Origin of the sequence: Streptomyces ardesiacus, assembly GCF_003112575.1 — a bacterium.
GTDB lineage: Bacteria > Actinomycetota > Actinomycetes > Streptomycetales > Streptomycetaceae > Streptomyces > Streptomyces ardesiacus.
In genome coordinates this window covers 458,113-515,615 of record NZ_BEWC01000001.1, presented here as the reverse complement: position 1 = coordinate 515,615, position 57,503 = coordinate 458,113, and the positions used below count along the sequence as shown (strand labels likewise).

Here is a 57,503-nt window from a genome sequence, read left to right as displayed (position 1 = left end):
GCCGCCCACGAGTCGGCGCGGCTGCCGGGCGCCCCCAGCCGCTGGTCCGGCAAGAAGGACCTGTCCTGGGTGCCGCTGCGCCCCGAGCGCGTCGTCGAGGTCGCGTACGACCACATGGAGAACGGGGCGCGCTTCCGGCACACGGCCCGCTTCCGCCGCTGGCGCCCGGACCGGAGCCCCGAGAGCTGCACCTACGCGCAACTGGAGGAGCCGGTCCGCTACAACCTGACGGAGATCCTGGGCGGGCCCTGACGCACTCCGGGTCCCGCGCCTACGGCTTCATCAGGACCTTGACCGCGCCGTCCCGCTTCTTCTGGAACATCTCGTACGCCTGCGGCGCGTTCGCCAGCGGCACCCGGTGCGTGGCGAAGCCGTCGACGCCGAGGGGGTCCTCGTCGGTCAGGTGCGGGACGATCTCGTCGCTCCAGCGGCGCACGTTGGCCTGGCCCATGCGGAGCTGGATCTGCTTGTCGAACATGGTGAGCATCGGCATCGGGTCGGCCATGCCGCCGTACACGCCGGACAGCGAGATGGTGCCGCCGCGGCGCACCAGGTCGATCGCCGTGTACAGGGCGGCGAGCCGGTCCACGCTGAACCGCTCCGCCAGCGGGCTGCCGATGGCCCGGGGCATCACCGCGGCGGCCTGCTGCACCAGCTTGGCCACGGCACCGCCGTGCGCCTCGGTGCCGACCGCGTCGATCACCGCGTCGGGGCCGCGGCCGCCCGTCCGGTCCTGGACCGCGGCGACCAGCTCCTTCTCGTTGTCGAAGGACCGCAGGTCGAACGTCTCCACGCCCCGCGCCCGGGCCCGCTCCAGCCGCTCCGGCACGAGGTCGACGCCGAAGACGGTCTCGACGCCCTTGAGCCGGGCGATCCGGCAGGCCATGTCGCCGATCGGGCCGAGGCCGAGCACGGCGAGGCTGCCGCCCTGCGGTACGGCGGCGTACTCGACCGCCTGCCAGGCGGTGGGCAGCACGTCGGAGAGGTAGACGAAGCGGTCGTCGGCCGGGCCCTCGGGGACCTTGATCGGGCCGAACTGGGCCTGCGGCACGCGCAGGTACTCCGCCTGGCCGCCGGGGACGGCGCCGTACAGGCGGGTGTAGCCGAACAGCGGGGCGCCCATCCCCTCGCCGGTGACCTGGGTGGTCTCGCACTGGGTCGGCAGTCCGGTGCCGCACATGTAGCAGTGTCCGCACGCGATCTGGAACGGGACCACGACCCGGTCGCCGGGCCTCAGGCCGGTCACCTCCGCACCGACCTCCTCGACGATGCCCATCGGCTCGTGCCCGAGGATGTCGCCCGGTGTCATGAACGGCGTGAGCACCTCGTAGAGGTGCAGGTCGGAGCCGCACAGTCCGGACGAGGTGACGCGGATGACCGCGTCGGTCGGCTCCTCGATCCTGGGGTCCGGCACGTCCTCGACCCGCACGTCCCGCTTGCCCTGCCATGTCACTGCCTTCATCGCCCCGCGCTCCCTCCGTCGCCGTGCGCGTCGGTCTCTGCGTGGCGGCCGGGTACCCCGGGGCGTCCGTCACCGAACCCGGCGATCGTTTCGGCCGAACAGCGGATTATCTGCCTCGTTCCGTGTGCCGTATCGGATTCGTTCAGGTATGGCACTAAATCCTTCAAGAAGCGCACAATCGATGAAACGGGATGGGTGGACGGATGGCCGGTGTGCGAAGCGGAAGAGGAAGCGGAAGCTCACGCAGGAGGCGCCGCGTCGCCCTGCTGACGGCGGCGGTGGCGGTCTCGCTGGCCGCGGCGGGCTGCACGGCGGGGCCGGGCACGACGGGTCCCGGCACGGAGGGCGACGGGCGGCCCCCGGAACCGGCGGAGCGCACGCCCAGCGCGGTCCCCGCCTCCGGACCGGTGCTCGCCGTGAAGGTCGACAACGTGCGCGACGCCCGCCCCCAGGCGGGCCTGGAGGACGCGGACGTCGTCTACGCCGAGCCGGTGGAGGCCGGGCTGAGCCGCCTGATGGGGATCTACGCCACCAAGCTGCCCGGCTCGGTGGGGCCGGTGCGCAGCGCCCGCGAGTCCGACCTGGAGCTGCTCCGCCAGTTCGACCGGCCGGTCCTGGCCTTCTCCGGCGCGCAGAGCAAGCTGCTGCCGCTCATCGACAAGGCGCCGCTGCGCGCGGAGCCGGCCGACGAGGACTCCGGGGCCTGGGTCCGCGAGCCGGACCGGCGGGCTCCCCACAACCTCTACCTGCGCCCCGGCGAACTGCTCCGGAAGCCGTCGGGCGCCGCGGCCCTCACCACCGGGTTCACCTACGGCAAGGCACCCGCGGGCGGCCGGGAGGAGTCCTCGCACACGGTGCGCTACCCCTCGGCGCGCTTCACCTTCACCTGGTCCGGCAGCCGGGACCGGTGGCTGGTCTCCATGGACGGCAGCCCGGCGCGCACGGCCGACGGCGACCGGCTGGCCCCGGCCACGGTCGTGGTGCAGCACGTGAAGGTGCGCGAGTCGGACTTCCGGGACTTCCGCGGCAGCAACTCGCCCTACGTCGAGTCGGTGGGCTCCGGGCGGGCGGAGGTGCTGCGCGACGGACGCGCCTACGACGCGACCTGGAAGCGCGGGGCCGCCGAGGACGGCACGGCCTTCACCTCCGCCGACGGCGAGCCGCTGAACTTCGCCCGGGGGCAGGTCTGGGTGGTGTTCACGGGCGGGTCCTGATCCGCGAGCCCCCGCTCAGCCGGTCGCCGTCGCCGGCTCGGCCGGGTTGCGGAGCCCTTCCGCGGCGTCCGCGACCCGGCGCATCAGGCCGATGAAGACCGCCTGCTCGTCGGCGGCGAGCGGGGCGAGGAAGACCTGGTTCATCCGGGCCACGCGCACACCCAGCCTGCGGTGGACCCGCAGGCCCTCGTCCGTGAGCCGGAGCAGGGAGCGGCGGCCGTCCTGCGGGTCGCGCACCTTGTCGAGCAGCCCGCGGCGGCCGAGCCGGCTGACCACCTCCGCGATGGTGGACCGGTCCAGGCCCACCCGCTCCCCCACGGTGCGCTGGTCGAGCCCCGGCTCGGCGACCAGGGCGTTGAGGACGGCGTACTGCGGCGAGGTGGTCTCCTCGGAGACGATCGTGTTCCACAGCAGGTAGTGGGCCTGCTGCAGCCGCCTGGCCAGATGGCCGGGGTGGGTGGTCAGATCGACCGCTGCCATGCGCACACTCCCGTGGTCACTTTTATCGGCGCACTGACGATACAGGGACCGGGCGACGGTCATCCGTCGACGCCTCACCCGATCTACCTCGCGTTTTTATGGGTCTTGACGCCCCAGCCGTCCGATGGCAGCGTGTGGGAAACCTCGCTGAAATGCTCAGTGCCCTGACTATCTGTTCCCGGGGCGCGCGGAAGAGATGGGGCTTCTCGGATGGACAAGGTGGTGGCCACGGCCGGTGAGGCGGTGGCCGACGTGCCCGACGGCGCGTCGCTCGCGGTGGGCGGTTTCGGGCTGAGCGGTGTGCCGAACGTGCTGATCCAGGCGCTGTACGAGCGCGGGACCGGCGGGCTGTCGGTGGTCTCCAACAACTGCGGGGCGATGGACTCCGGGCTGGCCGTCCTGCTGGCCGCCGGGCGCATCGCCCGCGTGACCGGGTCCTACATCGGCGCCAACAAGGAGTTCGCGCGCCAGTACCTCGGCGGGGAGCTGGAGGTGGAGATGATCCCCCAGGGCACCCTGGCCGAGCGGCTGCGGGCCGGCGGCGCGGGCATCCCCGCCTTCTACACCCCCGCCGGGGTCGGCACCCAGGTCGCCGACGGCGGACTGCCGTGGCGCTACGACGGGTCGGGCGGGGTCGCGCTGGCCTCGCCGCCGAAGGAGGTCCGCGAGTTCGACGGGACGGAGTACGTGCTGGAGCGCGGCATCCGCACGGACTTCGCGCTGGTCCGCGCGGCCAAGGGCGACCGGCACGGCAACCTGGTCTTCGCGAAGTCGTCCCGCAACTTCAACCCGCTGGCCGCGATGGCCGGACGGGTGACGATCGCCGAGGTGGAGGAGCTGGTCGAGCCCGGCGGGATCGACCCGGACGCCGTGCATCTGCCGGGCATCTTCGTCCAGCGGGTCGTGGCCCTCACCCCGGAGCAGGCCGGCGACAAGAAGATAGAGAAGCGGACGGTGACTTCCTGATGGCCTGGACGCGTGAAGAGATGGCCGCCCGGGCCGCGCTGGAGCTGGCGGACGGCCAGTACGTCAATCTCGGCATCGGCCTGCCCACCCTGATCCCGAACCACCTCCCCGAGGGCGTCGAGGTCACCCTGGAGTCGGAGAACGGCATCCTGGGCACCGGCCGGTACCCCACCGAGGCCGAGGTGGACCCCGACCTGATCAACGCGGGCAAGGAGACGGTCACGGTCCGGCCGGGCGCCGCCTTCTTCGACTCGGCCCTGTCCTTCGGCATGATCCGCGGCGGGCACATCGACGTGGCGGTGCTCGGCGCGATGCAGGTCTCCGCCGCGGGCGACCTGGCCAACTGGGCCGTCCCCGGCAAGATGGTCACCGGGATCGGCGGCGCGATGGACCTGGTCCACGGCGCCCGCACCGTCATCGTGGTCATGACGCACACCGCCAAGGACGGCTCCCCCAAGATCCTCCAGGAGTGCGCGCTGCCGCTCACCGGCAAGGCGTGTGTGAACCGTGTCATCACCGACCTCGGCGTCCTCGACGTCACCTCCGACGGCCTGGTCCTGGTGGAGACCGCACCGGGCGTGAGCGTCGACGACGTCGTCGCCAGGACCGACGCCGAGCTCGTCGTCGCGGAGGGACTGAAGTGAAGGACGTCTACATCGTCGACGCGGTGCGCACCCCGTTCGGCAAGTACGGCGGAGGCCTGGCCGGCGTACGCCCGGACGACCTGGCCGCGCACGCGATCCGTGAACTCCTCGGCCGCACACCCGGCCTGGACCCCGCCCGGATCGACGACGTGTACTTCGGCAACGCCAACGGCGCCGGTGAGGAGAACCGCAACGTCGCCCGCATGGCCGCCCTCCTGGCCGGCCTGCCCACCACCGTCCCCGGCGTCACCGTGAACCGGCTGTGCGCCTCCGGCCTCGAAGCGGTGATCCAGGCGGCCCGTGCGATCGCGGTCGGCGACGCCTCGGTCGCGCTCGCGGGCGGCGTGGAGTCGATGACCCGGGCGCCGTACGTGCTGCCCAAGCCGGACCGGCCCTTCCCCGCCGGCCACACCGAGATGTACTCGACCACCCTGGGCTGGCGCATGGTCAACCCGGCGATGGACCCGCAGTGGACGATCCCGCTCGGCGAGTCGGCGGAGCTGATCGCGGACAAGCACCGGATCTCCCGCGAGCAGCAGGACGAGTACGCCCTCGCCTCCCACCGCAAGGCCGCCCGCGCCCGGGCCGACGGCCTCTTCGACGCCGAACTGGCACCCGTGCCGGTGCCGCGCCGCAAGGGCGACCCGGTGGACCTCGCCGCCGACGAGTGCGTACGCCCGGACGCGTCGCTGGAGGCGATGGCGAAGCTGAGGCCGTCCTTCCGGAAGACCGACGGCACGGTGACCGCCGGGAACGCCTCTCCCCTCAACGACGGTGCCGCCGCGCTGCTCCTGGTCGACGAGGAGGGCCTGCGGGCCACGGGACGCGAGCCGCTCGCCCGGGTCTCGGCCACCGGGGTCTCGGCCACCGACCCGCAGTACTTCGGGCTCGCCCCGGTCGAGGCCGTGAACCGCGCGCTCGCCAGGGCCGGCCGGACCTTCGCCGACCTGGACGTGCTCGAACTCAACGAGGCCTTCGCCGCCCAGGTGCTCGGCTGCGTCGCCGAGTGGCCCGAGTTCGACCCGGCGGTCCTCAATCCGCAGGGCGGCGCCATCGCCCTCGGCCACCCCCTGGGCGCCTCCGGCGCGCGCCTCGCCGGCACCGTCGCCCACCAGTTGGCCCGCAAGGGGAGCGGCACCGGTGTCGCCACCCTCTGCATCGGCGTCGGCCAGGGTCTCGCCCTGGTCCTCGACCGCTAGTCACCCAGGGAATCCCATGACTCTCACCCAGCACGACATCGACGCGGAGATCGCGGCCGAGCACGCCGCCTACCAGAAGCGGGTCGCCGACGGCGGCCCCGTCGAGCACCACCCGCGCCGCGACTACGCCCCGTACCGCTCCTCGGTGCTGCGCCACCCGAAGCAGCCGCCGATCGCCATCGACGTCACCCAGGACCCGGAGCTGGTGGAGCTGTCCTCCCCCGCCTTCGGGGAGCGGGACATCACCGGGATCGACAACGACCTGACCCGGCAGCACACCGGGGAGCCGGTCGGCGAGCGCATCACCGTCTCCGGGCGCCTCCTCGACCGGAACGGCCGGCCCGTGCGCGGGCAGCTCGTGGAGATCTGGCAGGCCAACTCGGCCGGGCGGTACGCGCACCAGCGCGAGCAGCACGACGCGCCGCTGGACCCCAACTTCACCGGCGTGGGCCGCACCCTCGCCGACGACGACGGCTTCTACCGCTTCACCACCGTGCAGCCCGGCCCCTACCCGTGGCGCAACCACGTCAACGCCTGGCGTCCGGCGCACATCCACTTCTCCGTGTTCGGCTCGGCGTTCACGCAGCGCCTGGTCACCCAGATGTACTTCCCGAACGACCCGCTGTTCCCGTACGACCCGATCCTGCAGTCGGTGACGGACGACGCGGCGCGCCGGCGGCTGATCGCGACGTACGACCACAGCCTGTCCGTGCCGGAGTTCTCGCTCGGCTACCACTGGGACATCGTGCTCGACGGCCCGAACGCCACCTGGATCGAAGAAGGACGCTGACCCGCCATGACGAAGATCGACACCAGCGGCCCGGAGCAGGTGCTGCCCACCCCGTCGCACACCGTCGGCCCCTTCTACGGGTACGCGCTGCCCTTCCGCGGCGGCGAGGACATCGCGCCCGCCGGGCACCCGGACACGGTCACCGTGCACGGGTACGTCCACGACGGCGAGGGCAACCCGCTGCCGGACGCCCTGGTGGAACTGTGGGGCCCGGACACCGAGGGCCGGGTGCCGACCGCCGACGGCTCGATGCGGCGCGACCCGGCCTCCGGGGACTTCCTGGGCCGCAACGGCGTGGAGTTCACCGGCTTCGGGCGCATCCAGACCGATGCGAACGGCCACTGGTACGCGCGGACACTGCGGCCGGGGGCGCGCGGGCGAAGCGCCCCGTACCTGAGCGTGTGCGTGTTCGCGCGCGGGCTGCTCGTGCACCTGTTCACCCGGATCTATCTGCCGGGCGACGAGGCGGCGCTCGCCGCCGACCCGCTGCTGGCCCGGGTGCCGGCCGGGCGCCGCGACACGCTGATCGCGGCGGACGAGGGCCACGGGACGTACCGTTTCGACATCCGCCTTCAGGGCGAGGGCGAGACGGTCTTCCTGGAGTTCCAGTGACATCACCTGCCGACCCCGCCGACACCGGCGCGAGCCTGCTCGCCCCCGGGTGGGCTGGCTCGCCGGCCGCGTCCGCGACCGGCGAGCGCGCGTACCTGCGGGCCCTGCTCGACGCCGAGGCGGCGCTGACCCGTGCCCAGGCCGCGCTGGGGCTCGCCCCCGCCGAGGCGGCGGACGCGGTGAGCGCGGCCGCCGCCGACCCGGCCGCCTTCGACGCGCAGTCCCTGGCCGAGCGGGCCCGGGGCGGCGGGAACCCGGTCATCCCCCTGGTGGCCGACCTGACCGAGGCGGTCGGCGAGCCCTACGGGCCGTACGTGCACCGGGGCGCGACCAGCCAGGACATCCTGGACACGGCCGCGATGCTGGTCGCCGCCCGCACCCTGGACCTGCTGCTGCCCGACCTCGCCCGTACGGAACGGGCCCTGGCCCGGCTGGCCGCCGAGCACCGGGACACGCCGATGCCGGGCCGGACCCTCACCCAGCACGCCGTGCCGACGGCCTTCGGGCTGAAGGCGGCGGGCTGGCGTTCGCTGGTGCTGGACGCGCGGGACCGGATCACGGCGGTGCGTGCCACGCTTCCCGTCCAACTTGGCGGTGCGGCGGGCACCCTGGCGGCCTTCGGCGCGTACGGCGCCGCCGACCCGGTCGGACTCCCGGCGGCGTACGCCCGTGAACTGGGCCTGGTGGCACCGCTGTTGCCCTGGCACACGCTGCGCACTCCGGTCGCCGACCTGGCCGGCGCCCTCGCCCTCGCCGCGGGGGCGCTCGGGAAGATCGCCGTGGACGTGCTCACCCTGTCCCGCACCGAGATCGGCGAGGTCGCCGAGGGCAGCGGCGGCGGCTCGTCGGCGATGCCGCACAAGGCCAACCCGGTGCGGTCCACGCTGATCGCGGCGGCCGCCCGGCGCGCCCCGCAGCTCGCGGCCACGCTGTACGGCTCGCTGGCCGCGGAGGACGAGCGGCCGGCCGGGGCCTGGCACGCCGAGTGGGAGCCGCTGCGGGACCTGCTGCGCCTGGCCGGCGGTGCCGCCCGCGACGCCGCGGAGCTGGCCGAGGGGCTGCGGGTGCGCCCGGACGTGATGCGCGCGCACCTCGGTCTCACCCACGGGCTGATCGTGTCGGAGCGGCTCTCGGCCCGACTGGCGCCGGTGCTCGGGCGGGCCCGCGCCAAGGAACTGCTCACCGAACTGGCCGCGCGCACCTACGCCGAGGACCGCGACCTGGGCGAACTGCTCGCCGAAGTACCGGAGTTGCGGGACCTCGACCTGGCCGCCCTCACCGACCCCGCCCGCTACACGGGTGCCGCTGCCACCCTCACCGACCGTGCTCTGGAGCGACGTTGACGACCCTGCTCAACCACCTGTCCGAAGGCCCCGCCTCCGCTCCCCCGCTGCTCCTCGGGCCCTCGCTGGGCACCTCGTACGCGCTGTGGGACGCGGTGGCGCCCGAGCTGTCCGCCGGACACCGGGTGATCCGCTGGGACCTGCCGGGACACGGGGGTTCGCGGGCGGACCTGATCGGCCCCGGCGCCACCGTCGGGGACCTGGCCGATCTGGTGCTGGCGCTCGCCGACTCGCTCGGCGTGGAGCGGTTCGCCCACGCCGGGGTGTCCCTGGGCGGCGCGGTGGGCCTGCACCTGGCCGTGCACCACCCCGAGCGCGTGTCGTCGCTGGCGGTCGTCTGCTCCTCGGCGCACTTCGACGGCGCGAAGGCGTGGCGGGAGCGGGCGGCGCAGGTGCGCGAGGAGGGGCTGGCGCGGCTCGCCAGGAGCGCGGACGCGCGGTGGTTCACCCCCGGGTTCACCGTGCCGCGGCTGGTCCGGGACCACCGGGAGGCCGTCCCGGCCGCGTACGCCGCCTGCTGCGACGCGCTGGCCGCCTTCGACCTGCGGGACCGGGTCGGGGAGATCTCCGTGCCGACGCTGCTGATCGCCGGGCGCGAGGACCCGGCCACGCCGCCCGCGCACCTGCGGGAGCTGGCCGACGCGGTGCCGGGCGCGACGCTGACCGAGATCCCGGGGGCGTCGCACCTGGCGCCGGCCGAGCGGCCGCAGGCGGTGCTGACGGCGCTGCGGGCCCACTTCGACGGCGACGCCGGGCGGGGCATGGCGGTGCGGCGCGAGGTGCTGGGCGACGCGCACGTGGACCGGGCGCAGGAGCGGCAGACGCCGTTCACCGCCCGCTTCCAGGACTTCATCTCGCGCTACGCGTGGGGCGAGATCTGGACCGACGAGACGCTGTCGCGGCGCGAGCGCAGCATGGTCACGCTGACGGCGCTGGTCGCGCACGGGCACTACGAGGAACTGGCCATGCATGTGCGGGCGGCCCGGCGCAACGGGCTGTCGGCGGACGAGATCGGCGCCGTGCTGCTCCAGACGGCGGTGTACTGCGGGGTGCCGGCCGCGAACTCGGCGTTCGCGACGGCCCAGCGGGTGCTGGCCGAGGAGACGGACGGCGCCGCCGGGTGACGTGCCACGGCGGGTCCTGACGGCGCCTCAGCCCGCCCGCACGACCGCCAGGGCCTCGCGGGCGCGGGCCACGAGCCCGTCGGCGCCGCACGAGTCGGCCAGGGCCATGCCCCGGTTCAGCTCGGCCGCCGAGCGGGCCGCGATGCCGTACTCCACGCGGGCGGCGGCGTGCTCGTACTGGCAGGGCGAGGCCTCCAGGTAGGTGACGGCCTGGGCGGCGAGCCGGACCGCGCGCTGTCCGGTCCCCAGCGCGGCGGCGCAGCGCAGGGCCTCTCCTATGGCGGTGTCCGTGCCGAAGCGCTCGGCCTGACGGCGGGCGTCGGTGGCCAGCCGGGCGGCGCGGGCGGGGTCCTCGGCGGCCAGCGCCCGGGCCAGTTCGGTCGCCCAGGGGACCACCACCGGGTTGTGCCGGCCGCGTGCCGCCGCCGCCTTCTCGGCGGCCTCCAGTTCGTTGACGCCCTCCTTGGTGCGGCCGGTGGCGAGCAGCAGGCGCCCGCGCACGGTGCGGGGGTCGGGCAGCACGATCGTCGACGGGTACGGCGGCGCGAAGCCGTACTGGTCGGCGACGGTGCGGGCCTCCTCGACGTGGCCGCGGGCGAGCAGGGTGTCGACCAGGTTGCAGGTGGCCGACCAGTACAACGGCAGGCCGCGGCCCACGCGTTCGGCGATGCGCAGGGAGGCGCGCAGGGACTGCTCGGCGTCCCTGAGGCGGCCCCTCCTGCGGTGGCCGAGGCCGACGTAGGCATGGGCGAGGGCGAGGTGCCCGCCGCTCCAGCCGGCGCTCTCGTAGGAGCGCAGGGCCTCGGTGAACAGGGCCTCGGCGCGGTCGAGGCGGTCGGCGTAGGCGTAGGAACTGGCCAGCATCATGGGCAGTTCCAGGCCCCATTCGGTGTCGGTCCAGCCGAGTCCGGGGGCGAGGCGGCCGTTGACGAGGGCGCGGTCGCACAGTTCGACGACCTCTTCGGCGCTCTCGCCGTGGGTCATGGCGTCGAAGCCGCGCAGGATGAGCAGGGCCCGCTCGGCGTTGTCCCGGCCGGTGCAGGTGGCGGCGAGTTCGGCCAGGCGGGCGGAGCGGCGGGGCGAGGAGGTCTCGCCCGCATGGATGCCCTCCCACATGTACTGGGCGGCCTGGAGCCGCAGTCGCGCGGAGGGGTCGGGAGTGCGGGCGGCCTCCGCCCCGACGGTGCGGACGGCCTCCTCCAACTGGTCGTTGTGGAGCAGGGCCTGTGACAGCCGGAAGACGGCGTCCACGCGCTGCTCGCCGTCCAGCCCGGGCATGGCGAGCGCGGTGCGCAGGTGGCCGATGGTGGTGGAGGGCGCGGTGAGGAGAGTGGCGCAGCCCAGCTCGAACAGCACGAGGGCGTGGGATTCGGGCAACGGCGGTTCCTGCAGCGCCCGTTCGAGGCAGCGGCGGGCGGCGTCGGGGGCTCCGACGGCGAGGTGTTCGCGGGCGGCCTCGCGCAACTGGGCGACGACCTCCTGATCGTCGTCGGGGTACACCTTGAGCAGGTGGCGGGAGGCCGCCGCGGCGCCGAGTCCGGAGTCGGTGACCAGTTGGGCCGCTATGCCGTGCATCGCGGTGCGCAGGGCGCCGGGGATGGAGTTGTAGACGGCGGTGGCGATCAGCGGGTGGACGAACTCCAGCTCGTCCGCGCCCGGTTGCCCGGCGGTGTCGGGCACGGACAGGATCCGGGCGCCCCGGAGCAGTTCGGCGCAGCGGGCGGCGTCGGCGCGGTCGAGGGTGGCGACCATGTCGACGGTGATGCCGCCGCCGAGGATGGCCGCCGCCCAGGCGAACCGGGTGGCGTCGACGCCGAGTTGCTCCAGGCGGGCGACGAGGCCGCTGCCGCGGGCGGAGCGGTTCAGGGACCGCAGTTCGGCGGCCTCCGCCTCGACGGGCTGGAGTTCGCTGTCCTGGACCTTGGCGAGGAGTTCGACGGTCTCGTAGGGGTTGCCGCCGGTGACGGCCCACACCTCGCGGCAGAACGCGGCGTCGGCGTGCGGGCCGAGCGTGGCGCGGGTGAGTCCGGCCGTCGCGTCCGGGGTGAGGGCGTTCAGCGGGGCGAGGGGACGGCCCATGGCGCTGGCCGCCTCCAGGTGGCGGGCGCTGTCGCCGCTGACGTCGCCGGGGCGGCGGGCGATGACGACCAGGACGGAGGTCTCGTCGAGCCGTTCGGCGAGCGCGGCGAGCCAGCGCAGGGTCTCCTGGTCGGCCCAGTGGGCGTCGTCGATCATCAGCACCAGCGGCCACTCCCGGCGGGCGAGCCGGCGGACGGCGGCGACCAGGCCGTCGCACACGTTCTGCGGGTCGGCCTGCCGCTCGCCGGGGTCCGCGATGCCGAGGGCGGGACCGGCGATGTCGTACCAGTCGCCGAGGTAGTCGCGGGCCTCCTCGGGGAGCATGGACACCAGGGCGGGCTGGAGGAGTTGGCGCACCACGTTGAAGGGGACGGACCTGAGGGTCTCGCCGCCGCGGGCCGACCAGACGGTGCAGCCCCGGGCCTCGGCGATGCGTCGGGTCTCGGCGAGCAGTGCCGTCTTGCCCACCCCGGCCTCGCCGCGGGCCTCCAGCAGGGTGCCGGGGGACGAGCGGTCCGCGCACAGGATGTCGACCGCGCGCGTGATGGTGGCGACCTCCTCGTCGCGCTCCCAGAGGGAGGCCGGGACGGCGCCCGTCCGCCGTACCTCCGTCATCCCGCTACCTCCCCGAGTCGCCCGAATGACGTACAGAGCCTGAGCCTAGCCCTCCGATCGCGCAAGTGGTGCGCGCTCCGCCGACCAGTTGCCGTGACGGGTGACATGCGGTAAAGCGTGCACGAGGCGCGGGGCCCGTCATCGGAGTCGGCGGGGCCGAGGGCCCGTCAACCTCCGGCGGCGCGGCTCCGCGACGGCGGTGACGGGCCCTCCGGGCGGGCCTCTCATCCGGCTTTCACCGACGCCTCATACGGTGGGCACATGACGCAGGCGACTCCTCCCGGGTGGTACCCGGACCCCGGACAGAAGAATGACGGTCCCGCCACCGAACGCTGGTGGGACGGCACGGCGTGGACCGACCAGGTGCGCCCGGCGGGAGCGGCCGCCCCGGAGGCCCCGCCCGCGCAGCCGCCGGCCCAGCCACCGGTCCAGCCGCCGGCCCAGCCACTGCTTCCGGACGCCGCGCCCGGGCCGTATCCCGTGCACCCGGGGTACGCGGGCTTTCCGGTCCCGGCGCCGTCGGCGCGCCGGCGGCGGGTGCGCACCGGCATAGCCGTGGCGGCGGCCGTGGCGGTGCTGGCCGGCATCGGGGTCGGCGTGTACGCGCTGACCGACGACGGCTCGGGCGGCGACCGGGCGGCCGGATCGCAGCAGGACCGTCCGGGCTCGGGCGACCGGAACGATCCCTTCGGCGAGGACGGCGGCGGCAGCGGGGGCAAGGACGGCGGCGAGGACGGCCGGGGGCCCTCTCCGAAGTCCCCGGACGCCTCGGAACCGCCCACGATCGACAGCGGCCCGGTGACGGACGCGCTCAGCGGGATCAGCCTGCCCCTCCCGGAGGGCTGGTCGGGGCAGGAGTTGCAGGTCGGCGCGCAGATCACGTCGAACGACGTCTACAAGTGCCCCGGCGACACCGCCAAGTCCTGCACGAAGGGCGGCGCCTACTCGGCCCCGGCGATGCTGCTGAAGACCGAGGGCGACACCGCGGAACAGGTCGCGAAGGCCGACATCGCGGCGAACGCCGAGGAGTCCTACGGCGAGGAGTCCTACGGCGGCATCACCTCGCACGACGAGCTGGCCTCCAAGGCGGTCACGGTCGCCGGGCAGAAGGGCTACCTGGTCCGCTGGAAGGTGGTCACCGCCAAGGGCTCCGACGGTTTCGTCGAGTCGCTGGCGTTCCCCTCCCCCGCCCAGCCCTCGCAGATCGTCGTCGTCCGCTTCGGCGTCGACGTCGACCAGAAGCAGACGGTCATCGACGAGATCACCCAGGGCATCAAGGTGGACACCTCCGGCGGCGGTGGCAGCGGCCAGGACGTCTGACCGGCCCCGGCCGACGCGGCCGTGAAGCGTTCGGCCGGGTGGGGCGCCCTTCCGCTCAAAGGGTGCCCCACCCGGCCGGGGGTGCGCGCCGCCCCCGTCCCCACGGTGCGGCGCGGGCAGGTCACCGTCCAGTCATCCCGTGGACGGCGGCCTGGGTCTTTCAGGGGAGGCCGAGCGCCGGCAGCACGACGGCCTCCACGAACCGGACGAGATAGGCCGCGTCGGCCTGCTTGCCCTCCAGGACCGGACGCATCCGCAGCATGCCGAAGAGCTGCGCGGGCACGTACTCCAGCGCCGGGTGGCCGGCCGGGACCTCTCCCCGGTCCACACCGCGCGCCAGGATCGCCCGGAGCGCGGCGATCTCCGGCTCGACGAGCGCCTCGCGCAGCGCGCACTTGAGTTCCGGGTCCTGCATGACGGCGTGGCCGAGCGCCTGGAGCAGCCCGGTGTCCTTGCCCGCCCCTTCGCCCGCGGCGGCGGCCGCCCGGCGCAGGTCCTCGGCGAGCGACCCCGTGTCGATGTCGGCGAACCGCACCCGGCTGTTGGAACGCAGGGCGGCGGCCACGAACTGGGGCTTGGTCTTCCACTGCCGGTAGAGCGTGGACTTGCTGCACCGGGTGCTGGCGGCGATGCCCTCCATGGTCACGGCGTCGTAGCCGCAGGAGCGGAGCTGTTCGAGCACGGCGTCGAAGAACTCCTGCTCACGCTCCGGCGTGATCTTGGAGCGGCGCGAGGTGCCGGCCGTTTCCGGTCGGACCGCGTCCTGCGACGTCATCGGCCCCGCTCCTTCTCTCTCGCCCGGGGGGCTTCTCCGGCCCCGCACCCAGTGTGTCGTATGTCTATCGATACGCCAGTGTACCGGTACACCACCGTATCGGTACACTGGCGTATCGGAACGCGGTCGTATCGATGAGAACCGTCACACGCCCCCGTACCGACGAGCCACACGCACCACCGTCAGCGAGGGGGCCGGGGGATGAACTCCCGCAGCGAGCCTGCACCAACGGGGCCGGACGCGCCCGCGCGCCCACCGCTCGTCCGCGAGCTCCTGCTCGTGGCCGGGCTCTTCCTCGTCTACAAGTTCGGCCGGCAACTGGCGACGGGACACACGACCGAGGCCTTCCGCAACGCCCGCCACGTGTGGGACTGGGAGCGCGTGCTCCGGCTGCCCGACGAGGGCACGGTGCAGTCCCTGCTCCTGCACGGCGACGCGCTGGTCCACGGCGCCAACACGTACTACGCGGCCGTCCACTTCCCGGCCACCCTGGCCTTCCTGGTCTGGCTCTACCTGCGCCGGCCCGCGCACTACGTCTGGGCCCGCCGGGTGCTGGCCGCCGTGACCGGTGCCGCGCTGCTGCTGCACCTGCTGTTCCCGCTCGCCCCGCCGCGGATGCTCGGCGGCACCGGTCTGATCGACACGGCCAGGGTCTTCGGCCCCTCGGTGTACGGCCCGCCGCGCACGGACTCCTTGTCCAACCAGTTCGCGGCGATGCCCTCCCTGCACTTCGGCTGGGCCCTGATGCTGGCGATCGGTCTGATCGTCGCGACCCGGTCGCGGTGGCGGTGGCTGTGGCTGCTGCATCCGCTGGCGACCCTGCTGGTGATCGTGGGCACCGCGAACCACTACTGGCTCGACGTGATGGTGGCCACGGCCCTGCTCGGGCTCGCGCTCGCGCTGCTCCGGCCGCCGCACCGGCACGCCCCCGGTCCGCGGTCCGCCCCGCCCCGCCGGCGGCCCGAGATCCGGCGCCGGTCCACGGCCGCACGGCCCGAACCGGTCGGTGCGGGCCGGTGAACGCCGCGCTCGTCGCCGTCCTGCTGTCCCTCGTCTCGGCCTGCGCGTACGCCGCCGCGGCCGTCGCCCAGGAACGGCTGGCCGCGCGCGCCTCCGGCGCCGGCCCTCTGCGGATGCTCGCCTCCGGCGCCTGGTGGTGGGCGGTCGCGCTCAACGCCTCGGCCGCGCTGCTGCACGTCGTGGCCCTCAAGTACGGCCCCCTCACCGTGGTGCAGCCGCTGGGCGCCCTCACGCTGGTCGCGGCGGTGCCCCTGGGGGCGCGGCTGGCGGGGCGGCGGGTGAGCGCGATCGAGTGGCGGGGCACCGGGCTGACGCTGCTGGGCCTCGGCGCCCTGCTGCTCACCGCGTCGGGACCCGCGCCGGACGACGTGCTGAGCGTGCCGGAGGCGCTGACGGTGTCGGGCGCGACGGCCGCGCTGATCGGCGTGCTGTCCCGGCCCGGCGCCCGGCCGGGGCTGCGGCACGCCACGGCGTCCGGCATCGCGTCCGGCGTCGCCTCGGCACTCACCCAGACCGTGACGGTCGCGGTCACCGACCGCTCGGGTCCGCTGCTGAGCGTCCAGGTCGTCGGTGTGGCCCTGCTGGTGGCCGCCTTCGCCGCGGGCGGACTGCTGCTGTCCCAGACGGCCTACCGGGGCGGTCTCGGTGCCCCGCTCGCGGTGGTGACGCTGGCCAATCCGGTGGCCGCCGCGGTGATCGGGCTCTCGCTGCTGGGGGAACGGCTCAGGGGCGGGGCGGGCGGTGTGCTCCTCGCGCTGGCCGGTGCGGCGCTGGCCGCCTGGGGCGTCCTCCAGCTCAGCCGCGCGACCCCGGAGCGGACCGGTACGGCGGCCGCACCGGCGTTCGCCGCCCCGGTGCCCGCCGCCCCGGAACCGGAGGAGCCCGGTACGGCGGCCACCGTACCGGCGCCCCGTCGCCCGGGGCCGGGGCACCTCACACGGCTCTAGCCGGGGGACCAGCCGTCGGCGGAGCGTGCCGGCGACGGTGTCGGGCCGGGTGCGGTCCGGGTACGCGGCGGGCTGGGCGAAGACGCTGCGCATCGTCGGGGCGGCCTTCTCCGCGGCCCTCTGGGGCGACGGCGACGACCGACCGCGCGGTCGTGTACGCGGGGCGATCTGCCCAGCGGTCCGCACGGCGTAACCTGCCGTCACTACCCGTGGGAAGCCGCCCGGCCTCGGCCGGCGGACGGCTTCCGGCACCATTCGGAGGCACACCGTGATCCGCCAGGAAACCGCCTGGGTCCTTTTCGCTGCCGGCCTGATCTTCCTCGCGGCACTGGTCCTCGGGGTGTGGAAATGGCAGCAGTCGATAGCGTCTCCGGACGGAACGGCACACCGCTACGTCAACGTCGCGCACAGCTCCGGACTGCTGTACTCCTTCGCGACGTCGGCCGTCGTGGCGCCGCTGGTCCAGTTCTCCGGCTGGCCGTCCGCGGTGAACATCACCGCCGCAGCAGTGATCGTCGGCATGTTCGTCGTGACCATCTCGACCTATGTGCGGCTCGGACTCGAGGGCCGGACCGACAACCAGATGCGCGACCGGAAGTCCGGCCTGCGCGGCGTACGCGAGGCCCTGATCGTCGGTGAGATCGGCGGCACCCTGGTGCTGCTGAGCGGTTTCGCCTCGGCCCAGCTGTAGACGGTCGGAGCACGCACCGGCCCCGGCCGGGACGGCCCGCGAGGCGCCGGCCGCGAGCCGCGGCCGGCGCCTCGCCCCGTACGCTCACCGGACCGTCAGGCCGTGCCCGTCTCCCGCTCCAGTCGGGCCGCGAGGGAGAGGTAGCGGGCGCGCCGGGCCACCGGGACCATGCCGCGGATCCGGATGCACCACATCTCGGCCAGGCGGCGGGGCTGACGTCCGGCCGGTTCGAGGGCGGCGCCGACGACGCAGGTGCCGACGACGGAGGAGACGAGGGCGTGGGCGACGGAGTCGACGTCGATGTCGGGCTGCACGTCGGACTGCCGCACCGCGTTGAGCAGTTGGGACGTCGCCGTCTGCCGCCACTCGGTGAAGGGGTGCGGCAGGGGCGGCCGTACCGGTACTCCGGCGGTGGCGAGCCGCAGCCCGGCCCGCAGCACCGGCCCCTCCTCGTAGACCCGGGTCATGCCGAAGGTGAGACGCAGCAGCGCCTCCAGGGAGGAGTAGCCCCGCCCGTCCAGGTCCCTCACGAGCCGGCGGAAGGTGCGGCACTGTATCTCCATGATGGCCTGGGCGAGGTCCTCCTTCGCCGCGAAGTGGAAGTACAGGGCGCCCTTGGTGACCCCGGCGTGGGCGACGATCTCGCTCAGGCTGGTCGACTCGTAGCCGTGGCGGTCGAACAGGTCGGCCGCGGCACCGACGATCGTCGCGCGGGTCTGCTCGGCGCGTAGCTGCCTCGCCATCGGCTGTACTCTCCCCCGGCTGGAACTCGACGGACCGCGTGCCCGGTCACACCTCCCCACGATATCCCACGGGCTGACTGCCCATCAGTTCGGTCCGCGCAGCCGCCTCCGACCGTCGTACGGCGGGGTGACCGGGCTTCTCCGGCCCCCGCCTCAGTCGGTGACGAGCGCCGGGTCGCTCACCCCCGGCCTGCCGTTCTCCACGTGGCCGGCGAAGCGCCGCAGGAAAGCGGGGTCGGTCTCGGAGGTCACCGTCACGTCGTACCAGCGGCGGCTGCGCGCGAGGTCGACGGTGTGCCGCACGGTGGCGCCGGGGCGGACGGTGAGGGTCCGGGCGCGGCCGTCGTAGGCGTTGGCGATCCGCAGCCGGACCGTGCCGGGACCGGCGTTGGTGAGGGTGAGCCGGAGGTCGTCCCCGCCGTGCCGTGCGGTGACCTCGGGTCCGGCGGGTCCGGCGGGCTCGTTTCGGCCGCGGAAGACGCGCAGGAAACCGGCCGGGCCGTGCACCGTCAGGTCGTAGGATCCGCCGGAGTACGCCGAGTTCCAGGTGTCCGCGATGCTCTTGCCCGCTTCGGTGGTGTAGGTCCAGGGGCCGTCCGCTCGGTTGCCCGAGGTGACGAGGAAGGCGGCGCCGGCCCGGGCCCCGGAGGCGAAGGACAGCGTGAACTTCCCGGCCGCCGGGTCCGCGGCGCCGTCCACGGACGGGTCGTAGCGCAGCGGGCGGGAGGGACGCGACCCGCGTTCCTGACGGGGCATGCCGGGGTCGGCGGGCGGTGTCGGGCGGTAGTCGGGGTGACGTGTGCGGTCCGGCGGCTCGTAGGCGTCGGTGTCCGGCAGGCGGGCCGGGCGGCTGTCCTTGCGGGAGAAGTCGAAGGCGGAGGTCAGGTCGCCGCAGACGGCCCGGCGCCACGGTGAGATGTTCGGTTCGCGGACGCCGAAGCGGCGCTCCATGAACCGGATCACCGAGGTGTGGTCGAAGGTCTCGGAGCAGACGAAGCCGCCCTTGCTCCAGGGCGAGACGACCAGCATCGGCACGCGCGGGCCCAGCCCGTAGAAGCCCTCGCGGTGGGTGGCGCTGCCCTCGAAGACGTCCAGGGAGACGTCGACGGTGGAGCGGCCCTGCGCCGCGGACTTCGGCGGCAGCGGCGGCACCACGTGGTCGAAGAAGCCGTCGTTCTCGTCGTAGGTGAGGAACAGGGCCGTCCTCGCCCACACGGCCGGGTTGGAGGTGAGCGCGTCCAGGACCTGGGAGATGTACCAGGCGCCGTAGTTCGAGGGCCAGTTGGAGTGTTCGGAGAACGCCTCCGGGGCGGCTATCCAGGAGATCTTCGGCAGTGTGCCCGCCTTGACGTCCGCGCGCAGCCGGTCGAAGTAGCCCTCTCCGCTCCGGGCGTCGGTGCCCGTGCGGGCCTTGTCGTACAGGGGGTCGCCGGGCTTCGCGTCGCGGTACGCGTTGAAGTACAGCAGGGAGTTGTCGCCGTAGTTGCCCCGGTAGGGGTCGTCGATCCAGCCCCAGCCGCCGGCCGCGTCGAGGCCGTCGCCGACGTCCTGGTAGATCTTCCAGGAGATCCCGGCCGCCTCCAGGCGCTCCGGGTAGGTCGTCCAGTCGTAGCCGCGTTCGTCGTTGCCGAGGACCGGGCCGCCGCCGCGACCGTCGTTGCCGGTGTGGCCCGACCACAGGTAGTAGCGGTTGGGGTCGGTGGAGCCGATGAAGGAGCAGTGGTAGGCGTCGCAGACCGTGAAGGTGTCGGCGAGCGCGTAGTGGAAGGGGATGTCCTCGCGGGTCAGGTAGGCCATGGTCGTGGTGCCCTTGGCGGGCAGCCACCGGTCGTACTTGCCGTTGTGGTAGGCGTCCTGTCCGTCGGGCCAGCCGTGCGGGAGCCCTTCGAGGAACTGCATGCCGAGGTCGTCGGCCCCGGGGCGGAACGGCAGCACCTCCGTGCCGTCGCTCTTGCGCTGGTGCCACACCGGTCTGCCGCCGTCCAGCGTCACCGGGTGCGGGTCGCCGAAGCCGCGGACCCCTCGGAGCCTGCCGAAGTAGTGGTCGAACGAACGGTTCTCCTGCATCAGGACGACGATGTGCTCGACGTCCTCGATCGATCCGGAGCGGTGGTTCGCCGGGAGGGCGGCGGCCCGGTCGATGCTCGCGGACAGGGCGCTGAACGCCGTGGTGGCGCCCGCGAGTTGGAGGAATCTGCGCCGGTTCGCTTCGGCCATGGGGGTGGGGGCCCTTTCGCCTTGGGGAGGGGTCGACCGTCCGGACGGTGCCGGGCGATGACGGAATGCGCGCGAAAGGAGTGTTCCAGGAGCAGCAAACGTCAGGGAAGGGTCCGGTGGCGCTCGTGTGAAAGTCACCGGTACGCGAGGTGGGCCGGGCCCGCCGGCACGCGGAGCCTCACGCGGGGTGGCCGAGCGGCGGGTGGTCGAGGACGCGGGGCCTGTACTCGACCAGTTGGATGCGGCCGTCGAAGGTGCGGTGGTCGGTCATCTCCAGGGCGACGTCCGGATAGCCGTCGTAGATGCGCTCCTCGCCCGTCGCTCCGGTGATCACGGGGAACATCACGACCCGGAAGCGGTCGACGAGTCCGGCACGCAGCAGGGACCGGCACAGGGTGAGGCTGCCGATCGTGCTGAGGAGCCCCGTGCCACTCGCCTTCAAGGCGCGGACCGCCCCGACGGCGTCGTCGCGGACGAGGGTGGAGTTGGCCCAGGTCAGCGGCGCCTCGAGCGAGGAGGAGAACACCACCTTGGACGCTCGGCCGAGCTCGTCGACGGACGCCTCCTCCTCGGGCCGGAACTCGTCCTGGCCGCTCGGCACCCGGCCCGCCGCGAAGCCCGACATCAGGCGGTAGGTGTTCGCCCCCATCAGGTAGGTGGCCCCGGGCTGCTCGCCGAGCCAGGCGAGGTACTCCGGCCCCTCCAGGCCCCAGAACCCGGGCCAGCCCTCTCCCGACGCACAGCCGTCGAGGGAGGTGATGAAGTCGACGAGAAGCTCCGACATGGCGGTGTCCTTTCCTCGGGTGTCACAAGATGGGACCGGCCGGGGGCCACGAACTCATCGGCCGCGCCGTCGGGAATCGCGGGTTCCTTCCTGTCGGCCGCGGAACGGGGCGCGGGCGGGCGGCCGGCCGTCATGGCTTCACGATGCCGCCCGGCCTCGTGCGGCACGGAGAGGGACGGGACCTGTGGACACTCGGGTGAGGACACGTGTTTCGGTCTACGCGATCGCCGTGGAGCGTGATCGCGTGCTGTTGACGCGTCTGTCGGATGCGTCGCCCGTCTTCATGCCGGGGCTCTGGCACCTGCCGGGCGGCGGCATCGATCCGGGTGAGCAGCCCGTCGAGGCACTGGCCCGCGAACTCGTGGAAGAGACGGGCCTTGAACTGGCCGGGGCCCGGCTCCTCGACGCGAAGACCTACTCGGCCCGGCGGAACGGCGTGAGCTGGAGCCTGACCGCGTTGTTCTACGCCGTGTCCCTCGCGGAGGGAGTGCTCGCGGTGACCGAGACCGGCGGCTCCACCTCGGCAGCGCGATGGGTGCCCCTGTCCGACGTGCAGGACAGCACCGTGCTGTCGCCGGCCGCCGCCGACGCGGTGCGGATGCTGGGAGCGGCTCCGGCCGCGGCACGTCACCGCAGCACTCGCCCGTGATCGCCACCGGTCCGTCACGGCCCACGCCGTACCCGGGCAGCCGTACTCCCTCGTCCACCGGACCGGAGGCGCTGGAGCGCTGACGGCCGGGCACGGCCGTCAGCCGCGCGGCTCAGCCCTGCCACAGGGCGCGGCCCAGGGCGGCTTCCGTGCCGGCGAGGTAGACGGCCGTGGCCAGCCACTGGGCCGCGTAGTGGTCCTGGTCGTCCCCGGCCAGGCGTCCGAAGGCGTCACGGGAACGCCGGGCGGCCACCGCGCCGAGCGCGGCGAACAGGTCCGCGCCGGTGGCGAACCCGCCGCGGCGCAACGCGGCCGCGCGGCCGTCCCGGTCGCCGGTGCGCGCGGGCTCCGCGGCGGCGCGGCGTCCTCCCGTGACCGCCAGTTCGACCAGGTCGCGCAGGTGCCGCAGCGGCGGGTCGGCCGGGCGGGCCGCGGTGCCGGGGAGGAGGGACGGGGGCGGGCAGGGAGCCGCCCCGGACGGGAAGTGGTCGTCGCGCAGCCGGTCGTAGCCGAGGTCGGCGCGGCCCCGCCATTCCTCGGGCAGGGCGAGGGTCGGCGCCCCGCTGCCGGACACGGGTCCGACGGCCAGGGGGCGCAGGGTGGTGGCCCGCTCGGGGTCGACGCGGCCGAGGACGCGGACCCGCAGCCCCGGACACGCGCCCAGGCGCCGGAGGTTGGCGGTGTGGGCGAGGGCGGGGTGCCGGTGGGCCGGGGCGAGCCGGAGGACCGGCCCGGGAGTGTCGCCGGTGAGGGCCCGCACGAGGACGCCCTCGCCGTCGGCGGCGAGGATCTCCACGGTGCACACGGTCGGCGACGGGGCCTGCCCGGGGCCGGCGGGGGCGGTCGCGGGCACGACGTCGGTCCAGGGGCGTCCGGCGGCGAAGGTGGCCCGGACGCCGGGCTCGGCGAGCAGGCTGCCGTCGGGGGCGACGACCGCGCCGGTGACGACGAGACCGGCGCGGGACAGCCGCTCGTGGTCGCTCAGGAAGGAGCGGAGGGCGACGTGGGCGGTACCGGCACGGCGGGCGCGCCCGGCGCCGCCCGGCCGGACGTCGCGCAGCGCGTACCAGCGGCCGTCGTCACCGACGAGACGGGTGACGACACCGCCCCGGCCACCGGGTTCCACCACCGGTTCGCGGCAGACGCCGTAGAGGCGCAGGGGCCGGTCGGGGCGGTGGGGGTGGCGGACGCCGCCGATCAGCTCCGGGTCGGGGTCGGCCGCCCTCAGACGGTGGGTGACGAGGAGGAGTTCCCGCAGGGCGGCCACCACCTCGCCCGTACGGCGCGGGCTGTCCGGGTCGTGCGCCGCGCGCACCCGGCGTACGACGTCGAGGGCGGCCTCCTCCGCCCGGTGCAGGCCCGCCAGGCGCGCCGTGTGTGCCGCCCGCAGCACCTCGGCCCGCTGTACCGCGCCGACGGCGGTGACGCCCGCGGCCAGGACCGCCGCGCCCGCCGTCCAGAGGTCCGCGGCGGCACGCACCTGACCGGCGGACGGGGCCGGGCCGGTGGAGGACGTGCGGGCGGTGGAGGGAGCCGGGCCGGTGGAGGACGTGAGGGCGGTGGAGGGAGCCGGGCCGGTCGCAGTCGCCCGGTCGGCGGACCGGGCCGGGGCGGCGGCCGGCTCTCCTGCGGCGGGCGGGCCCGCCTCCGCGACCGGGGCCGCGGCCAGGACCGCGGTGCGGTGGAGGCAGCGCGGGGACAGGAGGCAGGTGCAGCGTGCCTGGTCGGGGGTGGTGATCGTGCCGGACGGACCCGGGGTCAGGGTTACCCGGGCGTCCACGCCGCACTGGATGCCGTACGTGCCGTCGTCCGCCGTGCCGACGGGGGTGGCGGCCAGCGCCGCGACGGCCGCGTCGAGTCTGCCGCGCAGCCGGGTGGTCAGGCTCTCCACCGCGGCGGCGACGACCTCCGGTGCCACGGGTGGGAGCGCCGGTGCGGTGTCCGGGCGGGGGCGGGTCACCGGGCGGCTCCGCGGACCTGTTCGCCGACCCAGCGGGCGAGCGCGAGCGGGCTGAGGGCGGCCACCGGCATTCCGGCGGCGACGAGTTGCCGGGCGACCGGCACCGAGTAGCGCGGCGTTCCCTCGCCGTCCAGAGCGGCGCAGCCCAGCAGCCGGACCCCGGAGGAGACCAGGGCCCTGGTCCGGTCCAGGAGGCGGTCGACCGCGGCGCCCTCCTCGAAGTCGCTGACGACCACCATCAGGGTCCGGTCGGGCACCGTCACCAGGGTCCGGGCGTGGGCGAGGCCCGCGGCGATGTGCGTACCTCCGCCGACCCTCACCTCCAGCAGCAGGGAGAGGGGGTCGCCGACCAGGCCGGTGAGGTCGACGACCTCGGTACTGAAGGTGAGGAAGTGGGTGGAGAGCATCGGTGCGCCGGCGAGGACGGCGGCGGTGAGCGCCGACCACACCACCGAGGACTCCATGGAGGCGGAGACGTCCACGACGAGGACGAGCCGCCAGGTGTTCTGCCGCGCGCTGCGGGTCCTGAACACCGGCCGCTCGGGGACCACTTCGACCCGCCCGTCCTCCCGTCGGCGGGTGTGCGCGAGGTTGGCCCGCAGGGTGCGGGGCAGGTCGAGGGGGCCGCCGGGGCGCCGGGTGGGGCGGGGGACGGCCAGGCCGGTCAGGGTGGGGCGCAGGTGGGTGGCGAGTTCCTTGGTGAGTTCCTCGACCAGCCGCTTCACGAGCGGCCTCAGGCGCGCCACCCGCTGCTCGGGCATCCCCCGGGCCAGCGTCAGCACGGTGGACAGCAGTTCGACGGAGGGGCGTACGGAGCCGGCGCCGAGGAGTTCCACGGCGTCCGTACGGCCGCCGGCCACGGCGCGGCCCAGGATCTCCTCCCGGATCTCCGCGCCGAAGAGCACCCGGAGGTCCTCGGCCCAGTGCCGGACGTCGGGGCGGCTGCGGGCGCGGCCCCCGGTCCGGTCCCGGTCGTGGGCGTTGCCCGCGTCGGGGCTGCTCGTGCCGGGTTCCGGCTCGTCGTCCGCCGCGTCCTCCCCTCCCTCTTCGCGACTCTCCCCCGCCTCGGCCGCGTCCTGGCCGAAGAGTTCGTCGAGGGCGTGGGCGTACGGCCGCAGCCCGGGCGGGAGGTGCGCGGTGTCGCGGCCGAGCACCAGGCGCCAGCGGTCGGCGGGGCCGAGCCGCGGGGTTCCGTGCCCGTCCCCGCGTGCGCCAGAACACCGCTCCGGCGGCATGGCGGCACCCTGCCCGGGCGTGGGAGCACCCTGCTGCCCGGACGTGGGAGCACCCTGCCCGGGCGTGGCGGCATCCTGTCCGGGCGCGGGGGCGCGCACCAGCTCCGCCAGGCCCAGCTCCCGCAGCAGGGCGTGCCCCTCGCCGTCGGCCGCGGCCCACCGCCCGACCAGTTCGGCCGGGGCGGGGAGCCGGAGGTCGGGCAGCCGGTCGCCCAGGCGGTCGCGGACGGCCGCGAGCACCCGGGTCCGCCCCTCCGGCGTGAGGGCGCCGAAGCCGCCGCGCAGCGCGTACAACCGGTCGAGGAAGGCACGGTCGCCCAGGGTTTCCACGCGCTCGAACAGCGGGCGCAGGGCGGTGGACGCCGACTCGACCAGCGGTCCGGCCGCGACGAGCACCCCGGTGAGCCGGCGTTCCAGCCGGTGCCGGCCGTCCGGTCCCGTCGCCGTGTCCACCCAGCCGGCGAGCCTCGCGCCCAGCAGTTCGGAGCCGTCGAGGTCCAGCAGGACCCGGGCGGCCTGTGCCGCGCCCTGGAGGAGCGGGGAGCCGGTGCGCGAGAGCGCGTACAACTCGCCGTCCAGCCGCAGCCCGAGCCGGTCCTCGGCGCTGCGGACGGCGAGGGTCACGACCGCGACGGCGTCCTCGGGGTCGTCGCTGCCGGCCAGTCCGGGCAGGAGCCGGACGGCTGCCTCGAGCAGCAGCCCGGCGAGGCGGGCCGCCCGGACGCGGACGGGCTCGGTGGTGCCCGGCAGATGGCGTCGGCGCAGGGCCTCCAACAGGTCCAGTGCGGTCAGCAGTTCGGGCAGACGGGCGGCACCCGGCAGCACGCGCTCGGCCTCCGTGAGGCCGTCCTGGAGCAGGGCGGGCAGGGCGCACCGGGCCGCCGCCCCCAGGAGGGCGACGACCCGGTCCGGGGTGACCCGTCCGGCCTCGGCCGCCCTGCGGTGGCGCTCGCGGAGGATGCCGTCGGCCGCCTGGGCGGCGGTGACTCCGCGGACGCCCACGAGGTCGAGGCGGGCGACGACCGCCGGGGTCCACGCGGCCCGCCAGCGCGTGGTGAGCGCGTCGCCCTCCCCCGGCGTGCTCACCCGGACCGGCTCCGCGTAGCCCACCCCGCACTCCCCGAGGCGCTGGAGCAGGATCTCGCGGCGGGCGTCGAGGCCCGAGCGGAGCGGGGTGAGCCGCAGGTCCCGGCCGCCCGGGGCATGCGGTCCCGGGAGCCGCAGCGCGGCCAGTTCGGCCTCCACCCAGGGTCCGAGTCCGGAGCGGGGCGTTCCGGGCGCGAGCCGGCCGCGGCCCGTGCCGACCAGGACGGCGTCCAGTTCCCGGCCGAGCGGGCGGCCCCGGCCGAGTACGGAGGTCACCGCCTCGTGGAGTTCCCTGCGGCCGGGGGCGGGCAGACCGCGCAGGGTGCCCAGGTCGCAGGCGAACCGCAGGGTCTCGACGGCCTCGCCGGTGCCCGCCGTGTCCCCGGACGCGCGGATCTCCCGGCACAGTTCGGTGATGAGCCGGGCGGCGGCGTCCCGGACGCGCCCCGGGTCGCCGCCCGCGTCGAGGACCGCCTGCCGCCAGCGCGGGTCGCGGATGCCGGCCGCGTGGCCGGAGCGGGGGTCCAGCAGGGCGAAGGCGTACGGCACGAGGGACGTGACGACCGGGGAGCCGGGGGCCGGGGTCGGGGTCCCGACGGCCCCGGCCGTGGTCCCGGCCGCCACCGCCGTCACCCCTGTCACCGCCGCCGCCCCTGCCGCCGCCTCCGTCTTCGCCGCTGCCTCTACCGCTGCCGCTGCTTCCGTCTTAGCCGCTGCCTCTGCCGCTGCCACCGACTCCGTCTTAGCCTCCGCCCCTGCCTCCGTCTCCGTCTCCCCCGCCGCGTCCGCCTCCGACTCCGCTTCCGCTTCCCCCGCCACCGACGCCTCCCGCTCGTCCGTGCCGGTCAACGCAGGGGCGTGGAAGGCGCCGACCACCGCGGCGACCCGGCGCTGTGCGAACCGGCCGAGGACCCGGCGCATGTGTGCCTCGCGGGCCAGGTCACCGGCAGCGATTCCGCCGTGGGCCGCGGTGTCGCGGCGCAGCGTCCGTCCGAAGCCGAGGGCGGCTCGGCGCACGGCCTCGGGAGCGCTGCCCGGCGCCAGTGCCTCGACGGTGCGGTCCCACAACTCGTCGACGGCCACGGTGACGGCGCCCCCGTCCGGCGGCCCGCAGGACCACCGCGGGTCCGCCAGCGGCAGGTCGCAGCAGACCACCTCCGCGCCCCGCTCCCGCGCCCAGCGGATCGCCGCCAGTTCCGGCGAGAAGTCGGCGAGCGGATGGAACCGCAGCCGTCCGTCCTCGTGGGCGCCGCTCAGCGCCACCGGCGCCACGGTCCGCGGGTCGGCGAGGTACGGCAGCCACGGCTGGAAGTCGGCCGGCAGTTCCACGCAGACGACCTCGGTGTCCGCCGCGTCCAGCAGCCGGGGGACGGCGACGGCCAGGGCGGGGCTGTGATGGCGTACGCCGATCACGTGGGGCTGTGCGCGGGCTGCCGGCCGGTCGGCGGTGTCTTGGCGTGCGGTCATGGGTCCAGGGGCGTGGGCGTGGGAGGGGGGAGGAGAAGGAGGGGCGGGGACGGCGGCGTGCGGCGGCCGTCCCCGCCGGGGGCGGACCTCAGCGGCGGCGTGTGCGAGGTCGCGGCACCTCCATGTCCTCCAGGCGCGGTCCGTCCCCCTCCTGGACGCGCTGCCAGGCCTCGCGGTACAGCACGGCCACGGGCCGGGTGGGCACGACGACTCCCAGGACGGGCGCCTCGCCCTCCAGCAGGTCGTACATCGGCAGCTTCCACCGCTCCAGCGGCAGGTGCGGGGTGGGCAACCGCGTCCAGCCGCCGGGCAGGAACAGCGAGCGTCCGGCCTTGGCGCGGCTGCCCTCGACCACGAGGCCGGTGGCGGCGAGTTCGGCGCGGGCGGCCCGCAGCCGGGCCGTTCCGCCCCGCTGCCCGCCCCAGCCGGTCCAGCGGGCGGTGTTGCGGTCGGTGGGGTCCGGCAGGGCGAGCAGCATCAGGTACAGCACGGCGGCGTCCTCGCCGACGCCGTACCGTCCGGCCACCTCGCCGACCAGGTCGGGCACGGAGCGGGCCGGGTCCTGGGGCCACCACAGCCCGTCGGCGTCGCGCTCGCCGGCCAGGGGGTTGCCGGGGTCGGCGAGCAGTTCGGCGAAGGGCCGGTCGTGGACCAGGCGCAGTGCCGTCTCCTGGGCGTTCGGCCGCTCGCCGGTGCACAGGGCGGACAGATGCGCCTCGTGACCGGTCGGGTCCAGCAGCGCCGGCCGGACGGCGGCGAGGGTCCGGGGGCTCACGGTGCTCACCTCCACCGCGCCGTAGCGCTCGAAGCCGTCGCCGGTCTCCGTGGGTTCCCCGGCGGCCCGCCGGAACGCCTCCCAGTCGATCTCCCGCCGGTCCAGGGCGAGCAGCAGGCCGGGGTGGGCCAGGCGTTCGCGCAGCGCGGTCAGGACGCCGGGCAGGGTGGCCCGGAGGGGGTCGCCGGAGGGGAGCCGGTGGGCGAGCCACGCGGCCAGGGCCACCGATCCCTTGAGGACCGAGCCGTCGAAGGCGGGCGTCTTCTCGGCGGTTACGACGGAGTAGGCGCCGAAGCTCCAGGTCTTATCCGTCGTCAACCGCGGTTCGGTGGCCAGGTCCGCGAAACCCCGCAGGGCGTCGGCGGGGGCCCAGCCCACGGGCTCGACGGTGCGGACGGCGTCGTGCAGCACGTCCTCGGGCAGTGGGGTGCGCCGGCCGAGACGTTCGTTCCAGACCTCGGCCGCGCGGGCGGTGTCGGGGCCGTGGGTCCACAGCCGGGACGGTTCGGCGGGCAGCAGGGCGGCCACGACGGCCCGCAGGGCGGCGCTGTCGAGGGATCTGAGGTCGTCCTTGGACACGCGGGCGTCGGCCGCCTTCACTCCGATGGTCTTGAGCGTCGCGGAGGGCACGTTCGTGCGCTTGTCGTCGATCTGCGGCATCCCGGCGAGGACCATCCTGGCCGTGGTCGGGGTGACCCCGGTGAGCCGGGCGAACTCCTCGGCGGCCTCGGGGCGCCAGGGCGCGGGGCCGCGCTCGGCCAGTTCGGCGCGGAAGGCGGCGACCCAGCCGGGCGGCCGGGCCGGTTCCGGGACGAAGGGCTTTTCGGACACCAGGGTGAAGGGTGCGGGTGTCTCGAAGCGGCCGGAGGGGTCGTGGTGGACCGCGCCGTAGTGCCTGCCCCTGATCTCGTAGTCGCCGTACTCGCGGACGAACCGGTACCAGGAGTCGGGGAAGACGAGGAACTCGCCGCCGCCCAGACCGAGCACGGTCCCCTGCGTGTGCGTGGCGCCGGGGCTGTCGAAGGCGTGGGGTTCGAGGGCCAGGTGGACGCGGCGCCAGTGGCCGGGGTCCAGCTCGGTCAGTCCCTGGGCGTCCAGTTCGCCGAGGAAGACGTCCAGGGCCTGCCGGTGCTCCTCCACGGTGGCCTCGCAGGCCGCCCTGAGCGCCAGTACGGCGGGCAGCTCGGGCAGGGCCACCGCGTTCAGGTGCTTCAGCGGCCCGTGCCCGGTGGGCGCCTGCCGCGGGGTGCCGGCGGTGGCGGGCTCGGGCAGGTCCTTCATCGACTGGGCCAGGAGGTGCGGCAGGCCGAAGAGGTAGTGCTGGAAGTCGTAGTACCAGCGCGCGTCGCGTTCGGTGAGGCCGACGCTGTTCAGCGCGGAGGCGAGCAGGGCGTCGCCGAGCGCGGCCCGGGGTTCCTCCGGGGCGGTGCCCCGGACCGCCGCGTCCAGCCGGGCCAGGGCGGCGTCCAGGGTGCGCTGTTGCTCGGCGGCGTACCGGACCAGACCGGTGATGCCCCGGCGCAGGGCCTCGTGGCCGACCTCCGGCAGCAGGGTGCGCACGGGGGCGAGCACCGGGTCCCGGTCCTCCGCGGTGCCTGCGGGTGCCTCCGCCAGGGCCGCGGCCAGCAGGGCCGCCGCGGTGTCGTCGCCGACCCGGCGCAGTGCGGCGGAGCCCTGCGGGTCGCGGGGGCGGAGCAGGGGCCAGTAGCGCAGGGGCGGCAGCAGCGGGGTGCCGGCGGAGAAGGGCCCGGCCGTCTGGTGGCCGTCGACGTGGGCGAGCACCGCGCCTTCGGCGTCCCGCAGTTGGAGGTCGGTCGACCATCGCATGACGGTCACGACCCGGTCGGTGCCGGGGAAGACCAGCGCGTGCTCCGGGTTTCCGCCCACGCGCGGGGGGACGACGACGGAACGGCCGGCCAGGTCCTCGCCCCGTCGTGTGCCGTCGGGCAGCGTGAGAACCCGCCAGCCGAGGACACCGTCCACCGGGGCGGACACCGGTCCCGGGGCGACGGAGGGGGCGGGCAGCAGCCAGGCGGTGCCGAGGGTGCTGCCCTCCGGCGCGGCGCGCAGCCCCTGCCTGAACCAGTCCGGCTCGTCGCGCTCCCCCACCGTGCCGGCGGCCGGGTCGTAGGCGAACCAGGCACTGTTTGCCTCGTCGGACCAGTCCCTGACCCAGACCCAGTACGACGTGCCGTCGCCGATCACGGGCCGTCCGTGCGGCACGTGGGTGTCTCCCCGCCGCAGCACGCGGCCTCCGGTGGCCCGGCCGCCCCCGGGGAGCGGGAGGGAGGTGCCGCGCATGCCGTTGGTTCCGCCCTTCTCGTTCGCGTGGCAGGCATACGGGGAGCGGACGTCGCCGTCGACCTCCGTGGGCGGGGAGGCGCCGGTGTCGGGGGCGTACCAGTAGCCGTAGGAGCCGGAGAAGCCGGAGGAGGAGAGTCCCTGCCAGAAGACGAGGAGCCCGCCGTCCACGTAGCGGGCCTCGGTGCCCGAGCGCTCCGAGGGCGCCGGGAGGCGCATCTCGTGGCTGAGGACCGTGCCCTCGGCTCCGATCACCCGGGCGCAGCCGTCGCGGAAGACGATCAGGTGCGGCCATGCCTCGCTCACGAGGGTGCTCCGCGCGTCCTCGGGCGTCGCGGGCGTGCCGACCGCCTCCTCCCAGGCGGGCCAGCCCAGTTCGTCGAGGATCCCGGACCGCAGGGCGCGGGCGAGGCCCGGCGCCATGCCGGTGCCCAGGGCATCCCGCACCTCCTGCTCGGCGGTGGCGAGGACCTCGCCCGGCAGCCACGCCAGCGTTTGGAACGGGCCGTCGTAGGCGGCGAACTCGCCGAGGTTGCTGGTGAGATACCTGCGGCCGACACCGGCGACCCATTCGGCGAGCATCGGGCGTCCGCCCGGCGACTCGGCCAGCCGGGTCACGGTGCGCCTGTCGATGCCCTTGCGTTCGTAGCTGGGGCAGCCGCGCCGGAAGGCCGCGCGGAAGCGGCTGTCGGCGGCGAGGGCCAGCAGGTCGCGCCGCTCGTCGCGGGCCGCCCATTCCTGCAGGCCCAGGCCGGGGCGCTCCTCGGGGTCGCCGACCGGGATGCGCAGGGCGAGGAGCTGGTCGAGGAGGTCGACGTCGCTGACGGGGGGCGGCAGGGTGCCGCCCTCGGCGTGCAGTTCGGCGCGCAGGGTGTCGGCGAGACGGTCGACGAGCGGGTACAGCTCGGGCGGTGCGAGGCGCCAGTCGTCGGTGCGGCACAGGTGGAGGAACCTGCGCATCCAGCCGGCCGTGCCGTCCGGGGACCGCGTCTCGGCGGGCAGCCCGGCGTCGCACAGTCCCTCGGTCGCGCCGGTCTTCTCCAGCAGGCCGAGCCACTGGCCCAGGTCGTCCTGCTCCCAGCCCTCGGGCAGCAGCCCCAGCAGGGTGCCGCGGACGCCGGGTTCGCGCCGGGTCAGTTCCCGCAGGGCGGCCAGGTGGGCCTTCCACCAGCCGGGCGGTGCCTTGAGGGTGCCCGGCAGCGGCAGCACCTCGCGCAGGTAGGCCATCTCCTCGGCGAGCGCGTTCTTGCCCGCGGCGGCCTTCGCCAGCCTGCGCAGGTCGCTCGCGCCGGGGCTCGACGGTGCCACGCCGTGCGCGGCGAGCCGGACGAACAGCCCGCGCAGGTGCCGGAAGGCGGTGGCGGCCGGCACCCGGGACGCCAGCCCCTTGGCGTAGGCGGAGAGCACCTTGGTCGGCACGGCGTCGGCGAGGGCGAACTCCAGGAACACGGCATCCATGCGGGCCTCGTCGAACGGCAGGGCGTGGGCCGTCTCGGCCTTGCGCGCGTTGACGAACATCTGGGAGGCGTACGCCTGCTGGCCCGCGGCCAGGAACACCCGGCCGGCCTCCTCGTAGAAGGTGGGCAGGAAGTGCGGCACCGAGCCCGCGAGGCGCTCACCGGCCGACTCGTAGGCGGCGCGGGCCCTCTTCGGACGGGAGCGCACCGTCCGGGCGATCTTGTCCATCTCCTCGACCAGGGACATCGCGAGATGGCCGTCGGCGGGGTGGCGGACCAGCACCCATTCGGGGAAGCCCATCGCCCGGTGCTGTCCGACCCCGACCTCGACCGGTTCGCCCGCCGGCCGCAGGCCGAGGAATCCGCCGCCGCCCCCGGCGGGCTCCTCGGCGGACGGGTCCTCGGGCGTCAGGCGTACGACGATCCGGTCGTCCAGGCCCGGGTGCCGGTAGGCGCGGGTGAACACGGGCACGGCGCGGTCGCCTGCCCGGGTGGTGCCCGGCGGCAGTACGGCTCCCGCGCGCAGCAGTTCCTCCACCTCTGCGACCGCCCCGTCCGGGGTCGTGCCGTCGCTCATGATCGCTTGCCTTTCTCGGGTGTGCGTGCGTGGGGTGCGTTCACCGGGCGTCGTCCGTGGGCACGGTGCGGCCGGCGTGCAGGGCGGCGGCCATGCGCATGCCCTCGGACCAGGCGACGGGGCCGACCTCGCTCAGCGGGAGCCTGCCGCGATCGTCCCCGCGGTGCCAGGACAGGCGGCCGGTCCACGCCTTCTCCTCGGTGTAGGGGTCGCTCATGCCGACACGTGCGGTGACGGTGCGGCCGTCGTCCCGGACGCGGTCGACCACGGCGCTGCCGGAGATCCGGTAGCCGAGGGAGGTGGCGCGGGCGGAGAGGTGGAACCACGAGCGGTACTCGGCGCCCGCGAACTCGGAGACCGAGTCGGCACCGCCGTCCGTGCCGGCGGGCTTGAGCCAGGTGGCGCGGTGGATCTGCTCCACGCCCTGGACCACGCCCGCCTCGGCGGCGAAGGTCCGCAGTTCCTCCAGGTCGGGCAGGAGGACCGGGTGGGGCATGGTGACCGTGGGCGAGGTCAGCCGGGCGGTCTCGCCGTCCAGGTTCACCACCCGCAGTCCGCCCGTCCCGTCGGCGTCGCGCAGGAAACCGGTCTCGTCGGGTCCCTCGCCGACGACGACGATGTCCCGCAGCGCCGCCCGCCAGGCCTCGTCGGGCCACACCTGCGCCAGCAGCCCGGCCGGCACCGGCAGCGAGGACACCATCCAGGCGGTGACCTGGGCCGCGCACTCGGCGGCGTGCCGGTCCAGCCACTCGGCGAAGCGCTGGAGTTCGACCACCTCGGGCCGGTCCCGTATCTCCGCGGGCAGGGTGCGCTCGTGCCCGTCCCGCGTCGCGGACGTGGCCCGCGCCACCACCCGGCCCTCCACCAGGGCGACTTCGTACCTGTCGCCCGCTGCCAGCCAACCCATCAGCTCTTCGCCTCTCGCCACCACGGGGAACACACGGCACAGCACGCGAGCCGGGCTGTGAACCAGCACGCTCTGCTGAGGTGTTGGCCAAAGACTAGGGGCGCCCACCGACAGTCCCCGACCTCGTGCGGCGCGGTGCCTTTCGCGCCAGATTGGGCAGCGGCGGTTTTCGGCCGATCCGGCAGCGGCCGAAACCGCGTCCGCCCGGACCCGGAGGGCGGGTGCGGGCGGCTCCGGTGGCCGGAACCCCCTCGTGGCCTGGACGACAGGGCGCGGGTGGCGGGGCCGGCCGCCGCCCGCCGGATCCCCCGGGCCCCCGCGCCGTCCGCGGACCGGTGTGTTATCCGCCCTTCTTCACCGGGCCACCCGTCCCGCCCGTCCCTCCGCACGGCTTCGGCGACGGCGCATTGCCTCCGAAGCCGTTCGCACGTGCGTACGCGTGGTGTTCCACCGTCCCGGTTGGGGGCACATGGCCCGTGGCGCGCGGGGGCGCGCGGAGCCGGCGGTCCGTACGGGACCGCCGCCGGACAATGAGGTGGGGGAGATGGTTCGTATTGTCGTGGTGCACGACGAGACGCTGCTGCGGTCGGCGCTGGCGCACCTGCTCAGATCCGACGACCGGCTGGACGTGTCCTCGCAGTGTCCCGACGCCGACGGCGAGGCGCGTGTGACGCCGCCGACGGACGTCTGCGTCGTCGACGGGGAGTGCCTGACGGGCCCGGACGACGGACGCGCGGTGCGCCTGCGGACCCGGTACGGGGACCGGCTCGTCGTGCTGACGACCGCCAAGCGGCCGGGGGTGCTGCGCCGGGCGTTCGACGGGGGCGCCCTCGGGCTGGTCGACAAGAACGCCCCGGCCCACCGGCTGATCACCGCGGTGCACACCGTCGCCAAGGGCGAACGCTTCCTGGACGAGACGCTCACCGTGGCGCTGCTGGAGGGCGCGGAGATGCCGCTGACCACGAGGGAGCTGAGCGTCCTGGCCCTGGCCTCGCAGGGGGCGCCGATCGCCGAGATAGCGGCGCGCCTGCACCTGTCCCGGGGGACGGTCCGCAACTACATGGCCACGGCCATCCGGAAGGTGGGCGCCCGCAACCGGGTCGACGCGATCCGCATCGTCCAGAGCGCCGGCTGGACGTGAACGGCGGGTGGCGCCGCACGGGGGCGGTCCGCGCTCAGGGCCGCCGGGACGGCCGGGCGCACCAGTGGCCTGTCAGGTCCCGGTAGAGCGGCGAACGGCCCAGCAGTTCGTCGTGCGTGCCGCACACCGCCCGTACGCCGTCCAGCACCAGGGTCCGGTCGGCCCGGACCGCGGAGGAGAGCCGGTGCGCCACCACGAGCAGCGTTCCCGGCCGCGCCGCGAGGGCCTCCTCGGCGCGAGCCTCGGACGCCGGGTCGAGGTGGCAGGTGGCCTCGTCGAGCAGCAGCAGGGGGGCGGGCGACAGGTGGGCGCGGACCAGCGCGATCAACTGCCTCTCCCCCGGTGAGAGTTCGACGGGCCGCACCGGTGCGTCCAGCCCGCCCAGCCGCTCGACCAGGGGCCGCAGGCCGAACGCCCGTAACGCCGCGTCGAGTTCCTCACGGCCCGCGTCCGGCCGGAGGTACGCGAGGTTGTCGGCGACCGTGCCGGAGAAGACGTACGCCTCCTGCGGGACCAGCACCCGCAGGGCGGCCAGCTCCGGGGCGGTGCGCCCCGCGACCGGGCTCCCGGCCACCCGCACCTCTCCGCCGCTCGGCGCGAGCGTGCCCGCGGCGAGGCGGGTGAGGGTGGACTTGCCGATGCCGCTCGGTCCGACGACGGCGAGGTGTTCCCCCGCGGCGACGCTCAGGTCGAGCGAGTCCAGCACGGGCTCGGCACGGGCGCCGTAGGACAGGGTGACGGAGCGCAGTTCCAGCGCCGGGACCGGGGCGGCCCCGTGCTGCGCCGGGCTTGCACCGTCGGGTGACCGCCCGCCGGTGCCGTGGCAGTGGACGCGGCCGTGGCCGTGGCCGTGGCCGTCGGCGGTGTCCGCTCGGGAAGCCGTCGCCACCGGGGCGTCGGTGGGGTCCGGTGGCGGGCCCACGATCCGGTCGAGGACGACCAGCAGCCGGGCCCCGGCGGCGCCGAGCGCGGTCATCAGTGTGTGCAGGGCGGGCAGCAGGGACTGCACGAGGTAGGTGAAGGCGCCCAGCAGCGCGCCCGCGCTCACCCCCCGCCCGCGCAGCCACCCCACCGCCACCAGCAGGGCGAGCACGGGCAGATGGCCCGCGACGCCGAGTGCCGCCGTGCGCACCGCCGCCCACCCGGCCAGCGTCCGCGCCGCCGCGGCGGCGTCGGCCACCAGGTCCGCTCCGCGCCGTTCGGCCGCGGGCCCGGTGCCGCAGGCGGTGAGGTCCCGCAGCGCGGCACGGGCGCGTGCCGCGTGGTCGCCCAGGGCCTCGTCGGCCGCCAGGGCTCGGCGCTGGGCGGCCGCCATGGGCCGCAGCGTGACCAGGAACAGCGCGAGACCGGCCGCCAGCGGGGGCATCACGACGACGAGGAGGGCCGGGTGCAGGGACAGGAGGCCGAGCAGTGCGCCGACGGCGGTGAAGACGAAGGAGCGCAGGGTGAGGACGAGGCCGGCGAAACTGTCGCGGGCGATCTCGACCTGGTTGGTCAGCCGGGACACGGCCGCCCGGTCCGGCCCGCCGGAGCCGCCCGCGGCCACCCGGACCAGGGACCGGTCGACGGCGCGCCGCACCAGGGCGTCGCGCAGCGGCTCCGTCAGTCCGGCGAGCTGCGCGAACACCCCCCGGACGACCGGGGCGCCGGTCAGTACGGCGGCCACGGCGACCGCGAGCCACAGCAGCCCCCGGCGCGGATCCCCGGCGAGGAAGCCGTCGTCGACGGAGCGGGCGACGCCGTAGCCCACCAGGAAGGCCTGCCCCGACTCGGCCAGCGACCAGAGCGCCAGCCGCACCAGCACGCCCCGGCGGCGGGCGAGGAAGCGCCGCGCGGACGGCGCCAGCCGGCGCACCGCCCCGGCCCCGGCCCCGGTACCCGCGTCGTCGGGTGCCTGCGCGCGGTGTCCGGCGGACGTCACGGGTGCGCCTCTTCGGGTTCTTGACGGCATACGGAAGGTTCGGCCTCCCCCGCCCCCGGCGGTACGGGCCCGTCGGCCGCCGCCCCGGTGCCGTCTGCGTCCGCGCCGGCGCCGAAGACCGCGCGGTAGCCGGCCGCGCGCCACAGGTCGCGGTGCGTTCCGACCGCGCGCACCTCCCCCTCCTCCAGCCAGAGCACCAGGTCCGCCCGGTCCGCCACCGAGGGCCGGTGGGCGACCACGAGCCGGGTCCCGGGCCGGACCGAGCGGCGCAGCGCCAGGTTCACCTCGTGCTCCGTGGCGGTGTCCAGACTCGAAGTGGCGTCGTCCATGACCAGCAGCCGTCCGGCGTGCGCGAACGCCCGTGCCAGGCCGAGCCGTTGGTGTTCCCCGCCCGAGAGGGGCGCCTGCGCCAGCGGTGTGTCGTAGCCGTGCGGCAGACGGCGTACGAAGCCGTCGGCGCCCGCCGCGCGGGCGGCTTCCCTCACCTGCTCGCGGGACGGCTGCCGCGCCCCGCCCGCGACCGCTTCCGCGACCGTCCCCTCCCCCAGCACGGGCCGTTCGAAGGCGTAGGCCACCTCGGTGCGCAACGCGTCGCGCGTCAAGCGGTCGAGCCGGACGCCGTCCAGCAGCACGTGTCCCTCGTCCGGATCGACGAGCCGGCCCGCCACGGCCGCCAGCACGGACTTGCCCGCTCCGCCGCGTCCGACCACGGCGACCGTGCTGCCGCCCGGCACCCGCACCCCGTCGGCGCGCAGCACCTGCCTGCCGTCGCGCACCACGCGCACGCCGCGCAGTTCGACCTCGCCCGGTCCGTCCGGGGGCAGCCGTCGCGTTCCGTACGTCAGCGGTTTCATCCCTTCCAGCTCCCGGGTCCGGTGCCGCGCCTCGCGGGCCCGTACGATCGCGCCGAGCAGCGACGCGGCGGCGCCGACACCCGCGGTGAGCTGTGCGTAGCGGCCGGCGGCGAGCAGGCCCCCCACGCTCAGTTCGCCCGCCGCCAGGCGCAGTCCGCCGACGGCGGTGGCGGCCAGCGTCAGCAGGGGGACCAGGACACCGCTCCTGGCCAGCGCCCGTCCGTGCAGCGCCCACATGTGACGGCCCCGCTCGGCCAGTTCCGCCAGCGGGGCGAGGACGCGGGCGCGCTCCCGGTCGACGGTGCCGGCGGCGCCGACGGTGGCCGCGCCCTCCAGCGCTTCGAGGAGCCGCGAGGCGATCAGGGACTGCGTGCGCTGGTAGGCGGCGACCGTGGCGCCCGTGTCGCGTGCGAAGGAGCACAGCACCAGGGCGAGGGCGGGCAGGCCCGCCAGCACGCAGGCCGCCACCCACAGGTCGACGAAGGCCAGTGCCCCGAGGGCGCCCAGCGGAGTGATCAGTGAGGCCGCCAGTGCCGCCCGCGCCGCCGGGGCGCCCCCCGCGTCGGCGGCGTTGAGGGTGAGGCGGGTGCCGACGTCCCCCGGGGGGAGGGCCCGCGCCTGGTCGGGCACGGCGCGCAGCAGTCCGCGCAGGGCGCGCAGGCGGACGGCCGCCGTCCAGGTGGCGGTGCAGCGTCCGGTGCACAGGGAGGTCGCGCTGTCCAGCAGTACCTCCCCCAGGAGCAGCCCGGCGCTCAGCGCAAGCCACCACCCCGCGTCGCCGTATCGCAGGAGCAGGTCGAGGGTGTGGCCGAGGACCAGGGGCTGGGCCACGGCCGCACCGGCCGCCGCGACCGAGCACAGCAGCACCAGTGCCTCCGGCGCGCGCCCGGGCGCCGGGCCGTCGGCCCCGTGCCGCTTCCCGGACGCCGGTCCGTCGGCCCCTCGCCGCCTCCCTGGCGCCTGCGGCACAGCGGCTCTTCTCGTTCGCACCTGCGAAACCTCCGTACGTTCCGGGCAGGCGTCGGCGCCCCGGGCCGGAACCCGGGGCGCCCGCGCCCGGCGACATGGCTCACCACGTCGCCGCGGCCGTCACCTCCGGCGTCAGTTACAGGTGGTGATGCTCAGGCTGCTGTCGCCGCAGAGCAGGAGGCTCGCGCGGCTGCCGGTCTCGACGTCCCCCATGGCCTCTTCCTTGGGGGTCTCCATCGACTGCAGGTCGAACAGGTTCATGACGACTTCCTTTCGTTCGGCAACGGGTGTGCTTTCTCACGACCCCGAGTGGGGCCGGGTCCGGGGGCGCCGCTTCGGCGCAGCGGCGGCAGGAACGGCAGCCCGACGGGCGCGTCGCCGAGGACGGAGGCGACGGCCAGCAGGCATCCGGCCGTTCCGGTGGAGAGGTCCATGGACAGGCGCATCATCTGCTCACCGGGGAAGGCCAGGCGTCCGCGGTAGGACAGGGCGTGCCAGGACAGCGCGTCGAGCTGGCGCCGTACGGCGGCGGGGCCCGTGCCGGGCACCGCGGCCGTGGTGCGGCCGAGGTACAGCACCATGCCGGCCACGCCCCGGTACAGGCCCGGCTGGGCGTAGAACATCGCCTGGGCGGCGGCCACGATCTCGTTCCTGGCCCGCGCGAACTCCTCGTCGGCCCGGTGCGCCAGGTAGTCGTCGAGGACCATGCCGATGCCCACGCTGCCGGCGCCGAGGTAGGGCATCGTGCGCCAGCCCTCGTCGACCTGCAGCGCGCCGCCCGCGCCGCGCACGCAGCGGGCCAGGTCCTGGCGCAGCGCGTCCCGGGCGAGGTCGAGGAGGGCGGTGTCCCGGGTGCGGGCGAACAGCCGCAGGAAGAGCAGCGCCCGGCCCGCGCCCCCGTACAGCAGCCCGGCGCGGGCCCGTCCACGGCCGGCGGGGTCGGCCGGCGCACCGTCGGCGGCCCGTTCGGCGCAGCGCAGGGCCGCCGCGTGCGGTGCGGTCTCTCCGGTGGAGCCGGCCAGCGAGTCCAGGGCGAGGCCGAGGCCGGCGGTGCCGCTGTGCAGGTCGGGGCCCAGGTGGTCGAGGGGCTGGTCGAGGAGGAGTTCGGTGAGGCCGAGGGCCCGGTCGCGGTGGCCGAGGTGCTCCAGGGTCCAGGCGATCCCGGCGAGCCCGTCGTGGAAGCCGAGCGGTGTGCCCGAGGGCGGTCGCCCGGCCCGCTCCAGCAGCCACTGCTCGCCGTCCTCGTCCCGTCCCGCTCCGCTCTCGGCCAGGGCGTACAGCACGCCCGCCGCGCCGTGGGCGAAGGACAGCCCGCCGCCGGCCGTGGCGAACTGCGCGATGTCGCCCGGGAAGAGGCGGTCGGTGCGGGAGGGTGTGGCGGAGGCACGGATCGCCTCGGCCATGGAGTCCCGGCTGCGCGGCCAGTCGTCCGGCCGGACCGGCACCACCGGCCCGTGAGCCCGCTGTACCACGGGACCCGCGCTCCGCGGCTCCGTCACGGCGGCCCCGGGCGTCCCCGCCTCGTCCGACCGCGACAGCGTCGCACGGGCGCCCGGTCCCGCCGTCGGGGCGCCGCCGGCGCGCGTGATCTCGTCGACGGCCTCGTCCAGGAACGCCCGGTCCACCGGGAACTGCTCCGCCACCACGTCCGCGAGATGCGCCGCCTTGTTCCGGTCGACCGCCAGCAGGCTGGTGAGCGGCAGGAAGAGCGCGAGCCGCAGACACGCCAGCGCGTAGCGGTCCACCGCGACGCCCCGCCGGTCGGACGGCGCCACGAATCCCGGGTTGGCCACGGTCTGCCGTCCCGCTTCGTCGACGGGGTGGGCGGCCTCGAAGTCCAGCAGGGCGACGGTGTCGTCCCCCCGGACCATGATGTTGAACAGGTGCAGATCGTTGAAGACGACGCCCCGGGCGTGGACCGCCTCGACGGCGCGTTCCACCCGCGCGTGCACGTCGAGGGCCCAGGCGGTGTACTCGACGAGTCTCCGCTCCCCCGGGTCGGCCTCGATGAGCGGGTGGCGGCGGGCGAAGAACGTGTTGAGCGGCTTGCCGTCGATGTGCTCCAGGACGAGGAAGTGGTGGTCGCCGACCGTGAGGTGGTCGAGCACCTCGGGGGTGCAGTCCAGGCCCGACAGCCGCTCCAGCGCCCGTCGTTCACGGTGCAGCCGGGTCACGGCGTCGGCGCCGTCGGCCGCCAGACCGGCGTGCGGACGCGCCTCCTTGAGGACGACACGCTCGCCGGTGCGGGTGTCGCGGGCGAGGTAGACGCCGCCGCCGTTGGAGAAGTGCAGCGCCGACTCGACGGCGTAGGGCATGCCGGTCACGGTCACCGCGGAGCGGGCGTCGAGGTGGGGGCGCAGGAAGGCGGGCGGGACGACCCAGTCCGGGACGCGGAAGACCGGCCCGCGCGGGTCGGGTACCAGCACGCCGTCGGGGCGGGCCACGGCCGGCCGCAGTTCGCCGTCCGCGTCGTAGCAGTCGCGGCGGGTGAAGCCGCCGTAGCGGACGTGCACGGGGCCGTCGCCGATGCGCAGGTCGCTGAGGATGTGCGGTCCGGGCTCGCCGGCCAGCAGGTCGGACAGCTCCCCGACGAGGCGTTCGAAGTCCGCCTCGTCGGCCGGGTACACGGTGACGAACTTGCCGCTGCCCGCTCGGTCGGCGTACTTGGCGTTGCGCTGGTGCAGCAGGTGGCGACCGGGTACGAACTTGAAGGCCGTCCCGCCGGCGACGCAGTGCCGCCACACGCGGTCGAGCACCGACTCGGCGTTGTCGAGGCAGGCGGAGACGTGGATCTTCCACCCCTGGTCGGGCAGGCGGGCGCCGGCCGGGCGCAGCGCGAGCCAGTCCCCGCTCTCGTTGCGCCGCCATCCCCGCGGCACGGGCGAGGAGGCCGCGGCGTACCGGGGGCGCGAGGTGCCGGTCCGGTCCGCCGCCCGGTGCGGGGCGTCGTAGAAGTACGGGTCCGCGTCGCAGTACACGGCGTAGCCCTTGTTCACGCCTTCTCCCTCCCACCGGTCGCTGACGGGGACGACGCTGTCACGCACCGTGCCGCCGCGCACAGTTGCCGCTGTCACCACTCCGACGTGCGGAACGCACAGGTAACTTCGCGGGCGGAGGAGAGCGGAGCGGGCGGATTCCGGCGGACGCCGTCCTGTTCGTCACCCACGGCACCGACGAGGCCGTACGCCCGGTGAACGGGGAGAACGCGTGCGCCGGCGTCGTACGGGAGCGGTTCGTGGCCGACCCGCCGGGCGGGCGGGACCGGGTGCGCACCCGGGTGGCGCGGCGGGCACGCCGTCGGACGGGCCCGTCGAGGAGCCGTCCGGGAGCGGGGCTCCGCCCCGCCCGTGACCCGCGGTCACTCCGCGGCGGGAACGACCCTCAGGTGGGAGGCGGCACGCCGGACGGCCGACGACCGGTGCGCGGCGCGGCGCGGTTCCCGCAGGACGAGCGTGAGCCGCGTGTAGCCGAGTTGCCGAAGCGCCCCGGGGGTCTCGACCACGACGCGGCATTCGGTGGTGCCCCGGCGGGGGTCGGGGTGGTGCAACGGCCGTACGGCACCGTCGTGTTCGACGGCGCGGGCGCCGACGGTGCGGATCCAGTGCGGCAGGCCCTGGCGGTAGGCGGCCTCCATGAAGGGGTCCTGGGCGATGTCCCGGCGGACGGCCTGCAGGCCGGGGTCGTGGCCGTACCGCTCCAGGGTGGCGGCGAAGTGCGCCAGCATGGGCAGGCACCAGCTCGACTCGTGCTCGCCGAGGACGGTGGCGGCGTCCGGGTGGAAGAGGACGAACCTGAGGAAGTTGTCGTCCGGCATGGCCGTCGGATGCGGGCCCGCCCCCTGGAAGAGTGTCCGGAAGGCACCGTTGGCCAGGACCACGTCCCAGCGGTGGTCGACGACGAGGGAGGGATGGGGGACGGACTCCAGCAGCGCGGTGTAGTCCTGGAGATAGGCCTGGGCCTCGGGGGTCGCGGGTCCGGGCCGCGGCGCCGGCCGCTGCCCTCCTGCCTGAAATGCCATCGGGAGGTCACCCCTCTTGCCTATGCGGCCTTCTCGCGGCGTCCCGCATCCTGGCGCCCCGACGCGAGGCGTGTCAACTATCGTGGCATTTCGTGCCTGTTGACGGCTCAAATAGGCCACAGTTGTGGCGATGTCTGGATGTGAGTTCGAGCGGCAGGCTACTCTCCGGGAAGTTCACGGCAACTGCTTGTGAGAAGCCTGTGAGGCCTGTGAGAGACGTAGGGGAGCTGTCGGTGACGGGTGGCTTCGAGGGTCCGGGCGCCATGCCGGCCACCACGCTGACCGCCGTCGTCGCCCGGGTGGGGGCCCTCGCGGACCGCCTCGGGGTGCCGCACACCGAGGTCTTCGACGTCAGCCGGCTCTCCGTCGCCTCCGGCGTCCCCGAGCCCGTCGTGGGGGCCCTGCTCGGCGGCCGGCCCGCGGGCGAGCCCGATGTGCAGGCCCGGTTCGTGCAGCGTCTGGACCTGCTGCGCCGCACCCGGCTGAAGCCGAACGGCCGCAAGTACACCCAGCAGGAGATCGCCGACGGCGCGGGGATGTCGCGGCAGCAGGCGGGCGCGCTCATCAACGGCGACCGCCGCCCCACCATGGAGCACTGCGACGCCATTCAGCGCTTCTTCCGGGTGCACGCCGGCTTCCTCACCGCCGAGGACCCCGAGGCACTCGCGGGCGCCCTGCAGCGCACCGAGCAGGAACTGCTCCAGCAACTCGCCGACCGGGAGCGGGAGGCGGCCGCCGACGAGGACCCCCTGGAGCGGCTGCTCCAGGACCACGGGGTGCGCGGCATCGCGTGGCGGGCCGCGCAACTGCCCACCGACCAGCACCGCGACAAGGTCGCCGAGTGGCTGGACATGCTGCTGGAGAGTGTGCAGCGCCCCGAGCCGTGAGCCGGCCGCCCCGGCCGCGGCTCGGTCGTGCGTCTGTCGCGCACCTGACCGAGCGATGGCCCGATCGGTGCGGACGGGGCCGCCGTTCAGGCGCGGCCGGGCGGGATTGTCAGTGGTGAGCGGCAAGCTGGGAGGGTGCCGTCGCCGTGCGGGGGCGCGTGACCGCCGACGTCGTTGTGGGGAGAGCCGACCGATGACCACCGCCGTACTGACCGACCGCGAACGCGGCGCCGTCCAGGCCTACTTGCGTCTCCTGCACACCGTGCGGGCCGGCCTGGACACCGGTCCGGGTCCGGGCGCCCCGCCCGGGCCGCCGCTCGTCCCGCCCTCCGTGCTGGCGGAGGCGGAGCAGGCCCTCGCGGCGGCGGGCCTCGCGGGGAACGAGGAGGCGTTCTTCCGACTGCTGCGGGAGTGGTGCCCGCGCACGTGACGGGCGCGGGCGGCCGGAGGGCGCGGGCGGCCGGGGGGCCGGTCAGGGGTACGGGACCGCGACCGCCGTGGCGACCAGGCCGTTGCGGGCGGCCCAGCGGCCCTCGAAGCGGGCCAGGCGCCTGCCGCCCACGGTCGGTCCCGGCACCAGGAGGGCGGCGTGCAGGGTGCCGCGGCACGGGTCGGCCGGGTCGGCGCGGATCTCGATGTCCGCCTCCGAGAAGTCCAGCCACTGCCCGGTGAGGGGGAACCACGCCTTGTAGACCGACTCCTTGGCGCTGAACAGCAGCCGGTCCCAGTGGACACCGGGCCGGGCCTCGCCGAGCCGGCGCAGGCGGGCCGCCTCGGCGGGCAGGGCGATGGCCTCCAGGACGCCGTCCGGGAGCGGCCCGTCGGGTTCCGCGTCGATGCCGAGGGAGGCCAGGTCGGTCAGGCGGACCAGGGCGGCGGCGCCGTAGCCGTCGCAGTGGGTCATGCTGCCGGTGAGCCCGGCCGGCCAGCGCGGAGCCCCGCGTTCGCCGGTCGGCACGGCCTGCGGGGGCACGCCGAGCTTCTCCATGGCCCGGCGGGCGCAGGACCGTACGACGGTGAACTCCCGGCGCCGCTTGGCGACCGCCCGCGCGACGAACTCCTCCTCCTCCGGGAAGAGGGGCAGGTGTCCGGCGTCGTCGCCGCCGAACGCCTCCACGGCGACGACGGGGTCGGGCAGCAGTTCCTCGATCAACGGGTCACCTCGGGGCTCGTCGGCGCCTCGGACGCCGCTCGGGAGGGCAGGATGCGGCGCAGCCGTCCGGGCGGCCCGGGCCGCTTGCGCCACTCGCGCGGGTAGCCCACCGAGACCTCCTCGAAGCGGACTCCCTCGTGCCAGGTGGTGCGCGGGATGTGCAGGTGGCCGTAGACCATGGTCTCGACCCGGAACCTGCGGTGCCAGTCCGCGGTCAGCGAGGTGCCGCACCACTGGGCGAACTCGGGGTACCACAGGATGTCGGTCGGATGGCGGTGCAGCGGGTAGTGGTTGACGGGGATCACCGGCAGGTCCGCCGGGATCGCGGCGAGCCTGCGCTCGGTCTCGGCCACCCGCGCCCGGCACCACGCCTCGCGGCTGGGGTAGGGATCGGGGTGCAGCAGGTACTCGTCGCTGCACACGATGCCGGTGCCGTGGGCGTACTCCAGGCCCTCGGCCTTGTTCGCGCATCCCGGGGGCAGGAACGAGTAGTCGTAGAGCAGGAAGAGCGGTGCGACGACCGCCGGGCCGCCCTCGCCCTCCCAGAGGGGGTAGGGGTCCTCGGGTGTGGTCACGCCCAGTTCGCGGCACATCGCGACGAGGTGTTCGTAGCGGGCGACGCCGCGCAGGGCGACCGGGTCCCGGGGATGCGTCCACAGTTCGTGGTTGCCGGGGACCCACACGACCCGGCCGAAGCGGTCCGCGAGGGTTTCGAGTGCCCAGCGGACGTCGGCGACGGTCTCCGCCACGTCGCCGGCCACCAGGAGCCAGTCGTCCCCCGACTCGGGACGCATCCGCTCGACCAGGGCCCGGTTCTCCGGATACCCGATGTGCAGGTCGCTGACGGCCCAGACCCTGCCCGCTGCCGCGGCCCTCGACGTCATCCCCCACCCTCCCCCGCCGACGCGTCCGGCGCCTCCGGCGCGTCCTGCGCCACGAGATCACATCGCCGCCCCGGTCACAAGGTGCACCGGCGGCGTCCGCCCCGTCGGGCCCCGCGAGCCGGTGTGCGGCCGGGCCGAGGCATCCGTGTGAAGCGCGTTGCGCTCCGGGCCGCGCGTACCCCTATGATCGCCCCAACACCACCGCCACGCCCCATTCCTCGCGCAGAGCGGCTCGGTGTCCCTTTCGAACCCCTGGCCGGGCACGGCCCGCTCCGCCCTGCCCGCGAACCCTTGGAAGGCGGCTTGCATGGCTTCTCCCGTACGCGTCTGGCTCAACCGCACGTACGCGGAGAACGTCTTCTTCATGGACCAGTTGCGGAGAAATCCCGCCGACCGGGCCGTCGAGATCCACGCCACGCACGGCGACCCGGACTCCCCCGTACTGGCCGCCGCGGACACCGCCGACCTGGAACCCGAGGGGCTCTCCCCGGCCGGTTACGTCGAGTTCGCCCTGGCGCAGTGCGCACGGCGCGGCATCGACGTGTTCGTGCCCCGGCTGCACCAGGCGGCGATCGTGGCGCACCGTGCCGAGTTCGAGGCGGCCGGTACGGCTCTGCTGGCCCCCTCGCCGGAGGCGGTGGCCCTGTTCGGCGACAAGGTGACGGCCTACGAGGCGGTGCGGGCGATCGGCGTGCCGGTGCCGCCGTGGTGGCGGGTGCGCACCGCGGAGGAACTCGTCCTCGCCGTGGAGGAGTTGGAGGCCGGCGGCCACCGAGCATGCTTCAAACCGGCGTCCGGCGCGGGCGGCGTGGGCTTCCGGATGGTCACGCGGGACCCCTTCTCGCTCGCGCACCTCAACGGCTTCCCGAGCCCGTCGGTGCCGCTGCCCCTGGTCCTCCAGGCGCTGCGGGCGGCCGAGGAGCCCGTGGACTGGCTGGTGATGCCGCGCCTGGAGCAGCCGGAGGTCTCGGTGGACTGCCTCACGGGGCCCGACAACCGGGTCCGGCTGGCCGTGGGCCGCACGAAGAACGGCCGCCGCCGGGGGTTCACCCTGCACGAACGGTGGCTGGCCCCGGCACGGCTCATCGCGGAGGCGTTCGGGCTGCACCACCTGTCCAACGTGCAGTTCCGGATGTACGGCGACCGGCCGGTCCTGATGGACGTCAACACCCGCCCGGCCGGCGGGCTGCACCAGTTGGCGCTGTGCGGCCTCAACGTGCCGTGGGCTGCGGTGCGGCTGGCCCTCGGGGACGACCCGGGTGAGCTGGAGCCGCCGTTCCTGGGCCAGGACTACGCGGTGGTGTCCGGACCGCGCCCCCTGCTCCCGCCGTCCCTGCCCCACCGCCTCCCGGACCTCCCGGCGCCCGTGCCGTCGCCGGAACCGGCACGGCCGGCGGCCACCGCCCAGGCCCCGGCGACCTCCGCGCCGGCGGGCCTCACCTGAGGTAGGCCAGCCCCGGGTGCACCGCCCGGTAGCCGTCGACCAGGCGGCGGGCGACGTCCACCGAGTCGACGAGGGGGTGCAGGGCGAAGGCCCGTACCGCCGCCGCGCGGGAGCCGGTCCCGGCCGCGGTCAGGACGTCGCGCTCGACGGCCTTGACCGCGCAGACCAGGCCGGTGGCGTGGTCCGGCAGCGGGTCGACCGCCATCGGGTGGGCGCCGTTGGCGTCGACCAGGCAGGGGACCTCGATCACCGCGTCGCCGTCGAGGACGGAGAGCGTGCCGCGGTTGCGGACGTTGAGGATGAGGGTGGTGCGTTCGTCGCGGGCGACGGCGCGCATCAGCGCCAGCGCCACCTGCTCGTAGCCGCCGGACAGGTCCTCGGCCTCGCGCTCGCCCGCGCCCGCCGTCTCGCGGTTCTCGGCCATGTAGGTGGCCTCGCGTTCGGCACGGGTGCGGTCCCAGGTGGCCAGCGCCGGGGCGTCGGGGCGGCGCATCTCGTCGTAGAAGCGGGCCTGCTGGTCGCGCAGGAAGGCGCCGCGGGTGAGTTCGGCCTCCTGGTAGGCGCGGACGGTCTCCCGGTTGAAGTAGTAGTAGTGCAGGTACTCGTTGGGGATCGCGCCGAGGGAGCGCAGCCACTCCGGGCCGAAGAGCCGGCCCTCCTCGAAGGAACCGAGCAGGTCCGGGTCGGCGAGCAGCCGCGGGAGTTCGTCGCGCCCCTCGACGCGCAGCCCGCGCAGCCAGCCCAGGTGGTTGAGGCCGACGTAGTCGACGAAGGCGCGGCCCGGGTCGGCGCCCAGCACGCGGGCGACGCGGCGGCCGAGGCCGACCGGCGAGTCGCAGATGCCGACGACCCGGTCGCCCAGGTGCCGGGACATGGCCTCGGTGACCAGCCCGGCCGGGTTGGTGAAGTTGATGACCCAGGCGTCCGGCGCCAGCCGGGCCACCCGGCGGGCGATGTCGACGGCGACCGGGACGGTCCGCAGCCCGTACGCGATGCCGCCCGCGCCGACCGTCTCCTGGCCGAGGACGCCCTCGGCGAGCGCCACCCGTTCGTCGTCGGCCCGGCCCTGCAGACCGCCGACGCGGATCGCGGAGAACACGAAGTCGGCGCCGCGCAGCGCCTCGTCGAGGTCGGTCGTCGCGGTCACCGCCGGCGCGTCGGGCACGTCGGCCGCCTGCTCCGCCAGCACCCTGGTCACCGCCGCCAGTCGGGCCGCGTCGGTGTCGTGCAGGACGACCTCGGTCACGCGCCCCTCGGCGCGGTCCCCGAGCAGTGCCCCGTACACGAGCGGCACCCGGAACCCGCCGCCGCCCAGCATCGTCAGCCTCACGTCGTCCGCATCCTTCCGTCACCGAGCCGTGCCCGTGCCGTGCCTGCGCCTGGCGCGCCTGGCGCGCCTGGCGCCGATCATGGCACGGCCGGGTGCCCGTGCCCGGGGCGGCACGTCGGCGCCCCCGGCCCGCCGGGGCTCCGACGTCCCGTCCGCCCGTGCGCCCGTCCCCCCGTCCGCCCGTGCGGCACTTTCGTGACGTTCGCGACCTTCACGGGCTGAACTCCCCTGCGCGGCAAGGACTTTCTCGGCTTCACCTCTTGACGGCGACGAGGACCGGGAGCACATTGGCGGCACTCTGAGAGCGCTCTCATCATCAGCTCCTCCTCCCCGGAGCGCGCTCGGGCGCACCGCTTCCCACCCCCGCACCGAGAGGCGACCCCCACATGAGTCAGACATCCGGCAACCCGCCCAGACGCCGGCCGCTGCGCCGGGCACTGGTGGCCGTCGTCGGCACGCTCGGCCTCGCCGCGGCGGCGACGGCCGTGACGGGACCGTCGGCGGGCGCCGCCGCGCCCCCGCCCCCGTCCGGCTGGACGCAGGTCTTCGCCGACGACTTCGACGGCGCGGCCGGCTCCGGCGTCAACACGGCCAACTGGCAGTACGACACCGGCACCTCGTACCCCGGCGGCCCCGCCAACTGGGGCACCGGCGAGATCGAGACGATGACCTCCTCCCCGAGCAACGTCTCGCTGGACGGCAGCGGCAACCTGCGCATCACCCCGCAGCGCGACGGCGCCGGCAACTGGACCTCGGGCCGCATCGAGACCAAGCGCGCCGACTTCGCACCCCCGGCCGGCGGCAAGCTGCGCGTGGAGGCCCGCATCCAGGTCCCGAACGTCACCGGGGCCGCGGCCAAGGGCTACTGGCCGGCGTTCTGGATGCTCGGCGCGCCCTACCGGGGCAACTACTGGAACTGGCCCGGCGTCGGCGAGATCGACATCATGGAGAACACCCAGGGCCTCAACACCGTCTGGTCCACGCTGCACTGCGGCACCTCGCCCGGCGGCCCGTGCAACGAGACCAGCGGCATCGGCGGCAACGCCCCCTGCCCCGGCACCACCTGCCAGGCCGGCTTCCACACCTACCGGGTGGAGTGGGACCGCTCGACGAGCGTCGAGGAGATGCGCTTCTCCGTCGACGGCACCACCTTCCACACCGTCCGCGCCAACCAGGTGGACGCGACGACGTGGGCGAACGCCACCAACCACGGGTACTTCGTCATCCTCAACGTGGCGATGGGCGGCGGCTTCCCGGACGCCTTCGGCGGCGGCCCGGACGGCGGCACCCAGCCCGGCCACTCCATGCTCGTGGACTACGTCCAGGTGCTGTCGGCCGGTGGGAGCGGTACCACGCCGCCGCCGACCGGCGGTGACCGCGACGCGTACGGCACCATCGAGGCCGAGTCGTACGACGCCCAGTCCGGCACCCTGACCGAGTCCACCTCCGACTCGGGCGGCGGCCGCAACCTCGGCGCCCTCGCCAACGGCGACTGGGCGCAGTACAAGGGCGTCAAGTTCGGTTCGAGTCCCGCCACCCAGTTCAAGGCCCGGGTGGCCAGCGGTGCGGCCGCCGGGGTCAGCGGCCTGGTCGAGGTGCGCCTGGACAGCCGTACCAGCACGCCGATCGGCAGCTTCGCCGTGGGCAACACGGGCGGCTGGCAGTCGTGGCGCACGATCCCGGCGAACATCTCCTCGGTGACCGGCACCCATGACGTCTACCTGACCTTCACCAGCGGCCAGGGCGCCGACTTCGTGAACGTGAACTGGTTCGGCTTCGGCCACTGAGCCGCGAACAACCCCCCGCAGGAGGGCGAAGGGGCTCCACCCGGCGTGGAGCCCCTTCGTCGTGCGTGCGGCTCCACGCACCGTGGGGGGCCGTCGTCGTGCCTGCGGCTCCCCGCACCTGGGGCCCTTCGTCGCGCGGGGCGGCCTTCAGCGCAGCTCCGCGCGGAAGGCCGCCGGTGTCTGGTCGGTGTGCTGCTGGAAGAACTTGGAGAAGTTCGCGGCGTCCGGGAAGCCGACCGCGGCGCCGACCCGGCCGATCGGCAGGTCGGTGTGGGCGAGGAGCCGTTTGGCCTCCAGGACGACCCGCTTGTCGATGAACCCCTTGGGCGTCTCGCCGGTGGCGGCCCGCACGGCGCGCACGAGGGTGCGGCGGGAGTAACCGAGCGCGTCGGCGTAGGCGCTGACGCTGTGGTTGGTGGCGAAGCCCCGCTCGACGGCGTCCCGGAAGAGGGTGAAGGTGCTGTCCCCCGGCGCGTCCGTGCGCCCCTCCCGCGCCGAGCCGGCCGCCAGGTGTGCCAGGCGCAGCAGGAACGCGGAGAGCGTGTGGCGCAGCACGGCGGTGTGCAGGCTCAGCGGCAGGGTGGTCGCGTCCTCGTACTCGCGCCGCAGTTGGCCGAGTGCCGCCGTCAGTCCGGCGAGGCGGGCCTCGTCGGGGTGGAGCAGGGGCGGCAGGTCGTAGCGGTAGAGGCCGGTGGCCTCCACGGTGGCGCGGGGCAGGAATCCGGGCTGCATGGTGAGCACCGTTCCGCGGTACTCGCCCTCGGGCGCGAAGCGGTGGACCTGTCCGGGACGGATCCACAGCAGATCGCCGGCCGACGCCTCGTACTCGGCGAAGTCGATCATGTGACGGACCGGACCGCCGGTGAAGAGCATGACGGTGTGGAAGTCGATGCGGTGCACGCGGTGCAGCGGGGCGTGCGCGTGCCACGTGCGGCCGGCACCCATGGGCCCGACCTGCATGCCGACACCGAGGAGGCTGAGATCGACCGGGAAGGGGAACGTCCTGATGCCCTCGCCGCTTCCTCCGTCGGCACCCCGGCCGCCCTCGCCGTCTTGGTGGTGTTCGTCCGCCATGTCCTTCTCGCGCCGTCCCGCCCGTGCGCCCCGTGGCCGGGGCGTGTCCCAGTTTCACCACAGGCTGGCACACCACGACCTTCACTCCAAAAAGTCAGACTTTTAGATTTGAACACGTCAGACCAGCCACTCCGCTCCGATCGAGGATTTCTTGAAGATGAGCACGCAGGCGAGCAAGCAGACGGTGGACAGCGCGGACCGCTTCGAATGGACCGAACTGGACCGGCGTGCCGTCGACACCGCCCGGATCCTCGCGGCCGACGCCGTGCAGAAGGTGGGCAACGGTCACCCGGGGACGGCCATGGCGCTCGCCCCGGCCGCGTACACGATCTTTCAGAAGGTGATGCGTCACGACCCCGCCGATCCCGAGTGGACCGGCCGTGACCGCTTCGTCCTCTCCCCCGGCCACACCTCGCTGACCCTCTACACCCAGCTCTTCCTCGCCGGGTACGAGGTGGAGCTGGAGGACCTCAAGGCCTTCCGCACGCACGGCTCCAGGACGCCGGGCCACCCCGAGTACGGGCACACGGCGGGCGTCGAGACCACGACCGGTCCGCTGGGCCAGGGCGTGGCCAACGCGGTGGGCATGGCGATGGCCGCCCGCTACGAGCGCGGCCTGTTCGACCCGGAGGCGCCCGAGGGCGAGTCCCCCTTCGACCACACGATCTGGGCGATCGTCAGCGACGGCGACCTCCAGGAGGGCGTCTCCGCCGAGGCGTCGTCGCTGGCCGGTCACCAGAAGCTCGGCAACCTGGTCTTCCTCTACGACGACAACCACATCTCCATCGAGGGCGACACCGCCACCGCGTTCTCCGAGGACGTCCTGAAGCGGTACGAGGCCTACGGCTGGCACACCCAGCGCATCGAGCCCGCCGAGAGCGGCGACGTGGACGTGCACGCGCTGCACGCGGCGCTCACGGCGGCGAAGGCCGAGACCGGCCGCCCGTCCATCATCGCGATGCGCACGATCATCGCCTGGCCCGCCCCGAACGCCCAGAACACCGAGGCCTCCCACGGTTCCGCCCTCGGCGCGGACGAGGTCGCCGCCACCAAGCGCGTCCTCGGCTTCGACCCGGAGCGGTCCTTCGAGGTCGCCGACGAGGTCCTCGCCCACACCCGCCGGGCCCTGGACCGGGGCGCCGAGGCGCACGCCGCCTGGGACAAGCGGATCGCCGCCTGGCGCGACGCCGCCCCCGAGCGCGCGGCGCTCTTCGACCGCGTGGTCGCCGGCCGGCTGCCCGAGGGCTGGGAGGACTCCCTGCCGGTGTTCGAGACCGGCAAGGCGGTCGCCACCCGGGCCGCCTCCGGCAAGGTCCTCCAGGCGCTCGGCCCGGTGCTGCCCGAACTGTGGGGCGGCTCGGCCGACCTGGCCGGCTCCAACAACACGACCATCGACAAGACCTCCTCGTTCCTCCCGGCGGACAACCCGCTCCCCGGTGCCGACCCGTACGGCCGCACCGTGCACTTCGGCATCCGCGAGTTCTCCATGGCCGCCGGGATGAACGGCATCGCCCTGCACGGCAACACCCGCGTCTACGGCGGCACCTTCCTGGTCTTCTCCGACTACATGCGCAACGCGGTCCGCATGTCCGCGCTGATGCAGTTGCCGGTGACGTACGTGTGGACGCACGACTCCGTCGGCCTCGGCGAGGACGGCCCGACCCACCAGCCCGTCGAGCACCTGGCCTCGCTGCGCGCGATCCCCGGCCTCAACGTGGTCCGCCCGGCCGACGCCAACGAGACGGCGACCGTGTGGGCCGAGATCCTCAGGCGCCACTCCACCCACCCGGCCCCGCACGGCCTCGCCCTCACCCGCCAGGGCGTGCCGGCCTACGCCCCGAACCCGGACGCGGCGCGCGGCGGGTACGTCCTCGCCGACGCGTCCACCGGCGCCCCGGACGTCGTCCTGATCGCCACCGGCTCCGAGGTGCAGCTCGCGATGGCCGCGCGGGAGGCGCTGGAGGCCGAGGGCACCGCCGCGCGTGTGGTGTCGATGCCGTCCGTGGAGTGGTTCGAGGAGCAGCCCCGCGCCTACCGCGAGAGCGTGCTGCCGCCGTCCGTGCGGGCCCGGGTCGCCGTGGAGGCCGGGATCGGCCTCACCTGGCACCGGTACGTCGGGGACGCGGGCCGCATCGTCTCGCTGGAGCACTTCGGCGCCTCCGCCGACGCGAAGACCCTGTTCACCGAGTTCGGCTTCACCGCCGAGCACGTGGCCGCCGCCGCCAGGGAGTCCCTGGCCGCCGCCCGCGGCTGAGCCCACCCCCTGCGAAGCAGAAAGAGAAGATGATCACTGTGACCGAAGCAACCGCCACCGCGGGAGCACTGCGGCGCCTGGCCGACCAGGGCGTGTCCGTCTGGCTGGACGACCTGTCGCGGCGGCGGATCGAGTCCGGCAACCTCGCCGAGCTGATCAGGACGAAGAACGTCGTCGGCGTCACCACCAACCCGTCGATCTTCCAGGCCGCCATAGGCTCTACGGCGTCGGGGTCCCCCCGCTCGAGCGCGGCCGGAAGTGGCGGAGAGTACGAGGAGCAGCTCGCCGACCTCGCCACCCGGGGCGTCACCGCCGACGAGGCGGTCCGCATGATGACCACCGCCGACGTCCGCGCCGCAGCCGACGTGCTGCGCGGGGTGTACGACGCCACCGGCGGCCGGGACGGCCGGGTGTCCATCGAGGTCGACCCGCGGCTGGCCCACGACACGCGGGCCACGGTCGCCGAGGCCAAGCAGCTCGCCTGGCTGGTCGACCGCCCCAACGTGATGATCAAGATCCCGGCGACGAAGGCCGGTCTCCCGGCGATCACGGAGGTCGTCGGCGCCGGGATCAGCGTCAACGTCACGCTGATCTTCTCCCTGGAGCGCTACCGCGAGGTCATGGACGCCTACCTCGCCGGCCTGGAGACGGCGCGGGCGGCCGGCCTCGACCTGGCCGGCGTCCACTCGGTCGCGTCCTTCTTCGTCTCCCGCGTCGACAGCGAGATCGACAAGCGCCTGACGCTGCTGGGCACGGACGAGGCGCTCGGCCTGCGCGGGAAGGCGGCCCTCGCCAACGCGCGACTGGCCTACGAGGCGTATGAGAACGTCTTCGCGGGCGACCGCTTCACCGCCCTCGCGGGGGCCGGCGCCAACCCCCAGCGTCCCCTGTGGGCCTCCACCGGGGTGAAGGACCCGGCATTCCGGGACACCCTGTACGTGGAGGAGCTGGTCGCTCCCGGCACCGTGAACACGATGCCGGAGGCCACCCTGGACGCCACCGCCGACCACGGCGAGGTCCGGGGCGACACGGTCACCGGCGGGTACGCCCAGGCCCGGGCCGACCTCGCGGCGGTGGAGCGGCTCGGCGTGTCGTACGACGAGGTGGTGGAGCAGTTGGAGCGAGAGGGCGTGGCGAAGTTCGAGGCGGCCTGGGACGACCTGCTCGCCGCCGTGACGAAGTCCCTCGACAGCAAGGGAGTTGACGGGGAATGAGCGAGGAGCTTCCCGCTGGGGCGGCCCAGGAGACCAAGGCGTCGAAGGAGGCCAAGGAGACCCGGACGGCCCGGGAGGCGGCGGGGCCGCTGCACGCCGAGGAGGCCGAGGAGGCCGGTGCCGCCGGTGCGGCGACGGCGTCCAGGTCGCCGAAGGCTCCCCGGAGCGCGAAGAAGACCGGGACGGCCCGCGCCGCCAAGGGGGCGAAGGGCAGGGGCGCGGCCGCGAAGGCCGTCGAGCCGGTGGCGCCGCTCGACTGGAGCAACCCGCTGCGCGATCCCCGGGACCGCCGGCTGCCCCGCATCGCGGGCCCCTCGGGGCTGGTCATCTTCGGCGTCACCGGCGACCTGTCCCGCCGCAAGCTGATGCCGGCCGTGTACGACCTGGCCAACCGCGGCCTGCTGCCGCCGGGCTTCTCGCTGGTCGGCTTCGCCCGCCGGGACTGGGAGGACCAGGACTTCGCCCAGGTCGTGCACGACGCGGTCAAGGAGCACGCGCGCACGCCGTTCCGCGAGGAGGTCTGGCAGCAGCTCTCCGAGGGCATGCGGTTCATCCCGGGCGACTTCGACGACGACCAGGCGTTCGAACAGCTGCACGACGCCGTGGAGGAGCTGGACGCCTCCCGCGGCACCAGCGGCAATTACGCCTTCTACCTCTCCGTGCCGCCGAAGTTCTTCCCGAAGGTCGTGCAGCAGCTCAAGAAGCACGGCCTGACCGACGCGCCGGACGGCTCCTGGCGCCGTGCGGTGATCGAGAAGCCGTTCGGCCACGACCTCGACAGCGCCCGCGACCTCAACGCGCTGGTGCACGAGGTCTTCGACCCGGAGCAGGTCTTCCGCATCGACCACTACCTGGGCAAGGAGACCGTCCAGAACATCCTGGCGCTGCGCTTCGCCAACACCATGTACGAGCCGATCTGGAACCGCTCCTACGTCGACCACGTGCAGATCACGATGGCCGAGGATATCGGCATCGGCGGCCGGGCCGGCTACTACGACGGCATCGGCGCGGCGCGCGACGTCATCCAGAACCACCTGCTCCAGCTCATGGCCCTGACCGCCATGGAGGAGCCGGCCGCCTTCGACGCGCGGTCGCTGCTCACCGAGAAGCTGAAGGTGCTGCGGGCCGTGCGGCTGCCGGACGACCTGGGCGAGCACACGGTGCGCGGCCAGTACGCGGGCGGCTGGCAGGGCGGCGCGCAGGTGCCCGGCTACCTGGAGGAGGAGGGCATCGACCCGGCCTCCACCACCGACACCTACGCGGCCATCAAGCTCGGCATCGACAACCGCCGCTGGGCGGGCGTCCCCTTCTACCTGCGCACCGGCAAGCGCCTGGGCCGCCGCGTCACCGAGATCGCGGTCGTCTTCCAGCGGGCCCCGCACTCCCCCTTCGACTCCACGGCGACGGAGGAGCTGGGCGAGAACGCCATCGTCATCCGCGTCCAGCCCGACGAGGGCATGACCGTGCGCTTCGGTTCCAAGGTGCCGGGCACGTCGATGGAGATCCGGGACGTGTCGATGGACTTCGCCTACGGCGAGTCCTTCACGGAGTCCAGCCCGGAGGCGTACGAACGGCTGATCCTGGACGTCCTTCTGGGGGACGCCAACCTGTTCCCGCGCCACCAGGAGGTGGAAGAGTCCTGGCGGATCCTCGACCCGATCGAGGAGTACTGGGCCTCGCACGACAAGCCCGCGCAGTACGCGTCGGGCGGCTGGGGACCGCGGGAAGCGGACGAGATGCTCGCACGAGACGGACGGAGCTGGCGCAGGCCATGAGGATCGACCTGACCGACACCACGGCAAGCAAGATCAACAAGGCGCTGGTGCAGGGCCGCCGGGCGATCGGCACCCCGGCCGTGGGCATGGTGCTCACCCTGGTCATCGTCACCGACGAGGAGAACGCCTACGACGCGACCAAGGCGGCCGAGGAGGCCTCCCACGAGCACCCCTCGCGCACCCTGGTCGTCATCAAGCGCCACCCCCGCAACCTGCGCGACCGCACCCGTTCGCACCTGGACGCCGAGGTCCGGGTCGGCTCCGAGGCCGGCACCGGCGAGACCGTCGTCCTGCGCATGTACGGGGAGGTGTCCGAGCACGCCGACTCGGTGGTGCTGCCGCTGCTGCTGCCGGACGCGCCGGTCGTCGTGTGGTGGCCGGTGGAGGCGCCGGACAACCCGGCGAAGGACCCGCTGGGCGCGCTGGCCCAGCGCCGGATCACCGACCTGTACACGGTGGAGCGGCCGATGGAGGCCCTGGAGCGCCGGGTCCACGCCTACGCGCCCGGCGACACCGACCTCGCCTGGACCCGGCTGACGCTGTGGCGTTCGATGCTGGCCGCGGCCCTGGACCAGGCCCGGGTGCCGGTGACGTCGGCGGTCGTGGAGGCCGAGGCGGACAACCCGGCCGCCGAGCTGCTGGCCCGCTGGCTGGAGGCCCGCCTCGCCGTCCGCGTGGACCGCGTGATCACCGCCGGGCCGGTCGTCACCGCCGTCCGGCTGGGCACGGCGAACGGCGAGATCGTCGTCGACCGGCCGGAGGGACCGCTCGCCACGATGACCCTTCCCGGGCAGCCCCCGCGCTCCGTCGCCCTGAAGGTGCGCCCCACCTCCGAACTGATCGCCGAGGAGCTCAGGCGCCTCGACGCCGACGAGATGTACGCCGTCGCCCTGCGCGGCGAGGCCCGCAAGGAGAACCCCGTCCATGTCTGACACCCCCAGGCTCGACCAGCGGCCCGAGTGGACCGCGCTCGCCGACCACAGCAAGGGCCCGCTGTCCCACCCGGACCTGCGTGAGCTGTTCGCCCGGGACCCCGGGCGTGCGGAGCGGTACGTGGTGCGCGTCGGCGACCTGCGCATCGACTACTCCAAGCACCTCGTCACGGACGAGACGCTGCGGCTGCTGCGGGAACTGGCCGCGGCGACCGACGTGTTCGGGCTGCGGGACGCCATGTTCCGCGGTGAGCGCATCAACATCACCGAGGACCGGGCCGTCCTGCACACCGCGCTGCGGGCCCCGCGGGACGCGGTGATCGAGGTCGACGGCGAGAACGTCGTCCCCAAGGTGCACGCGGTGCTCGACAGGATGGCCGGCTTCGCCGACCGGGTCCGCGGCGGTGCGTGGACCGGGCACACCGGC

44 protein-coding genes (2 of these 44 only partly in view) are annotated in these 57,503 nt (G+C 74.8%); 24 read left to right on the top strand and 20 right to left on the bottom strand.

The features are described 5' to 3' along the window. On the top strand, window positions 1-252 hold the 3' end of the coding sequence (locus tag Sdi02f_RS02085; protein WP_108932597.1) for an ATP-dependent DNA ligase. Its footprint begins 816 nt before the window's first position; only the last 252 of its 1,068 coding nucleotides appear in the window; its start codon lies beyond the left edge, outside the window; the stop codon is at window positions 250-252. Window positions 253-271: 19 nt separating this feature from the next. Here Sdi02f_RS02085 and Sdi02f_RS02080 read toward each other — a convergent pair whose 3' ends face one another. Continuing rightward, window positions 272-1,462 carry a zinc-dependent alcohol dehydrogenase gene (locus tag Sdi02f_RS02080; RefSeq protein ID WP_030404041.1) on the bottom strand — a complete coding sequence of 397 codons (1,191 nt, stop codon included), beginning with the start codon at window positions 1,460-1,462 and terminating at the stop codon, window positions 272-274. A 203-nt stretch (window positions 1,463-1,665) separates the two neighbouring features. On the opposite strand from Sdi02f_RS02080, the gene Sdi02f_RS02075 reads away from it, so the two are divergent. Continuing rightward, window positions 1,666-2,676 carry a DUF3048 domain-containing protein gene (locus tag Sdi02f_RS02075; RefSeq protein ID WP_051783650.1) on the top strand — a complete coding sequence of 337 codons (1,011 nt, stop codon included), beginning with the start codon at window positions 1,666-1,668 and terminating at the stop codon, window positions 2,674-2,676. Between the two features lie 15 nt (window positions 2,677-2,691). On the opposite strand, the gene Sdi02f_RS02070 is transcribed toward Sdi02f_RS02075, so the two are convergent. After that, on the bottom strand, window positions 2,692-3,156 hold the full coding sequence (locus Sdi02f_RS02070; protein WP_031086536.1) for a MarR family winged helix-turn-helix transcriptional regulator: 465 nt from the start codon (window positions 3,154-3,156) through the stop codon (window positions 2,692-2,694). A gap of 210 nt (window positions 3,157-3,366) precedes the next feature. Between Sdi02f_RS02070 and Sdi02f_RS02065 the strand changes: the two genes are divergently transcribed. Genes Sdi02f_RS02065 through pcaDC form a run of 7 tightly spaced genes read left to right on the top strand, consistent with a single transcriptional unit; the run spans window position 3,367 to window position 9,834 of the window. Further along, on the top strand, window positions 3,367-4,122 hold the full coding sequence (locus Sdi02f_RS02065) for a CoA transferase subunit A (RefSeq protein ID WP_030404038.1): 756 nt from the start codon (window positions 3,367-3,369) through the stop codon (window positions 4,120-4,122). After that, window positions 4,122-4,766 (top strand): CoA transferase subunit B, encoded by a 645-nt coding sequence (locus Sdi02f_RS02060; RefSeq protein WP_030404037.1) that lies wholly within the window; start codon window positions 4,122-4,124, stop codon window positions 4,764-4,766. The genes Sdi02f_RS02065 and Sdi02f_RS02060 overlap by 1 nt, the downstream gene beginning before the upstream one ends. Next, window positions 4,763-5,965, top strand: coding sequence for a thiolase family protein (locus Sdi02f_RS02055; protein WP_108932596.1), 1,203 nt, complete (start codon window positions 4,763-4,765; stop codon window positions 5,963-5,965). Before Sdi02f_RS02060 ends, Sdi02f_RS02055 begins: the two co-directional genes overlap by 4 nt. A 16-nt stretch (window positions 5,966-5,981) precedes the next feature. Then, a complete protein-coding gene (gene pcaH / locus Sdi02f_RS02050) occupies window positions 5,982-6,755 on the top strand; it encodes a protocatechuate 3,4-dioxygenase subunit beta (protein WP_108932595.1) in 774 nt (257 codons plus the stop codon). Window positions 6,756-6,761: 6 nt separating this feature from the next. Further along, a complete protein-coding gene (gene pcaG, locus Sdi02f_RS02045) occupies window positions 6,762-7,367 on the top strand; it encodes a protocatechuate 3,4-dioxygenase subunit alpha (protein ID WP_030404034.1) in 606 nt (201 codons plus the stop codon). Then, entirely contained in the window at window positions 7,364-8,710 is a 1,347-nt protein-coding gene (gene pcaB / locus Sdi02f_RS02040) for a 3-carboxy-cis,cis-muconate cycloisomerase (protein ID WP_030404033.1), read from the top strand. The genes pcaG and pcaB overlap by 4 nt, the downstream gene beginning before the upstream one ends. Then, window positions 8,707-9,834: a bifunctional 3-oxoadipate enol-lactonase/4-carboxymuconolactone decarboxylase PcaDC gene (gene pcaDC / locus Sdi02f_RS02035; RefSeq protein ID WP_108932594.1), complete on the top strand. Its 1,128-nt coding sequence runs from the start codon at window positions 8,707-8,709 to the stop codon at window positions 9,832-9,834. Before pcaB ends, pcaDC begins: the two co-directional genes overlap by 4 nt. Before the next feature lie 27 nt (window positions 9,835-9,861). Here pcaDC and Sdi02f_RS02030 read toward each other — a convergent pair whose 3' ends face one another. Further along, window positions 9,862-12,528, bottom strand: coding sequence for an ATP-binding protein (locus Sdi02f_RS02030; RefSeq protein ID WP_108932593.1), 2,667 nt, complete (start codon window positions 12,526-12,528; stop codon window positions 9,862-9,864). 261 nt (window positions 12,529-12,789) lie between these two features. Here Sdi02f_RS02030 and Sdi02f_RS02025 point away from each other — a divergent pair, with 261 nt between their 5' ends. Further along, complete coding sequence (locus Sdi02f_RS02025) at window positions 12,790-13,848, top strand: DUF2510 domain-containing protein (protein WP_108932592.1); 1,059 nt, start codon at window positions 12,790-12,792, stop codon at window positions 13,846-13,848. Window positions 13,849-14,008: 160 nt separating this feature from the next. Here the strand turns inward: Sdi02f_RS02025 and Sdi02f_RS02020 are convergent, their stop codons facing one another. Then, a complete protein-coding gene (locus Sdi02f_RS02020; protein ID WP_030404029.1) occupies window positions 14,009-14,623 on the bottom strand; it encodes a TetR/AcrR family transcriptional regulator in 615 nt (204 codons plus the stop codon). A 201-nt stretch (window positions 14,624-14,824) separates the two neighbouring features. On the opposite strand from Sdi02f_RS02020, the gene Sdi02f_RS02015 reads away from it, so the two are divergent. The 3 genes from Sdi02f_RS02015 (at window position 14,825) to Sdi02f_RS02005 (ending at window position 17,281) form a co-directional block, all read left to right on the top strand. Continuing rightward, window positions 14,825-15,643: a phosphatase PAP2 family protein gene (locus Sdi02f_RS02015; RefSeq protein WP_108932591.1), complete on the top strand. Its 819-nt coding sequence runs from the start codon at window positions 14,825-14,827 to the stop codon at window positions 15,641-15,643. Continuing rightward, window positions 15,640-16,590, top strand: coding sequence for a DMT family protein (locus Sdi02f_RS02010; protein ID WP_030404027.1), 951 nt, complete (start codon window positions 15,640-15,642; stop codon window positions 16,588-16,590). Before Sdi02f_RS02015 ends, Sdi02f_RS02010 begins: the two co-directional genes overlap by 4 nt. A 268-nt stretch (window positions 16,591-16,858) precedes the next feature. Next, a complete protein-coding gene (locus Sdi02f_RS02005; RefSeq protein ID WP_108932590.1) occupies window positions 16,859-17,281 on the top strand; it encodes a hypothetical protein in 423 nt (140 codons plus the stop codon). A gap of 95 nt (window positions 17,282-17,376) precedes the next feature. On the opposite strand, the gene Sdi02f_RS02000 is transcribed toward Sdi02f_RS02005, so the two are convergent. The 3 genes from Sdi02f_RS02000 to Sdi02f_RS01990 all read right to left on the bottom strand — a co-directional run bounded on the left by Sdi02f_RS02000 (window position 17,377) and on the right by Sdi02f_RS01990 (window position 21,025). After that, on the bottom strand, window positions 17,377-18,024 hold the full coding sequence (locus Sdi02f_RS02000; protein WP_055469256.1) for a ScbR family autoregulator-binding transcription factor: 648 nt from the start codon (window positions 18,022-18,024) through the stop codon (window positions 17,377-17,379). 153 nt (window positions 18,025-18,177) lie between these two features. Then, a complete protein-coding gene (locus tag Sdi02f_RS01995) occupies window positions 18,178-20,241 on the bottom strand; it encodes a phosphocholine-specific phospholipase C (RefSeq protein ID WP_108932589.1) in 2,064 nt (687 codons plus the stop codon). A 178-nt stretch (window positions 20,242-20,419) separates the two neighbouring features. After that, window positions 20,420-21,025: a dihydrofolate reductase family protein gene (locus Sdi02f_RS01990; RefSeq protein WP_031086517.1), complete on the bottom strand. Its 606-nt coding sequence runs from the start codon at window positions 21,023-21,025 to the stop codon at window positions 20,420-20,422. A gap of 196 nt (window positions 21,026-21,221) precedes the next feature. Here Sdi02f_RS01990 and Sdi02f_RS01985 point away from each other — a divergent pair, with 196 nt between their 5' ends. Then, the gene (locus Sdi02f_RS01985) at window positions 21,222-21,674 is read left to right on the top strand and encodes an NUDIX hydrolase (protein ID WP_234328479.1); all 453 of its coding nucleotides are present in this window, start codon (window positions 21,222-21,224) and stop codon (window positions 21,672-21,674) included. Window positions 21,675-21,786: 112 nt separating this feature from the next. Here the strand turns inward: Sdi02f_RS01985 and Sdi02f_RS01980 are convergent, their stop codons facing one another. From Sdi02f_RS01980 to Sdi02f_RS01965, 4 genes are all read right to left on the bottom strand, one after another. Continuing rightward, window positions 21,787-23,634 (bottom strand): hypothetical protein, encoded by a 1,848-nt coding sequence (locus Sdi02f_RS01980; RefSeq protein WP_108932587.1) that lies wholly within the window; start codon window positions 23,632-23,634, stop codon window positions 21,787-21,789. Continuing rightward, window positions 23,631-27,422, bottom strand: coding sequence for a DUF5682 family protein (locus Sdi02f_RS01975; protein WP_108932586.1), 3,792 nt, complete (start codon window positions 27,420-27,422; stop codon window positions 23,631-23,633). Before Sdi02f_RS01975 ends, Sdi02f_RS01980 begins: the two co-directional genes overlap by 4 nt. 88 nt (window positions 27,423-27,510) lie before the next feature. Next, the gene (locus Sdi02f_RS01970) at window positions 27,511-32,532 is read right to left on the bottom strand and encodes a DNA-binding protein (protein WP_108932585.1); all 5,022 of its coding nucleotides are present in this window, start codon (window positions 32,530-32,532) and stop codon (window positions 27,511-27,513) included. Between the two features lie 40 nt (window positions 32,533-32,572). Beyond that, the gene (locus Sdi02f_RS01965; RefSeq protein ID WP_108932584.1) at window positions 32,573-33,439 is read right to left on the bottom strand and encodes a DUF4132 domain-containing protein; all 867 of its coding nucleotides are present in this window, start codon (window positions 33,437-33,439) and stop codon (window positions 32,573-32,575) included. A gap of 535 nt (window positions 33,440-33,974) precedes the next feature. Between Sdi02f_RS01965 and Sdi02f_RS01960 the strand changes: the two genes are divergently transcribed. Beyond that, complete coding sequence (locus Sdi02f_RS01960; RefSeq protein ID WP_159107627.1) at window positions 33,975-34,580, top strand: response regulator transcription factor; 606 nt, start codon at window positions 33,975-33,977, stop codon at window positions 34,578-34,580. A 34-nt stretch (window positions 34,581-34,614) separates the two neighbouring features. Here Sdi02f_RS01960 and Sdi02f_RS01955 read toward each other — a convergent pair whose 3' ends face one another. The 5 genes from Sdi02f_RS01955 to Sdi02f_RS01935 form a co-directional block, all read right to left on the bottom strand. Continuing rightward, window positions 34,615-36,531, bottom strand: coding sequence for an ATP-binding cassette domain-containing protein (locus Sdi02f_RS01955; protein WP_108932582.1), 1,917 nt, complete (start codon window positions 36,529-36,531; stop codon window positions 34,615-34,617). Then, window positions 36,498-38,222 carry an ABC transporter ATP-binding protein gene (locus Sdi02f_RS01950; protein ID WP_245962123.1) on the bottom strand — a complete coding sequence of 575 codons (1,725 nt, stop codon included), beginning with the start codon at window positions 38,220-38,222 and terminating at the stop codon, window positions 36,498-36,500. The genes Sdi02f_RS01955 and Sdi02f_RS01950 overlap by 34 nt, the downstream gene beginning before the upstream one ends. Before the next feature lie 234 nt (window positions 38,223-38,456). Then, window positions 38,457-38,585 carry a mycelium formation morphogenetic lantipeptide SapB gene (gene ramS / locus Sdi02f_RS01945; RefSeq protein ID WP_003972313.1) on the bottom strand — a complete coding sequence of 43 codons (129 nt, stop codon included), beginning with the start codon at window positions 38,583-38,585 and terminating at the stop codon, window positions 38,457-38,459. Then, window positions 38,582-41,320: a class III lanthionine synthetase LanKC gene (gene lanKC / locus Sdi02f_RS01940; protein WP_167458104.1), complete on the bottom strand. Its 2,739-nt coding sequence runs from the start codon at window positions 41,318-41,320 to the stop codon at window positions 38,582-38,584. Before lanKC ends, ramS begins: the two co-directional genes overlap by 4 nt. Before the next feature lie 362 nt (window positions 41,321-41,682). Next, window positions 41,683-42,342 (bottom strand): MmyB family transcriptional regulator, encoded by a 660-nt coding sequence (locus Sdi02f_RS01935; RefSeq protein ID WP_030404014.1) that lies wholly within the window; start codon window positions 42,340-42,342, stop codon window positions 41,683-41,685. Window positions 42,343-42,575: 233 nt separating this feature from the next. Here Sdi02f_RS01935 and Sdi02f_RS01930 point away from each other — a divergent pair, with 233 nt between their 5' ends. Together Sdi02f_RS01930 and Sdi02f_RS01925 are read left to right on the top strand one after the other, a co-directional pair. Further along, window positions 42,576-43,229 (top strand): helix-turn-helix domain-containing protein, encoded by a 654-nt coding sequence (locus Sdi02f_RS01930; RefSeq protein ID WP_030404013.1) that lies wholly within the window; start codon window positions 42,576-42,578, stop codon window positions 43,227-43,229. A 193-nt stretch (window positions 43,230-43,422) separates the two neighbouring features. Beyond that, entirely contained in the window at window positions 43,423-43,659 is a 237-nt protein-coding gene (locus Sdi02f_RS01925) for a hypothetical protein (RefSeq protein ID WP_030404012.1), read from the top strand. Window positions 43,660-43,701: 42 nt separating this feature from the next. Here the strand turns inward: Sdi02f_RS01925 and Sdi02f_RS01920 are convergent, their stop codons facing one another. Further along, on the bottom strand, window positions 43,702-44,382 hold the full coding sequence (locus Sdi02f_RS01920) for a 4'-phosphopantetheinyl transferase family protein (protein ID WP_031086499.1): 681 nt from the start codon (window positions 44,380-44,382) through the stop codon (window positions 43,702-43,704). Continuing rightward, a complete protein-coding gene (locus tag Sdi02f_RS01915) occupies window positions 44,379-45,266 on the bottom strand; it encodes a metallophosphoesterase family protein (RefSeq protein WP_108932579.1) in 888 nt (295 codons plus the stop codon). Before Sdi02f_RS01915 ends, Sdi02f_RS01920 begins: the two co-directional genes overlap by 4 nt. A gap of 307 nt (window positions 45,267-45,573) precedes the next feature. Between Sdi02f_RS01915 and Sdi02f_RS01905 the strand changes: the two genes are divergently transcribed. Beyond that, window positions 45,574-46,710, top strand: coding sequence for an ATP-grasp domain-containing protein (locus Sdi02f_RS01905; protein WP_108932578.1), 1,137 nt, complete (start codon window positions 45,574-45,576; stop codon window positions 46,708-46,710). On the opposite strand, the gene Sdi02f_RS01900 is transcribed toward Sdi02f_RS01905, so the two are convergent. Next, window positions 46,703-48,040, bottom strand: coding sequence for a 6-phospho-beta-glucosidase (locus Sdi02f_RS01900; protein ID WP_030404007.1), 1,338 nt, complete (start codon window positions 48,038-48,040; stop codon window positions 46,703-46,705). The genes Sdi02f_RS01905 and Sdi02f_RS01900 overlap by 8 nt on opposite strands. Before the next feature lie 386 nt (window positions 48,041-48,426). Here Sdi02f_RS01900 and Sdi02f_RS01895 point away from each other — a divergent pair, with 386 nt between their 5' ends. Beyond that, entirely contained in the window at window positions 48,427-49,827 is a 1,401-nt protein-coding gene (locus Sdi02f_RS01895) for a glycoside hydrolase family 16 protein (RefSeq protein ID WP_030404006.1), read from the top strand. A 147-nt stretch (window positions 49,828-49,974) separates the two neighbouring features. Here the strand turns inward: Sdi02f_RS01895 and Sdi02f_RS01890 are convergent, their stop codons facing one another. Beyond that, window positions 49,975-50,901, bottom strand: a complete 927-nt coding sequence (locus Sdi02f_RS01890; RefSeq protein ID WP_030404005.1) for a helix-turn-helix transcriptional regulator — start codon at window positions 50,899-50,901, stop codon at window positions 49,975-49,977. Window positions 50,902-51,058: 157 nt separating this feature from the next. On the opposite strand from Sdi02f_RS01890, the gene tkt reads away from it, so the two are divergent. The 5 genes in view from tkt to pgi are tightly spaced (at most 29 nt apart) and all read left to right on the top strand, a layout consistent with a single transcriptional unit that may run on beyond the window. After that, entirely contained in the window at window positions 51,059-53,155 is a 2,097-nt protein-coding gene (tkt, locus tag Sdi02f_RS01885; RefSeq protein WP_108932577.1) for a transketolase, read from the top strand. Between the two features lie 29 nt (window positions 53,156-53,184). Beyond that, window positions 53,185-54,369, top strand: a complete 1,185-nt coding sequence (gene tal, locus Sdi02f_RS01880; RefSeq protein ID WP_030404003.1) for a transaldolase — start codon at window positions 53,185-53,187, stop codon at window positions 54,367-54,369. Further along, window positions 54,366-56,144, top strand: coding sequence for a glucose-6-phosphate dehydrogenase (zwf, locus tag Sdi02f_RS01875; protein ID WP_108932576.1), 1,779 nt, complete (start codon window positions 54,366-54,368; stop codon window positions 56,142-56,144). The genes tal and zwf overlap by 4 nt, the downstream gene beginning before the upstream one ends. Beyond that, a complete protein-coding gene (gene opcA, locus Sdi02f_RS01870) occupies window positions 56,141-57,076 on the top strand; it encodes a glucose-6-phosphate dehydrogenase assembly protein OpcA (RefSeq protein ID WP_030404002.1) in 936 nt (311 codons plus the stop codon). The genes zwf and opcA overlap by 4 nt, the downstream gene beginning before the upstream one ends. Then, window positions 57,069-57,503, top strand: partial view of a glucose-6-phosphate isomerase gene (gene pgi / locus Sdi02f_RS01865; RefSeq protein ID WP_108932575.1) — the 5' portion only. The gene runs 1,218 nt beyond the window's last position; 435 of the gene's 1,653 nt are visible here — the first part of the coding sequence; it begins with the start codon at window positions 57,069-57,071; its stop codon lies off the right edge, out of view. Before opcA ends, pgi begins: the two co-directional genes overlap by 8 nt.

Coding starts and splice junctions, on each gene's coding strand:
- Sdi02f_RS02080 (WP_030404041.1), bottom strand. CDS start 1,462: ATGAAGGCAGTGACATGGCAGGGCAAGCGGGACGTGCGGGTCGAGGAC.
- Sdi02f_RS02075 (WP_051783650.1), top strand. CDS start 1,666: ATGGCCGGTGTGCGAAGCGGAAGAGGAAGCGGAAGCTCACGCAGGAGG.
- Sdi02f_RS02070 (WP_031086536.1), bottom strand. CDS start 3,156: ATGGCAGCGGTCGATCTGACCACCCACCCCGGCCATCTGGCCAGGCGG.
- Sdi02f_RS02065 (WP_030404038.1), top strand. CDS start 3,367: ATGGACAAGGTGGTGGCCACGGCCGGTGAGGCGGTGGCCGACGTGCCC.
- Sdi02f_RS02060 (WP_030404037.1), top strand. CDS start 4,122: ATGGCCTGGACGCGTGAAGAGATGGCCGCCCGGGCCGCGCTGGAGCTG.
- pcaH (WP_108932595.1), top strand. CDS start 5,982: ATGACTCTCACCCAGCACGACATCGACGCGGAGATCGCGGCCGAGCAC.
- pcaG (WP_030404034.1), top strand. CDS start 6,762: ATGACGAAGATCGACACCAGCGGCCCGGAGCAGGTGCTGCCCACCCCG.
- Sdi02f_RS02030 (WP_108932593.1), bottom strand. CDS start 12,528: ATGACGGAGGTACGGCGGACGGGCGCCGTCCCGGCCTCCCTCTGGGAG.
- Sdi02f_RS02025 (WP_108932592.1), top strand. CDS start 12,790: ATGACGCAGGCGACTCCTCCCGGGTGGTACCCGGACCCCGGACAGAAG.
- Sdi02f_RS02020 (WP_030404029.1), bottom strand. CDS start 14,623: ATGACGTCGCAGGACGCGGTCCGACCGGAAACGGCCGGCACCTCGCGC.
- Sdi02f_RS02015 (WP_108932591.1), top strand. CDS start 14,825: ATGAACTCCCGCAGCGAGCCTGCACCAACGGGGCCGGACGCGCCCGCG.
- Sdi02f_RS02000 (WP_055469256.1), bottom strand. CDS start 18,024: ATGGCGAGGCAGCTACGCGCCGAGCAGACCCGCGCGACGATCGTCGGT.
- Sdi02f_RS01995 (WP_108932589.1), bottom strand. CDS start 20,241: ATGGCCGAAGCGAACCGGCGCAGATTCCTCCAACTCGCGGGCGCCACC.
- Sdi02f_RS01990 (WP_031086517.1), bottom strand. CDS start 21,025: ATGTCGGAGCTTCTCGTCGACTTCATCACCTCCCTCGACGGCTGTGCG.
- Sdi02f_RS01975 (WP_108932586.1), bottom strand. CDS start 27,422: ATGACCGCACGCCAAGACACCGCCGACCGGCCGGCAGCCCGCGCACAG.
- Sdi02f_RS01970 (WP_108932585.1), bottom strand. CDS start 32,532: ATGAGCGACGGCACGACCCCGGACGGGGCGGTCGCAGAGGTGGAGGAA.
- Sdi02f_RS01965 (WP_108932584.1), bottom strand. CDS start 33,439: ATGGGTTGGCTGGCAGCGGGCGACAGGTACGAAGTCGCCCTGGTGGAG.
- Sdi02f_RS01955 (WP_108932582.1), bottom strand. CDS start 36,531: ATGCCGTCAAGAACCCGAAGAGGCGCACCCGTGACGTCCGCCGGACAC.
- ramS (WP_003972313.1), bottom strand. CDS start 38,585: ATGAACCTGTTCGACCTGCAGTCGATGGAGACCCCCAAGGAAGAGGCC.
- Sdi02f_RS01935 (WP_030404014.1), bottom strand. CDS start 42,342: ATGGCATTTCAGGCAGGAGGGCAGCGGCCGGCGCCGCGGCCCGGACCC.
- Sdi02f_RS01925 (WP_030404012.1), top strand. CDS start 43,423: ATGACCACCGCCGTACTGACCGACCGCGAACGCGGCGCCGTCCAGGCC.
- Sdi02f_RS01915 (WP_108932579.1), bottom strand. CDS start 45,266: ATGACGTCGAGGGCCGCGGCAGCGGGCAGGGTCTGGGCCGTCAGCGAC.
- Sdi02f_RS01905 (WP_108932578.1), top strand. CDS start 45,574: ATGGCTTCTCCCGTACGCGTCTGGCTCAACCGCACGTACGCGGAGAAC.
- Sdi02f_RS01895 (WP_030404006.1), top strand. CDS start 48,427: ATGAGTCAGACATCCGGCAACCCGCCCAGACGCCGGCCGCTGCGCCGG.
- Sdi02f_RS01890 (WP_030404005.1), bottom strand. CDS start 50,901: ATGGCGGACGAACACCACCAAGACGGCGAGGGCGGCCGGGGTGCCGAC.
- tkt (WP_108932577.1), top strand. CDS start 51,059: ATGAGCACGCAGGCGAGCAAGCAGACGGTGGACAGCGCGGACCGCTTC.
- tal (WP_030404003.1), top strand. CDS start 53,185: ATGATCACTGTGACCGAAGCAACCGCCACCGCGGGAGCACTGCGGCGC.
- zwf (WP_108932576.1), top strand. CDS start 54,366: ATGAGCGAGGAGCTTCCCGCTGGGGCGGCCCAGGAGACCAAGGCGTCG.
- opcA (WP_030404002.1), top strand. CDS start 56,141: ATGAGGATCGACCTGACCGACACCACGGCAAGCAAGATCAACAAGGCG.